This is a genomic window from Prochlorococcus marinus str. MIT 9107, from assembly GCF_000759855.1.
GTDB lineage: Bacteria > Cyanobacteriota > Cyanobacteriia > PCC-6307 > Cyanobiaceae > Prochlorococcus_A > Prochlorococcus_A marinus_N.
The window spans coordinates 1-55,426 of the sequence record NZ_JNAI01000003.1; the positions used below are offsets into that span (position 1 = coordinate 1).

Consider the following 55,426-nt stretch of genomic DNA (forward strand, 5'->3'; position numbering starts at 1 on the left):
TTTTGCCATCCTCTTTTGGTTCAATGTTTCCCTCTTCTGTAACTTTCTCCTCTTCCTTCCCCTCTTCTGTAACTTGCTCCTCTTCCTTCCCCTCTTCTGTAACTTGCTCCTCTTCCTTCCCCTCTTCTGTAACTTGCTCCTCTTCCTTCCCCTCTTCTGTAACTTGCTCCTCTTCCTTCCCCTCTTCTGTAACTTTTCTCTCTTCCTTTATTTTTAATTCACTTCCTTTTCTTCCAAAATCATCTTTACCTGCAATAAAGAAAATAAGTGCGCTAATAAAGAAAAGTGCAAAAAGCAAAATTTCCATTTACTAATACCATTGAATTAAATACAAACTAGTTTAAAAATCTAATTTTAATCAACATCAAATAATACAAATCATAGTAAATTTAGTTAAATCAAAGTATTAATATAAACTTCTTTAATATCAATCAATTTAAATATTTAAAAACCAAAGAGTGTTATAAATTTTACTTTGATAAATATTTTTAAAATATAATTTTTGTGATTATTAAGTTTAATATTTACCTATTTTATTACATCTAGATCATTTATTCTTTATATTTAGGGATGATTTTCCCCTCCTCTATTTATAAATTTTGCTCTTGAATAATTCGTTGAAGATCATTACTGTTACTTCAGTAATTAAATTTATATAACATGATAGAGACAATCCAAGATCCAACATTATTTTTACTTTTCGGTAGTGTTGGACTTTTACTTTTTGATTCAATAGGTTATGGAATTTATACAACAGTTGGACCATCCTCCCATAAGTTAAGGGACACAATTAAAGATCATGCAAGAATGCATGAATTAGGGTTTGCCCAAGATCACAATGGTCAAAACGAAAATGAAGCAGAACATATTCATTGAAATATATGTATTTATATTTCTTTGATTCGGAATTAACGACGCAATTCTTCTTTATTTCAATTCTCTCAGGAGCATTGTTATCATTCTTTATTTTTCTTCTATTTTGGTTGCCTAATCAAAATGCCATGTTTACAAAACAGTAGCTTTGCTTTTAGGGATTTTAAAAATTTAACTATTTAATTTTAAATAAACCGTTTGAAACCTTAAAAGTTGCTACATTTCTGTAACATTGAATCATTCTATACATTCATTCCCCGATTATTGTTTACAATTAGTAATATTTTATTAATATATCTTTACTTAAATGAACACAAATAAGGACATCCTCGATCGAGCCATAGGGAGACCAGCAATGATGGCTTTCATGCTCTTAGTGGGAACATATGTAACAACAGGTCAACTTATTCCAGGTATTTTTTAATGGAAAATCAAAAAATAAACATTGATCCTCAAAAGACAAAAGCAGAGAAATTAAATGGTAGGTTTGCCATCATTGGTCTAGTTGCTCTTGTTGGAGCGTACATAACAACCGGACAAATAGTTCCTGGGGTTATTTAAAGGCTTATTTTTTTCTAACTTTCTAGGTCAGCTTTTTAAAAAAGTTGACTTTTTTTTATTAAAAATAATTTTTTTTAAGTCTTTATTTGAACAGAACTTTTAATCTGAGATGTTTGATGATTTGATGATTTCCCATGCTTCTGATGCAGAATCTGCATATTCAAAAAGATTTAAGTGGTCATCTTCAATTAATCCAAGATCAGCTAGATATTCGAAATTAATTATCTTATTCCAATAATCTCTACCAAAAAGTATGATTGGGATTTTAGTTTTCATGCCTGTTTGACAAAGTGTTAATAGTTCAAATAATTCATCAAGTGTTCCAAATCCTCCAGGAAAAAATACAGCAGCCACTGATCGCATAACAAAATGGATCTTTCTTAATGCAAAATAATTAAATTTAAAGCAAAGTCCGGGAGTTATAAAAGCATTTGGGATTTGTTCATTAGGGAGACTGATATTTAAACCTATAGACTTACAATTAGCTTCAAATGCTCCTCTATTAGCAGCTTCCATAATTCCTGGCCCCCCACCTGTCACAATCACATGAGAATTACAGTTTTTATCTTGATTACTAATTGAAGCAAGTTTTGAAAACTCTCTTGCGGATTGATAGTAGTGACTCATTAGAAGCAAATTTTCTAATCTATTTAAATTTCGTTTTAGAAGTATCGATTTAGGACTTTTTTTTATTAACTCTTCTATATTTTTAATTCTCTTTTTTGTATTTGTTTCTTCTCTAATGCTTGCGCCTCCAAAAATAATTATGGTTGAAAGAATTTTATTTTCTTCAAGGATTAAATCTGGTTTAGTAATTTCAAGAAGCATTCTGACTCCTCGCATCTCATTTCGACTAAGTAAATCAATATCTTCATGAGCCAATTTATAAGTATCAGAATTAATAATTAAATTCAGGTTTTTTAAATGATTTGTTTTAGGCGACATCTGCTTTTTTGTTTTTTTCATTTCAAGCAAGAGTTTTAACTTTTCTTTCTAGAGGATTAAAACAGACTCTTTTAATTTTGTTATTTTCGTAAATCCAATAAACAGGTGGACTTTTTCTTGCCTTAACTAAATTAATTTTGTCTAATTTTTGAGGGATAAATTCTTTAGCAGGATCAAAAAATTTATCTCTTTTGGGTTGGTTTAAAACAATACTACCTTCTTTACCTGAGATTGATCTATGATAAGTTCCTATAGGAATTTCTAATGCTCCCATAGCTCTATTTAAATAAATCACATGATGAGGTTCATCCCAGGAAGGATTTATTAAAACAAATTTCCTTTCTCCGGTGATAACTAAATTGTGATCAATTTGATGATTGTGAACGTAATATTGCTCTTCATTAAATTTAACTGGTGGAGATATAGCTTCTCCAGAATGAATCACAACATCAGAACCATTAGAGATATCTAAGCCTGCATCGAAAAATGTGACCTTTGGAGTCTCTCTAAAAACATTTATTGGGAAGAATCTTAATTTCATAGTGCTAACTCCCTTTTAGAAAATTTACAAATACGATTAAAAAATTATTTACTTTTAAAAATCACTATTAAATTATTTTTAATTGCAACAAACCAAGCAATCTTCTTTATTTTTATAATCTATACATTCTTTATTTAAAGTTGCTTCTAGAAAATCCACTTTCTTAACATAATCAATATCTTTTAATTCTTTGTTTGGAACAGTGAATTGTGTTTGTAGTTTCATTTTCTGTTCTCCTAATTAATACTGTTTTTTGAATCCATTCCAAGTTTGAGAAAACCTTAATCCCATATAAGAAATTAAAATTGTCCAAAATAAAATCTCTATACCTAAATTAGTCATTTGCCTAGCCTCCTTTCTATCTGATTAATCTTTAGTATGTTTATTATGTAAAAATCAAGCGTAAGAATACCTAAAAGTTAAAGTGTTAATCACAAAAAATTTTGCAATGGTTGTTACTTGGATGCTCTGCACATTCTTTATGCCAATAAGCTCCAATTTCTTTTGGTTCAATATCATATGTAAGGTCTTTTTTATCCAAATTAATTTCTTGGATAGTAAATTTGTCTTTTAGTGCCATAAGACTTAACTCTTCACTACATCTATTTTCTAATTCATTTGAATAGTTAATTTCAAGTTTTATGTGTGCGGTTAGAGGAACAAAATTGTACGGATTAAGGATCAAAAAAACCTCAAATTAAAAATAATTACAAGGAAGATATTTTAAAAAATATTGATTTCAACTTTAAAAAAATTCGGATAAGTTTCCATATAAATTCTGTTCCTTTATATCTTGTCTGAGATCAGCCATTATTATTCATCCATCTAATCTATCTGCATATTCTCTTAAAACCTCAGCCATCTTTTGAGGTGGAATTTCTTGTTGATATTCTCTGCATAAATCAAAAAATTTATCCAAGAAATCTTTCATTAAAGAGGACATGAAAATTAGCGTTTCATTTTAAAAGTAAAGTATGCAAACCCACCAAGAAATAAAAGACTCAGAACCTCATAAGTAATTGCTATTTCGTACATGTGAGTCATTTATTTATAAAGACATAAGCAGAATATAAATAAACTAAGAAAACTCCAATAGCAATCGAAGTTCCATAAATAAGAAAGTTCCAAATTTTATATAATTTAGGTTTTTTAAATTCTTTTTCTTCTTCTTTAGTAATCATTTATTTCGTTTTTCTTTTCTGGCAGCATTACCTTTTGCTCTTAATACCAAAGTTATTGTAAGGGCAGCACTTAATATCACAGCATCAATTAATAGGTGTGGGGAGATATTCATTAGCTCATAAGAGAAATAAGAAGAGTCATTATCTTTTCAGTAATAAATCTTTTATCCATTAAAAAAAGGTATTTTATTTATCTAATTTTAGTTGTAATATCCTATCGTTTCAAGTTTTAAATGCAATAATTTTAAAAATAATTCGTTAAAATAATTTTATATTATTAAATTGTTAATGCAAACTACAGATAAGCCTTTTAAAAAATTATTACCCGCTGGGGAAAAGATCAAAAAATATTTGCCTTTTTTTATTGGATTTAAATTGTTTAAATTTACTGGTTTTCTTACTTACATTATAAATCACTAAATGATATTAACTGCATAAAAAATTGTATTTGATTTTCTCGCAGCAAATTTTTCTAGTTTTCAATTTTGATTTTAGATTTGATTTATTGAAAGATAAAAAATAGAATTTGATAAAGATCCAGTTTATAAAGAACAATGAACAGAAATATTCAATCATATTTCTAATAGAGAAATAAAGGCATTAATTTGAAATAAATTTAAATTGCTAATTGCTTGAATTAGGAGAAAATATAAATAAAAATGATATATTTAAATTCTGAATAGCTTCTGCTTGCTCTTATTTTTGATAATTTGCAAACTAACTGAAAATTTTTTTATAAATAAAAAATTATTTAGATTTATTTAATAAGGCTATTTATATTGGTTCTCTCAATGCAGTAATAACTAATCCACCTATCAATCCTAGATTCATAAGTACCGCTCTTTGATGGAAAGGGAATACATGAAAAATTATTGTAGTTGGGATGAGAAAAAGTAATAAAAATACTGAACCAATCTTTTGATTTTCTCCAAAGATAAAAAATCCAGAACCCAAGATAAGACATATAATTGCTCCCACTAGGAGTACAGATGATAATGGTTCAGAAATTCCTTTTGATGAAATATAGTCAACTGTTCTTTCAAAATCATTTATTTTGCCGTGGATTGCTGAGATAAATATAGCCGAGATGGCTAATCTTGAAAAAAAATCTAAAAGAGATTTGATACGTTTATTTTTGAAACTTAAATTTCTCATAGTTTTATTATATTAAAAATATTATTTGTTAAACAAATACTTTGTTATTTATATAAATCTTTAGAAGATTCTCTAATAAGTTTTCTATATTAAAAAAAGTCTCCTAATTAATTTAAATCTTTTAAATATAATTTAGAGTATTTTTTATTTGTCTTTTTGTTTTCATGTAATAATGAATATAAGTTAAATTAAAAATGTTTAATAAACTACTTTTATCTTTATTTTTACTTTTTAGTTCCTTTATAACTATTTATCCTTCAAAAAAAGAAAATACTAATTTATTAGATTATTGTTATTCTCTAGAAAAAATAATTTCTAGAAATTCAGTAGAAAAAAATCAAAAATTATCAAATAAATTTAAGCCTTTTGCAAAAGATATTACTGCATTTGGTTCTAATAAAACTAAAGGATCTTTGGCTAATAAGATAATTGATCAATATAAAAATTCGAAAAAATTGTTTGTTATAACTCTAGTTCCTAATAAACTTTATTGTTTCGCTGGGTATTGGATTGAGGAGGTCAATCCAGGAATATTTAAAGCAATTTTCTATGAGAAAAGCAAAGAAAGAATAAATGAATATAAAAATATAAAAAAAGAAGTCGATGAATTTATTAAGGATATTAATACAAAATATAATTCTATAAACATAGAAATTAATAATCTTTTTTAATAAATTAAAATGCTTTTTTGAGGCTGAAATTTTTTTTTATATTTGATTAACTTTTTCTAGATGTCGAAATAAAAATTTTTCAAAAGCTAAAAATAAACATAAAGCAAATAATTGATAAAGAATAAATAAATTTTTATTGATTCTAAATTTTAGTTTGCCTTGTATAAGATTTCAAATAAGCTAAATTTTATATGTTTATAAATTATATTTTTTAATTTTTTTCTGATTTAAACTTTCTATAATTCTGACTATATTATTAATTTATTAAACATATTTTTAAAATTTAATTTAAGTAAAAAAATTAGTGAGCGATTATACAAGTAAATTAGAACTTTAAAAAGAAACTCACAGATATTATTTGATAGACTTTATTATTAATTAAACGTAATTGCATGTTATGAACATTTACCTTTTCTAGATTCTATTTTTAGCACTATGGGCAATAGTCCCATTAATTATTATTAAAGGGAAAAAAGACCAATCACCCAAAGTTCAGACTTCTCCTGAAGTTAAATCAAAGAAAAAAGGATGGTTTAATTAAAGAACTATTTGAATTTAATTTAAACTTTTTAAGATTTAATCTGAAATTTTAATTATCATCAAAAACGTTTACTTAGTTAATTGACAGTTATAAAATTATTATTAAAGATTTAATTTTAATTTAAATGAATGAAATAAGAACACCTTGGGGCTCAATTTCTTCAAAAGTTAATTTATTTCCAATTTATTACTTAATATTTATTTACGGGTTTGTATACATACTACCTTTTGGTAAAAATTTAATTGGTATAACTTGGTTTGATTTATTGAAAAAAGAAGATGGGCCATTGGAATGGTTGCAGTTTAGTGAGTTTTTTGTTTCCTTTCTAATTGGACTTTTTATTTTCTATAAATCAAAAAAAAAGAGATCAATCAATTCGTTGATTTGGTTATTTTTTAGTATATTTTGTTTCTTGATTGCTGCTGAAGAAATAAGTTGGGGGGAGAGAATTACAGGCTTTACTTTGAATTCAATCTCAGAGTTAAGTATTCAAGGCGAGACAAATTTTCATAATCTTCCTTTTTTTCATAATCTTTTTCTTGATCCTTTATTACATATTTTATGTATTTTCTTAGGTTGGGTTGGATGGAGAAAATGGTCACATTTAAGTGCGTTACCAAGTAGAAAATATAGCTTATTTTTTTTATTAGTATCTTTATATTTTGCCTACTATGATCTCTCCTGGGCTTCAACAATTCAGCATATTAGAAATGATCAAGAGATTTTCGAATTTCTCTTGTCTACTGGAATTTTTTTGCATTTTTTGCAGAATATACGATTATTAAAAAATTCAAAAAAATAAATTTTTCATTACTCAAATAGATAATTAAAAATTCCTTTTAAGTTAAAATGGTTTACATATTTGAAGTGCCATTCAAAATATGAGAAATTTTAATCTTTAAAATACTTTTATAAGGTACTTAAATAATTATGTAGATGTCCTTTTTAAAAAATAAAATCCACCACCTAGAGAAATTACTAATGGAAACCAAGCTGCAATTATTGGAGAAAGTAATCCCTTAACGCCAAAAGAACTGCATACAAATGAAATTACATAATAAACCAATATTAGAATTACACTCAATCCAAACCCCTGACTTTTTGAAGATCTTAAATTAGATTTAGTTCCCAAAATACTACCTATTAATCCAAAAACCAAACATGCACAAGGCAAGGTAAATTTTTCTTGAATTCGTACTTGAATTTTTCTAATCTCTTTTTGATTTCCTATCTTTTTATATATTCTTTCAGCCTCTAAAGCTTCTTGTAAAGACATGTCACTTGCATCCTTTGGGACTTTTGCTAGATCTAATGGACCTTCAACGAAAGGATATATATATTGTTTGAATTTAATACTTGTTGTTTGGCCAATAGAGTCAGTTGAAACAATATTTCCATCTTTGAATATCCAAGAAGAATTGGATTTATCAAAGATGGCATTATTAGCAGTAAGGATCTGTTTTATATTTTCTCTTGAAAAGTCTAAAACTGTAACTTCTTTCATCATGTTATTTTCAAATTTGGAAGCATAGAAGATATGAGTCAAGAATGTATTTGTTTTTGTTGGTTTATTAGTAATGGGATCTATTCTTGATCCTTTTCTAGAAAAAATAATGTTATTTTTACCTTTCCCTTTATTGAAAGAACTTCCTATTCCGGATCTTAAAGTTGATTCAGCAAGCTTATTACTAGTGGGCACTAATTTATCATTGAAATAAAAAGTTAATCCTGTCATGAAAATTGAAACTGCAATAGCTGGAGCAATAATTCGAGATGTTGAAATTCCTAATGACCTTAAAGCTAATAATTCAGAATTGGCTGATAGTTTGCCATAAGATAATAATGTTGACAATAAGACAGCCATTGGAAAAGATAAAACTAAAAAACTAGGAAGGCTATAAATTAAAGCTTGTATAGCTTGTAAAAGAGGTAAACCATACTCAACTATTTTCCTAATCAGATCAAACATTACACCCACAGAGAGAGAAATCACAGTAAAAGCAGAAATAGCAAATATCATAGGTGGTATTATTTGCCCTAACAACCATCTATCTATTAGGGGTATTGAATACCAAGGAATAATTATTTTATTGATGGTTTTTTTTATTAGTGATTGATTTGAAAGTTTCAAAAGAAATTTATGTTATTTATACGTTCTTTTCTCTCATTATAAAATATCAATGATTTACAGACCAATATTACAATGCTTATTTAAAGCCTATTTTTTATATGTAATCCCTAAAGTAAATCAAAAAATGATTTTTCATACTTGCAGTTAAACAAAAGATTTGGTTTCTTTAGTATAAAAAGCAAATTAATGCAAAATAAAACTTTTTTAAAAGAATGTAAGTGCATGCATTGCCAACAAAAATTAGAACAGATTAATATGTCAAGATTATATTGGAACAAAATAATTTTAAGAAAAAATAAAGCCCAATTTATATTCTAAATAATCTGGAATTTGCAAGTAATTCCACAATAGCAACTTTTTAAAATATATATGAAATGAAAGACATTAAAGTTGTTGAAGCGAGTCTTTAAATGCTCTTTTCAAGTTATTTTATTACTTAGCTTTTTGATTTCTTTTGTAGATTCTATTTTCTCTATTTAAAAGAAAAAGGATAATAAGGATAAAAGAAGGAATGAGAATAAAATCTAAAGACACAAATTATATAGACTCTATTTTTTATTTAGCAAAAAATTTAAACTTTGACATTCTTTTAAGGCCTGAAAGCTTTTTTTTAATAAAAAAAATCTAATCTAATCTAATCTAATCTAATCTAATGGTTTTTATATGGGTTGCTTTAAAAAATTAAAAGAGCTTGCAAGTATCCCACCGGCAAGCTCATGACGACCAGGTTAATCACATTTCTGAGAACAACCAGCTAAGCACTTCCTAAATGCTATACATATATTACTAAGTAAAATTACTTACTGTGAGTATAAATGCTTATTTTGCAAATAAATCCGCAAAATAGATCAAAAGAAATAATTTAATTAGATTGTTTGGAGCAACTAGTTTTTGTCATAATTGTCACATATTGTTCAATAAGTGATAGGTATAAAACCTTTTATCGCTTTCTGGTTTACGAAAATTAATATTTGTGTTACATTATTTAACAATTCAAACTTCTAAATGTCAAACTCAGAAATTACAACAGAATCAGGTGGGAGACAAAATATGTTCCCTTCTGAAACAAGACCTTACATAGATGAAACTGTATCTTACGATGGATATCCTCAAAATGCAGAAAAAGTAAATGGCAGATGGGCCATGATAGGATTAGTTGCACTTCTAGGGGCATACATAACAACAGGCCAGATTATACCAGGTATTTTTTGAAAAAATCTTACTAACTTTATAATTTTCTCCTTTAAAAAAATAGTAAATGTTTTCATAATTAATGATCAAAAAAAATTAATTATAAAATTATCAATTTCATACGTATATTTAAATTCTATTTAACTTAATTTTGAAAATGAAAAAAACCAAATAAAGGTTATTGCATTAAGACCAAATATTATTCCTAGAAATAAATATGCAAATTTTTTGCCTATAAATGCTGTCTCAGGCTCAAGCTTTACTCTCATCTAACCCTTAAATTCTAATTATTAAGATAGCATTATTTATAGAACAAAATTAAAAATGATTAAATTAATAGTTTTTGCCTAGATTATTTTTTAACTTTAATTTAATTACTATGGAGTTGTTTAAATACTTTAGTTAGGTAAAAATTTCTTAATATTGTTGTTTAAAAACCTTTTTAGTTTGTGTTAATCTGGCACCTATGTAAATTAGTAAAATTAGCCAAAATACTATTTCCAATCCTAGGTTTACCATTTCATTTAACTCCAATCAATATCATTAATCTAATGCTATTTCTACTATTGCGGTAGAGTTTTTATACTGATTTTGAGAATGTTATTTATACTTGACTTTAGAATTTTTAAAAATCAGACAATTTAAAAAATTTTATTTCGATTAACTAGAGAAAAAAAAAGAACCAAATTTAATTTTAAATTTGGTTCAATATATGAGTTTTTAAGTTTTTCCTTAAATGAAACCTGGAATAATTTGACCTGTTGTCAAGTAAGCTCCAACAAGTGCTATAAAACCTAACATCGCAAATCTCCCATTTAGCTTTTCAGCTACTATTTTTTCTTTTTCTATAATTTTGGTTTCCGTGTTTTTCATTAGAACCAACCTGGAATAATTTGACCAGTTGTTACATATGCGCCAACTGCTGCGACGAAACCTAGCATTGCTGCCCAACCATTAAAACGTTCTGCTTCTGGAGTCATTTTTTTGTGTAATTTGTAAACAAATATAACATATTTATTTATTTTTGTAAACAAAAATATTAAATATCCCCTTCATCTCTCTTAATTTGTCAAATATGAGTCAAATATGTATCAGAATATACCCCTCTTGCGGTTTGCTTTCAAAGCTATTATTTGTAAATCATAAATAAAAAATATAAAGTACGTCCTTTTTATTTTTATGGTTTAATCCTCATCTAGAGGTAATTTAAATTATTATAGATTTTAGAGTTAGCTAGTAGGTATACAGGCTGACTCTTTATTATGGATTTTAAGGTTTATACAAAGAACAGTTTTTATAACTCAAATAATTGCTATTAATAAATAAGATGTTTAAATACTTATGTCATTTGCAACTTATTACTTTCATTTAATTTTTGCGAGAATTCCTTCTCTATTAAGTTCTGATTTAATACTTTATATAGTGCCCGCTCTTACAATTTTAATATTATTCTTTAGCTTCAAAATAATGTTTTTTAAGACTCCTAAGTTGAGAAAAGTTAAATAAATTAGGATTTTAGAAGAATTTAAATTCATTTCCCATTTTTAAAATTTTGGACAATAGACTTTTTTTTTCGGCTACTGAGAGAAATAGAAACTGTATTGGAGATGTTCTATCTAGAGTTATAAAAAAAAATGGTTCAATATTGGAAATTGGAAGTGGAAGTGGTGAACATGGAGTATTCTTTCAAAAACGCTTTCCTAAAATAATATGGCAGACAAGTGATCCGGATTTATTACATAGAACAAGTATAAGTTCTTGGATTAATCATGAAGAATTAAATAATAAAATGCCTCAGCCTATAGTTATTGATTTAGAAAAAATCCCTTGGATAATTCCACTGAAGATATTAAATTCTTTGCAAGGTATAGTATGCATTAATGTGATTCATGTAGCAAAATGGACTAGTACAATAGCGCTCTTTAAGGAGTCAGGAAAATTACTTAATAAGGGACAATTTCTGATATTCTATGGGCCATTTAAAATTGGTAATAAGCATACAAGTCAAAGTAATTATTCTTTTGATAATTTATTAAAAATAAAAAATGATCTTTGGGGTATTAGAAATCTTGAACATGTAAGTGATGAAGGTAAAAAAAATGGTTTTTTAAAAGAAGATACAATTATTATGCCTGCGAACAATTTTTTAATAATTTACAGAAAAATTTTTTGATTAAATTAAATTAAAAATATCAATAATTAATAAAAAGTATTTTTTTACTTGTCAAGCTGAGAGTTTTCTTCTCCATTCTTTATGCTTCTCATCTAAATCTGATACTTTTTCACCTAAAATCAACTGTTTTTCTAATAATTCCACTTTTGTAAGAGTTATTATCTCTGAATAAAATTTAATAGGTTGTTTCCCAAGAAAATTGTCTCCACTCATAAGATTTTTATTAACCAATTAATTTTTAAGATGAAAATTTGGTTATTGCTTGTTCTTTAATATTTATTTCAGGTTTGTGTAAATTAATGTGATAAAAAAATTAATTTTATTATGTTTATAATCCTCTTTTATTGTATGAAGATTGCCAGATATATCTCCCTTCTTTGAGGTCTGACTTAACAGCAACGCAATTACAAGCAATATTCCAGAGGGCTTTGGGTATAGGATCAGGATTAAAAAGATATGCTTTTTTAAAGGCTTTTTTAATTAAGACAGTAGCCTTTTTAGCATGATAATGAGGTATAGCTGGACAGACATGATGAACGACATGGCTAGAACCTATATTGTGATGAAGGAAATCAAGTATTTTACCGTAAGGCCTGTCGATAGATAAAAATGCTCCTCTCATAAAGGAAAATTCTTGATTAGAAAGATGAGGTACATCTGAATCTGTATGATGAAGCCATGTATAAACTACCAACCAACTATTAACTACTAATAAGGGGCCAATATACATTGCAAGTACTGGAAATAATCCATACTTAGAAACAAAGAAGAAAATACCCAATAATGTGACAACTACACCAATATCTGATATCCAAACTTTTTTAGTCCAAATTGATGGCCATAAGGCTTTGGAAAATGGTTTAATTGGCCAAAAATGATTTGAAGTTCCATATTTAATACCCCCAGTACTCCCTGTAAGTAAATAAGCAGGCCAGCCAAATACTAGATGAAGAAGTAGTTGTAAAATTCCATAATTTTTCTTTCCTATCGAATGTGAAAAATGTAATTCTTTTTCTCCGCCAATCTTCTCTGTCACTCCATCCCCCTCAATTACTAAAGGAACGTGAGTTTCACCATTCGTTACATTATTTGTGAATCGATGATGAACAGCATGTGATCTCTGCCATGAAAAATAAGGAACTAGCAGTAATGAATGTAGTAAATATCCAGTTATAGTTTCCAACGCTTTGTTTTTAGAGAATGCTCCATGCCCACATTCATGGGCAATTACCCAGAATCCCATAGCAGTGGTACCTGATAATAATGAGTAAATGATCCAAATTGGGATCATTTTTGCAGTAAATGGAATAGATAAACCTATTACGACTACTAATGATTGAATTAAAGTTGATTGTAAAAGATACCTCAATGAGGTTTTGGTATCGCACTTAAAATAGTGTTTAGGGATAACATCCTGAAATTCTTTTATGCTTGGAATATCTTTGTTTTCTATTACAAGCGCTTGGCCTTTAAGACCTGAAAATTTTATATTACTCAAATTTTTATAGATAAGAATTTAGTTTAATAAAAATGGATATACATATTCTATTATCCATCAAAGGATCTCTTAATGAAAATTAATGTATAGTTTGTTTTTTTCAATGGAATTTTTACATGCCTATTTTTTTCTTCAAAAAAATTAATTTGAGTAGAACATTTTTGCTTTTATACTTTTATCCGAATCTCTAAATTGCTCAATATAATCAGTTTTTGCTGTGCCTGACTTTCTTCTTCTTTAGAGCTCATTTAATTTAAAGACCGCGTATATATCTTTTTGGGAGTCCTTGTTGTTTTCTTGGTTTTACTAAAATAGGTAAAACAATTACTCCTACTGTAAAAAGACAAATTGGAGCCACTACCATTAATATAGATTCTAAAGACATGAAAATATTTTGAATTTATTAATAAATAGCAGGATTTTTTTTTAAAGTCATGCGTATTTATATCTATTTAATTCGAATTGCTGCAAATCCTCCACAAATTATTAAGCAAAAAAGAAAAAAATATTAAAAAACATCGATTTTTTCATAATTCATCCTATTTATTTATTCATCTGTTTCCCTAAAGTGAAGGTATCTCTCATGGATGAAGAAAAAAAATGGATGCTAATGACTTATTATTGTCCAACACATGGCGATTCAGCCATAGCAAAACCGATTCAAATAACAAAAAAAGAAATTAGTGAAACACTCTTTAAAGAAGGTAAGTCCTCTAAAAATTAATTATTTAGAATTTACTTAATGTCTTGAGAAAGGATTTAATGCATAGTTAAAAATCTTATAAAGTATCAATTTATCTTGTTCAATCGCCTAAGTTTTTTAATAAGCCATCTAAATAAAGCTATAGGAAAGGAAATTTTGAAATTCGATCCTTTTTTTTATTAAAAACATAGCTTAATACAAATTAATGTTTTTAAGAGTAATAAATAAAAAAAATTTTATCTAAATTCGACTTTAATTTCTGTGCGTAATTAATAATCTATTAACCTTAAAAAGGTTTTATTATGCTTAATTTTTAAGCTTGATCAGAATCGCAGGTTAATTTACATTGACTTAGCTCATTAGATGATATCCTCTCTAAAATTCTTAACATGTCAATTTCCGAAAGCTCTCCATTAGAGTTCCATTTAAGAGTTGTTTTCCTTTGCGGGGAATTTCTTTTATTCATTTTGATAACCTCCCTTTAAATGAATTTCTAAACAACGAGTAATACATTTTTGATGACCATCTACAATACTGCATTCAGTAATACATTCAAAATATGAATTAATAGGATCTTTTTCTGTATTCTCGTAAGCAGAAATAAATGAATTATTCATAAATTTTTAAATTTATTTGAAAAAGATATATAGCACGAAATTATAATTAATAATTAACTTTATGAAGTAAATTAGAAAAAATAAGTATTATTTACTAAATTAGGATTTCACCTCATTTGCCTTAAGAAGGTTTGTAATAATATTCTTCTAAAAAATGGTGGAAAATAACAATTTTAATTTTACGAAGTAAATTCTCTGACTTTCGTTTCTTCCAATTTTGATTTTTGAATATTAATTTTTTCTAAATTAAACTTTCAAAAAATCAGCATAAAGACTGATTTACTTTTGAATAATTTAATTAGATGATAATAAAATACACTTTTAGATTTTCAAATGAAATCAGCAACTTATTGGCTTTCGAAAATGTTTGAGAGTATGGCAAATGCTTTCATTCATCCTATAAAGAATGACTTGCCTCCATCTATTGGAACACACGCATATAGTAGTATTCCTCTTAAGAGAAAATTTAGACGAAGATATAATTAAGTACTAACTTATTGAAATTAATCTTTCATTTTTATTATCCCAAATAATATATTTGAAGCAGTTTGGAAAATCGCTTAATTTTAAGAACTTTGATTGCTTAAGCGAATGACTATTTGCGTTATGACAGGCTATTAAATTATAGTTTGGGATTCCTTCAGAAAGATGATGAATGCTATGGAATGATATGTCTGCTAAAAACCAATTTAGCAAATTAGGTATATTTAAATTGCTACTACCTAAAATTGCACCTTCCAAGATGTCCCAATTTTTTGTATTTTTAGCATATGCATTTTTATAGTTATGTTGGACGAAAAAAATACATATTAGAATAGCGGCTGATAATGTGGATACTAAAGAATAAAATAACAGGAAAAATACTATTCCCAACCATTTAGACATAAACATCCATCCTGTTATTACTATGACGTTATTCGTTATTAATTCAAATAGCTCACTAAAATTATCACCGTAATCAGAAAAAGGGGGCTTGACTCTGGATTTGATAGCTAATAATTCAGAAAATTTTCGTTTCTTAAGTTTGATAAAAGCCTCTTTTACTAAATCATTAGAAAAATTAAGAATTATAATCAGCAATCCTAATCTAGGTTTCAAAACTAAATAATAAAATCCTCCAGGGAAAAGCATTATCCAATTTCTACTTAATCTGTAAAATAATTGTTCTCTTTTTGAGAGATGATTATAATCCTCAAGACTTATAAAATCTATGGGACCTTTATAGATTTCCCAATTACCATTATTTCTATGATGAAATGCATGGTCAATTGACCATGATTTTTGAGGAATGCCATTTACTAGGCCAAGCAAAAATCCAAAGAAGCTGTTTAACTTCGTTTTGTAAAAAGAGAGTTATTACCGCAATCATGCATTAGTGAAAATGTTCTAGATGAAAGTAGCGTTAGAAGACAGAGAATAGGTCCTAATAAGAAAACTTTAATTAAGAAAAAGAAAGGCGAATTTATTATTTGGTTAGCAATTAACCAAAGAGAGATAATTGGGACTATGGTAGAAGCGATTTAAAAAAAAGCTCTACAATTATCTCTTTGTTAGAAATGGCTTTATTAAAAAATCACTTCTTCTTATTTTGGTCATATTTTTTCTAGTACCTTTTAATGAAAATAACAAATTTCAAAAAAATATTTATTATTAATTAAGAAGGGCAATTTTTTTGATAAATCACTAAAGAATAAATTCTTTAGACATAGTTCTCAATTGATCTAAATTTAATCTCTTTAAGTAATTCTTAAAATCACAAAGAGTCTTCTTTGATTCAGAATCTTTATTCTTATAAAGAAGGCTATTAGAAATTAATTCTACAAGATGATCTTTATCCATAACTCCTTATAGACCATATTTCCTATTAAAAAAAATAAGGTCTTGAATTCGAGATCATTAAGTTATGTTTTAATAAGATTATTTTTAAAAATTATTATTAATTAAATTTTTATTTCATAAATTTTTTAAATCTTGCTCTATTTTTTCTAGTCTTTCATTTAATTCTTTTTGTTCCATAATTAAGCCTCTCTTATTTTTGTAAGTTCTTTGTTCAAAGGTGAATTCAAATATTTTTGATATGCGACAAAAAAAAACTATTATTGCTACTGCAATACCAAGAGCACCAATAATTAAAATTGGAGATGAAGGAAATTCATAAAACGGAATAGACAAAGTTATTTAATAAAATTTAAGTTTAGCTATCTCTAAATAATAAAAATAAGTAATAAATGCTCATTCTTGAGGGAATTTCATAGATAATTATTTTATATATTGTGCAAACAAAAAAAATTAAGGTTTTTCTTTAATTTAATTTAATTTAATTTAATTCATAAAAATGAGTAATTGTACAGCTGTCAAAGGAAGAAAAGCTAATAATGATTAAATTAGTAAAAATCTTTTCATGAATAAAATCATTAATAAAAATCATAATAAATATGAACCTTGGTTTAAATGGTTAACTAGAGAACTTAATTCTTATGAGGCTTTTAATGATTTCGACTCTGGTAAAAATCCAGAAGATGTTGCAGAGGATTTTATCTCTAATAATAGGATTGCTATTTCGCAAGTTTTTGAGAATTTTGATGAAGAAGATAAAGATACACTCGATCAGTTTCTTAAATTAACAGAATGTGAATGGCATGTTTTTAGAATTCTTGAAAAGCAAATAGCGTTAAGAAATAATATAAAATTTGTAGATTTTAAAAAAAGAAAAAAAATAAAGAGTTGATTTTCATTGAATTAGCATATAAATATTTTTTAGATAAAGTTAAATTAACTTAATTTAAATTTTTCTTTAGGATAAATTCAGCTCATATATAAATTAATTAATATGCTCTTGAATAATCTTTTAATTTCTATATAAATTTATTTTTGCCATTACCAGACTTCCCAAATCCTAACCAGATAAACCATAAAATCCATCCAAATATTGGTATTAAATTTATAAAGATCCATTTCCAATTCTTACCAAAATCTCTGATTCTTCTTATATCAATAGCTATTGTAGGAATAATACAAACAATTCCATAAGCATTGAAACCAAAAGTCTTTAAAAATATTGGGATAGTAATGAAATAAATTATCAGATTTGCTAATTGAACATACCACCAGTCTGACCTTAATGTGAAACCTGTGAAGTCTGTAGCTTTAATCCAAAATTGTTGATATGCATTTAAAAAGTCTTTAAGCATAAATTAAGATTACAAGAATTTAATATTATCAATTTGATCTTTAATTTATCAAAATGTTATTTATTTACTAAATAGGATCAAATAGATTCATATCATTTGTATCTTGTTTTGTGATCTCTTCTCGATTTGGTAATGAACAGAATCCGTCTTTGCAAATCATCTTTTCTTTTGCAATATCTGTAGTCTCCGAGAATGTATTTTTATTATGGTTATTTGAAGATTCTTTCAGCATTTATAATGGAAAAATTAAAGCCAATATTAAATTAATAACTTAATTTATATTGATAGGCAACAAAATTAATATTAATCATTTACTTTTTTTGATTTGGTAAGTCTCTCCAAAATAGTGCCATTATGTAAATGAATAAAGATATAGAACAAATATAGAGTAAAGAATTTAAATGCATGTTTATTTATGAAGGGAATAAAGCATAATAAGTCTCTCTTTAAAAAAAAGGAATAACTATGAATAGGTAATTGTTTGATTAAGCAATAAGATAAATTCTAATATTTATTTAAGGTTTTTATGATTTTCCCAAACTTTCAAAAGTTCAAATAGTTATTTATTAGGAATATATTTAAGATAGTAAAACTTATAAAGCCTTTATATAAATAATGCTAATAAGAAAATTCTACATTTTTAATTTCTTTTTTGATATTTAGGATGAATCCTTATTTATTTCTTCTAGAGCTTTTCTACCCTCTTTTAGAGTCTTTAAGACTAGTAACGATAGAGAAGAGATAATCAGAATGGCAAGTGTAACTAAGGAGATAAGATTGGTATTGACATTATGAGCCATTTAACTGACGTTAATTTGCTGCTGTGATTTAGAAGATTATACGTTAGATCTCGAATAAGCAGGAATTAGCATTCCACCATCTTGGTCATCATTATTATCATCATCGAAGCCACCTCCAAGAAGTAACTCTATAATTACGAGTACAGCTACGGGATAAAAACACCATAATAATGCTGTAAAAGGAATTACTGAGGATGAAGCTGAATACAAGTCTGTCATATATAGATCTTAATCAAGAGAAACAACAATTGTGGATTCCTTGGGTAGTGGTATTATTTATCTCTATAGATATTTTTTAAAACTTTTTCTGTCATACTAATAAACCTTAGGTATATATTGACATTTTCATACTTGAAGATGAATTTGAATAATAATTGTCTTCTACACTACTAAGAAACTCATAATGACATAATGAATCATGCAATTGTTATTTTTTATACTTAACAATAATTGTACAATTTTGAATCAAAAACTATTATTTATCTTGATTTTATTAATTCTATGTTTTCTTTCACTTTTGATCCTTTGGCTGCGATATTTGGTATATCAGGAATTGTAGGCTTCTTTTTCTTCGTTTCTGCTGCTAAGAAAACTTCAAGTATGAATACTAAGCCAAACAAGCAATTAGATTAGAAATTCTCAGTCAGAAAAATAAATTGAGACTTTAAATCTATTATTTTTAAAGGGCTTGTTAATTATTATTTATTCCATTTTCTAGAAATAAACTCAAGAAAATCTTTTAGGTCCTCTTCAGGACAATTTGTTTGTTTTTGTAAATCAATGCAAATTTGTTTAATATTTTCATATGCTTCTTTTACTGTTTCGTTTTTCTCGATAACCTCAAAATATTCTTGATCAGTAAAAGGCATGATATTAGTTTTCCTTTTGGAAATTATGTATTAACTATATTTTATCTGCATTGACTTAATAATAAAACAAGAAAAAACTTTTTTTCTTACATTTTACTTCTCAACCGATAATTTTTTTTAAATACTTTGTTTAACGCCCACTTGCAGTAAAGCCCATCTTGAAACTCAACAAGAACTCCAGCTTTAATTCAATTACATAAATTGCACCTTTTGGGGAACTTATATTAGCTTGGAATTCAGTAATTTAGCAAATTTACTTATTATCTTAATTCCATTGGAATTTGCTTAGCTAACATTCCCAAATAGGCCAACTTTTTATTCCATACTTAATTATTACGCTTGCACTACATTTAGAAGAGATTAGAACTTTCAATAGTTCTGATATATTTTTATTTTATTTTTTTAAATAAAAGAAATCTTTATTTTCGAGAATGTATATTTATTTACTGTCTTTTATTCTTTTTCGTTTATTATTAAAAAAATCTAAATTTATGGATGAGCTTTCTGTATTATCAATTTCTTTATCTATAGCTTCTCTTGGGATATTTTTTTTATTTTTTGGGTCAAATGATGATGATGATCAAGAAGGAGGTAAGTTGATTAAATTAGCCCAAAGAATTAATTAATTTAAAGTAAATAGAGCGTTCAATAAAGATTTATAACCTATAAAGCCTGCATAAATACAGCTTAGAAAAATAACATAAACTTCAAAAGTTCCAAGTTTTTTCTTCTTTAAAATTTTCATTATTCTAAGTATTTACAAGACAATTTTATTTAATCTTATTTCTATTAACATGAGTATTTATTACATTAACCCCGACATTACAGAACTATTAATATCAAGCCAAAGAATAAAAAACAAGTAAAAAATATTATTTTTTTAGTAATTTCTCTTTCCTCATTCTTAGCAAAAAATAAAGAAATTACTGGAGATATACTTAATAAAGCCCATCCCACTCCTATGGGAAGTGTTTTAAATACAATTTGTTGTAGCAATATTCCTAAATTGGTTCCAAGCAATATTGAAACCAAAAATCTTTTTCGTTGATTTTTTTCCATTTTTTTTAAGAAAAAATTAATTTTAAATCTTTCTAAAGTAATTAAAAAAATTATTGCACCTAATAATCTAATCTCAGTTGTAAGGAGAGGAGATAAATTGCTTTGAAGGAAAACTATCCTTGAAAATAGACCTCCTAAAACAGCACATAAAACTGATAAAATAGGAAATGCATAAATCTTAAATTTATTTTTTTCTGAAAAAGGTGAGTTTCCCTCCTTATAATTATTCCCTTTTTTGAGAATTATGAAAAGCGAAATCGATACAATGATTATTCCAATCCATGATTTGGGTTTTAAATTTTCATTAATAAAAATTTCACCCGATAAAGCAGCCATTAAAGGAGAAAGAGTTTCTACAGATAGAGTTTTTCTTGTGCCAATTGTTTGTAATGACTTTAGGTAGAAGGTATCACCTAAACCAATACCTATTATTCCACTAAATAGCAGGATAAATATGTATTTCAATTCAGTTGAAGAACTGAGATTTACAAAAGACGGAATAAAAATTAAAAAAGCTATTGTATTTTTTATTAAATTTATATCTATTGCTTTATATTTTTGAGTTTGCGATCGCCAAATAAAGCATGCATAAGTCCAAGATGTAGCAGCTCCAAAAGCAGAAAGGATTCCAATCAAAACGAGTAATCTCTAGAAAATTTTATTTTATAAATTGAGTTAGTGCTAAAAAAAATACATACATAAGAATTAAGACTCCAGGCAAGTACTGAATTAAAGATTTTAAATTATTTATTTTCATGTTTACGTAAAATGAATTTTTATTTTAAAAATTTTTTTTTCTAATAGGGTATAAACTTTCTAATTTTTTTCTTCTTTGCACTTTTGCATTAATTCTTTCTTCTTTTTCTTTTTTCTTGATTTCATCATTTATCTTATTTTGCCTGTATCCAAACCAGAGCAGAATCCAAATAAAAGAGGTTATTAAAAGAAGAACTGTATATTGACCAGTCATGGGGAAGCTGGCCTCAGAATATTTAACGTAAGAAAATATTGGACTCATTTAATTAAAATAGAGCATAAAAATACCGACTGCGTTGATTTTTTTTAAAAATTCAAAATGACAATAAATTGCTGCTATGTAATTTATGGTTTCTTAAGTTTTTATATATTTTTTTATAATTTTCGGGAAGAATCTTTCTAGGTATCACCTTGCTATTATCAGATTAAGGAATATTGTAGGATAAGTTTTTGGAACCTTTTGATTTAGCAGTTGTAGGCGGCGGTGCAGCTGGTTTTATGACTGCAATAATTGCTGCTGAAAATGGAGTGAAAAGAATAATAATTCTTGAGGGGACTTCAAAACTTATGGAGAAAGTAAGGATTAGTGGAGGTGGAAGATGTAATGTAACCAATGCAACATGGGTACCAAATGAACTAGTTGAGAATTATCCTAGAGGTGGTATTCAGCTCTTGGAAGCATTTAATCGCTTTGCGGCTGGAGATGTATTTGATTGGTTTGAGAAAAGAGGGTTAAAGTTGAAAATTGAAGATGATCTAAGAGTATTCCCTGAGTCTAATTCTTCTTCAGATGTTATTGATTGCTTGAGAAAAAGTGCTTTATCAAAAAAAGTGGAGATATTAACAAAATTTTTTGTAAAAGAAATTTTGAAAACTCCAGATAATATATTTAATATTTTTAGTCTTAAAAAAGAAAAGGTAATTTCAAAAAATGTAATTCTCTCAACTGGTGGCCACCCTAGCGGATATAAATTAGCTGCAAATCTTGGGCACAGTATTGTAAAACCAGTACCATCACTTTTTACTTTTTCTACAAAAGAGCCAAATTTGGAAAAATGTAGAGGTGTATCTATAAAGGATATAGATATTGAAATTAAATTAAAAAATAAGACCTTTTATAATAGAGGTGATTTACTAATTACTCACTGGGGTTTTAGTGGACCTGCTGTGTTAAAACTTTCATCAATTGCAGCGAGGGAACTTTTTAGTCAAAAATATAAATTTAATCTAATAATAAAATGGTCAGTTTTAAGTTTTGAAGAGTTAAAAGAAAAAATTAATTATTTAAGATTAAATAAAGGTAAGGTGAATTTAATAAATAGTAGACCTGTTCCATTATTAACAAAAAGATTATGGATTTTTTTATTAAATAAAATAGGTCTTGATAAAGAGAAAAAGTGGTCTGATTTAATGGCGGATGAAAGAGATAAAATGATAAATATTCTTATGAAGGATAAATATATTATTTCGGGCAAAGGTCCATTTGGGGAGGAATTTGTTACTTCTGGAGGCGTAAAAATTAATGAAGTTAGTTTTAAAAGTATGGAGAGCTTAATTTGTCCAGGATTATTTTTTTCTGGAGAAGTTTTAGATGTTGATGGGATCACAGGTGGATTTAATTTTCAACATTGTTGGACAAGTGGATGGATCGCTGGAATTGCAGTTTCAAAGTTAAATAATAAAGTAACAAATCAATAAGTTTATCTTTTTTTATTAAGTATTAGCTGGAAAAAGTTTTTTGGAGAAAATTTAATTTTAAAGTTTTAATTATTGGTTAAGATTAATGAAGAATCTTGTATCAAAGAAAGAAGAAGAGGAAAGAAGACTAAAAGCTTTAGCAGAGTACAGGATTTTAGGAACCAAGCCAGAATCATGTTATGACGATATTACCAAAATTGCTGCTAAAACATGTAATGTCCCTATTTCTCTAATGACTTTGGTAGACAAAGATAAGCAATGGTTTAAATCTAAAGTTGGACTTCAAATATCAGAAACTAGAAGAGATTGGTCTTTTTGTACCCATGCAATAAAAGAAAATAGTCCATTAATTATTCATGATGCTTTCCAAGATGAAAGATTTATAAATAATCCATTGGTAACTGGAGATCCAAAGATTCGTTTTTATGCAGGTTTTCCTCTTAGAAATAGTGATGGTAATAAACTCGGAACTCTTTGTGTAATTGATAGAAAGCCAGGAAATTTAACTACGCAACAATTTAATATTATGGAATTATTATCCAAGCAAATAGTTTCATTTTTAGAGCTTAGAAAAAAATCATTAAACTTGCTTGATGCATTGTCTAATTTGCATAAACAAGAAGGGATTTTATCTGTATGTTCATATTGCAGAGAAGTAAAAAATAAAGAGGGCGATTGGATGCATTTGGAAAAATATCTCTCAAACATTAGTGATATTAGATTTAGTCATGGGGTTTGTGATAAATGTATGGAAAAACATTTCCCAGATGTAATAGAGGTATGGAATAAAAAGGATTTTTTTGAAGATGTTCAAAAAAGGTATTTAGATTCTTAGATTAAATACTTTGCTTTTAAATTATTAATATATTTCCAAGCAAATTATTCATTTGGTGGTTAGTATTGTATAAATTTTGACTAGAGAATGTTATTAGGAACTTTATTTACAGGTGAAATTGTTAAAAGTGCATTGGTAGCATATGTTCATTATTTAGGAATTATATTGTGTTTTGGTTCTTTATTGTTTGAAAGATTGACTCTCAAAGTAGGTCTTAATAGAAATGAGACGATCTCAATGATAATTGCAGATGTGGTTTATGGTTTGGCCGGAGTTGCAATATTAGTAACTGGTATATTGCGAGTTAAGTATTTTGGCCAAGGAGGTGATTTCTATACAGCTAATCCTGTGTTTTGGATAAAGGTTTCTCTTTACATTTTGGTAGGATTACTTTCTTTATACCCAACAACAACCTATATCTTATGGGCAATTCCATTAACTAAGAATAAATTACCTGAAATTTCTGTGAACCTTGTTAAGAGGTTTAGACTAATTATTACCACCGAATTAGTTGGTTTTGCAACAATACCTTTGTTTGCAACTCTTATGGCTAGAGGTGTAGGTTTAGGTTGAAAAATTTATTTCTAGAAAGAAATTGTTTAATAAGTAAAAACAAAAGATATAGATGGAGTTTAAGTTATAAGATTTCTAAATCTATTAAAGAAATTATTTTTATTGGTTTAAATCCTTCATTATCGGATGCAGCTTTTTTGGATAATACAACAAAAAAGGTAATCAAAATTTCGAAAAACAATAATTATGGCAAAGTAAAATTAATAAATCTATTCGCTCTAATTTCAAGTAAGCCAGATAAACTTTTTAATCACAAAAACCCTGTTGGTTATCTAAACAATAAACATATTGATAAAAACTTAAAACACTGGTCTGAAAATAAAAATTGTGATTTATGGTTAGGTTGGGGCAACAAAGGAAAATTCCTAAATAGAAATAAAAAAATATCAAAAAAAATAATCCAATATAACTCAATTAGGAGAAATAATTTTGAAAATCCTCTTGGACCGCTTTTTATTAAGAAAACAATCAAAGATAATCCAATACATCCTCTATATTGTTCCGATAATTCTATCTTCAATTCTTATTTTTAGGTAATAAGGATGAAATCCAAACCATTACTTTTAGCTATTCCATTTGATATGTGTTATTTTTTACTTGGTAATTAAAACTTTTATGAAAGTTTCAAAGCAATTAAATAAACTAAAAAACTTAAATGTTGAGGCAGAAAAATGTTCTACAAGAGAAGAAGCAAAAAAAATAATTAATAAAGCGAATAAAGCACAAAGTAAAATTAACAAATAAATAAAAATAATTTTCCTTATTCATTATTTATAAATCTCATAAATATTTATTTAACACAAGAATACAATATTTATTTCTGATCATTGATGTCTTTGAAAATAATTAAAATGAGGAAATCGGCTGAAAGATTTAGATCAAATATAGAATGGTTAAATTCTATGCATTCATTTTCTTTTGCAGAGCATAGAGATCCAAAATGGGATAATTTTGGGAATATTAGAGTTATAAACGAAGATATTATTTCTCCTAATGCAGGTTTTAATACACATTCTCATGCAAATATGGAAATAATTAATGTCGTAACAAAAGGAGTAATAACTCATAGAGACTCTTTAAACAATCTTGGAAAGATTCACCAAAATGAAGTGCAAGTTATTTCCGCGGGTACTGGAATATCACATAGCTAGAAGAATGAAGAAAATGAGACCTGCAAGTTGTTCCAGATTTGGATATTCCCTCAAAAAGAAAATATCAAACCTCGCTATGACCAAATATCATTAAATGAAAAGTTGTGTGATAATATTATTTTTGATTACAAAAACGATAAAAATAATAAACTTTTCATAAATCAAAATATCTCTTTATGGCGTTGTAAATATAAATATATTAAAGAAAAAAATTACCATTAAAAATCGATAAATATAATTGGATACAAATAATAGAAGGTAATCTTTTATTAAAAAGTAAATATCCTAATTCTGATATATGTCTCTCTTCTGGAGATGGCTTGGGATTCGAAGTTATTAATTTTAAAGATATTTCTATAGATACAGAGAAATAACTAGATTTTCTTTTATTTTCAATGCCTTCATTATAGTTTATTTAACTTTATTTATTACTGATCAACTCCTTTATTAAATGCATTTAAGGCTTGCAAAGCCATATTAAGGTGAACTTCCATAGCTCCAAGAGCAATTAATGAATTAGGTGATTTATCTTTTAGTAAGTTTTCTTTTCTTTTTGATAGCACTTTAACTAATTTCTTAGTTGAGGCTTCCCAATTGTTTGTTAACTCGTCAAATTCTCTTTTTTCGGGGCTTTCTATTTCTGCTAATTCATCAGAAAAATGAGAATCTTTTTGCGCCTTCAGCATCAAGTAACTTAATTTTTTATGACTTATTGCTTGAGGTAATTTGTTAGATTCACTCATTGTTAGAAATAAATTTATATTTAAAATCTAACTAATTAAGCAAATATTTGCTAGTGGGGAAAGGGTTGTAATGACCGACCTGAAAAATACCTAATGATCTTTAAATAAAAACTGAATTAATTAATCTTTAATCTTTCACTTATTAGTTTCTTGAAATAATCTCCTCGCTCTTCATAATTTTTAAATTGATCAAAACTTGAGCATGAAGGTGAGAATAATAACGTCCCAAACTTATTATTTCGTAAATAATGAAAAACAAAATTTAAAAGCTCTTTGAGTTCTGAAAATTGAAAAATATCTTTTTTAAATCCTTCATTAATAAGCGCCATTTTTAGAACTTTTGAGCTTTCTCCAAAAAGAAAAACACACTTAACTTTTTTCTTTACAACTTTTATCCACTCGTTGTATTCATTGCCTTTTAATCTGCCTCCAGAAATTATTATAATTTGACCTTCAATTGAATTTATTCCCGCAATAGATGAATCAAAATTTGTAGCTTTACTATCATTAATTATTTCCAGATCATTATTCTTGTAAATTGTTTCCATCCTATGTGGTAATTGTTTGTAATTAGATAAAGAATCTTTAATCTTCTTTCCAGTTAATCCAACTTTTCTTGCTGCTGCTATTACTAATAGAAGATTTTGAAGATTATGCATTCCTTTTAAAGAAAAATGTTTAAGTTTGAATAGTTTCTTTCCTTTCTCAACAATGAATGCTTGATCATCTATCCAATAATCACATTTAATGTAATTTGATTTATCTAAACTAGTTGTTATCCATACCCCTCTTGATAATGAACTATAGTGATTTCTTAGATTTTTATCATCATAATTATAAATTCTAAAATGTGATTTTTCTAGCAAGCTTTTTTTTATGTTGAAATAGTTTTCAAGTGTTTTATGTCTTTCAAGATGATCTTCTGTGAAGGTTGTCCAGATTCCAATATTAGGTTTTACTTCTGGAGATATTTCTATTTGATAACTACTTAATTCAGATACAATCCAGTCAATTTCTTCGTGTTTTTTGGAGTAAGCATATTTACATAAAGGGGTACCAATATTGCCAGCAAAAGGAGCATACAATCCATTATCGCAGAGTATATGGCTTAGTAAATGAGTAACAGTAGTCTTGCCATTAGTGCCAGTAATACCTATACAATTTGTATCTTTTAAAATTGCCCATGCAATATTAATTTCTCCAATTACTTTAATTCCATTTTTTTTTAATTTAATAATAGTTTCATGGTCATAAGGTATTGATGGACTTACAACAACAGATTCAATCTCTTTCACAAAAGGATGAATTTCTTCAAAAACAAATTCTTTATTCAGCGAAACTAGTATATTAAGTTCTTCCAATTCTGTTTTTCTTTCTAAGAATTCTTTCCCATCTTTACTTTCCCAAACAATTACTCTCTTATTTATGCTTCTCAAATATTTGGCAGCCCAAAATCCAGAGTTACCTAATCCAATTACAAGATTAATATTTTTTCTTTTAATTAAATGATTATTATCTACCATTAAATTTATAATTGCATTTATATTAAGTGTGTTTGAGTGTTAATTCAATCATGAGATGTTTCTTAAGTATTTATATAATTTGCCAAATAAAAGTTAATTAATGGAAGATAATACTGCAAAATATTGGTTCTTTTGGTTTTATGAAAAGTGGGAGAAAAATGCTCCAGGTGAATTAATAGAGAAGGGTTTAACTCCATCTCAGATTGCTGAGCGCTTTGTTAATGAAAATAATGATGGTTTTATTGAATTATCAAAAAAAATTGATGAAAAAAATTATGTTGCCTTAACAGAATTTATGAAACTTTCAGAGAGTAAATTACATATCTTGAAGTATTTTCTAAAGTTAGTAAAAATGAAAAATTTATAAGAAGTCACAGAGTATTTCAAGGCTTTTTTCCCACAAATTTTTTCTTTCTTTTTTATTAATAGCGAAATGAGAAGTAGGGGATAGTTTTGGATGACCTCTGAAATTAAATTTAGGACCATAATGATCACCGCCTCTTGCATCTGGTGAAGTAGCTGCAAAAAGTTGAGGTAAAGCACCCATCTCAGCAGATTGAAAAATAGGGCTAAATAATTCCATGGAGAATGTTTCTATTGGACTAGGTTTAGGTTTTTGAGCAGTAAAGAGATTTGTTTTTGCAATTCCTGGGTGAGCAGCTAAAGAAAGTATATTTTTGTGTTTTAAGTTCTCATTGAGTTCAAAAGCAAACATTACGTTTGCCAATTTGCTATTGGAGTAAGATTCCCATTTGTTGTAATAGTTCTCTGCTTTCAGATTTTTCCAGCCAACTTTGCCAAAAAATTGCGCACCAGAAGTAACTGTTACTATTCTCGATTCATCTTTTTTTTCAATAATTGGGAGAAGCTTTAGGGTCAAAAGCATATGAGCTAGATGATTAACTGCAAATTGTATTTCATATCCTTGGACACTTAGTGTTTTAGGCGGATGCATTATGCCTGCATTATTGATAAGTAAATCCAAATTTTCAAAATCATCAAAAATTTTTGACTGAGCTTCAATAACATTTTTTAAATCTGACAAATCTAACTCTAAAGATGTAAATATTCCTTTTGGATTAAGACCTTTAAGTTTTTTGATAGTTTGATTAGCTTTTTCAAGAGATCTACAAGCTACAACTACATGAGCATTTTTTTCGGCTAAGGCCTTTGCGGTGTAGTATCCAAGACCACTATTTGCACCAGTAATTAGTGCTGTTTTGCCTGTAAGGTTTGGAATATTAGATGTTTCCCAGTTAGAGATTTTAGGTCTTGAAATAGTGGCAGTCATTTAGTAATCGTGCAAGTTGCTTTGGGATTTAACCAAAATTTAATTACTTTTCCACTGTAAATACTGTAAGTCAGTATCGTGAGCTCTTTTTGAAGGTACTATTTAATATTATTTTTCAATTGCATATTGCCATTCGTTATTTTGAGATAAACTTTTCTCTCTAAGTAACTGTAGTTTCCTACTATTTATTTTAATAACTATCCCATTAGTTGGATATTTCGCAAATATTTTTCTCTCTAACCAATTTTTTTTATATATTTCGATTTCGCTTGTAAGATTTGTGAAGTAACTATGAGGGGTGCTGAAGCCACATTTTTTAAGATAGTTAAGGGTTTCATATTGGTTAAGTCTTCCATTAAGTATTTGGAAACAGCAAAAGCTGAGACTTTCTCCAATCCCTTTCTTCTCATTGAGGTATTTTCTTGCAATTCTTTGGGAAATTCCGGCAATTTGGTTTGGAGTGTAAAGTTCACCTCTAATTTGAAAATCTCGTTTGATAGGAATACAATCGGGGACATTTTTAATTTGTTTAATCTTGCTTGAGACATTAAATCCTCTTTTTGTAATAGCTTTATTAAACTTGCCATTTATATATCTAATTGCTATAGCGCAACCGTCAATTTTTGGTTGAATGCTTAATCTTGTTTTTGTTAATAAACTTCCCAAAAAATCTTTGTAATTTTCTTTAGCTAATTTCGGCAGGATTCTATTATTTTTTTGACTAAAGTAGTCATATTTTGTATCAGCAGGTATGTAAAGTTTCTCGAGTTGTCTAAATGCTTCATCTGATATTACTTCTTCACCTATTCTATATTGCTCATCAAGATACTTAACATCTCTCTCTAATAAAGTATTCATAATATTTTAAAAAATATTTAAATATCTTCTAGAAAAAATTTTCTCTTATTTAAAATTTTTAAGATTAAAATTAAAACTAGATTTAAAAAGTGATTAACAACTAAATATCCTCCTACGCAGAGAGCAAATTAAGAGTATAAAATGAACATATTGAGAGTTTAAATTAAATACTTCAATCAAACATATTTACCTAAATTTGAATAAGGAAAATTTCAATGCTTAATTTTTAAAATAGTTTTTGAGGTTACTATTTATCCAAAAAAATTTAAATTTATCAGAAAATGTCATTTTTATTAAAAGCTCAAAGTATCTGGGATAATTTTGCGAAATATAAAATTAATCATTATGCAAAATTAAGAAATTTTGACTTTGGCCCAAATAGCGAAAGTTCAGTTTCAAAATTATCACCTTTCATTACGCATAGAATATTATCGGAATATGATTTGATTTATGATATTAAAAGTAAATACCAAAGAAAAAATTCAACTAAATTTGTTGAAGAAATATTTTGGAGAGTTTACTGGAAAGGGTCGATGGAAAATAGACCTGAAGTTTGGCAAAATTTTATTTCAGAAAAAAATCTTGATTTTGATTATGAGCTATATGAAAGTGCAATTAATGGTAATACAGAAATAGATTTTTTTAATGCCTGGGTTCTTGAATTAAAGAGGTACAACTATCTGCATAACCATACAAGAATGTGGTTTGCAAGTACTTGGATATTTAATTTAGGCCTCCCATGGCAATTGGGATCAAAGTTTTTCTTTAAATATCTTTTTGATGGTGATGCTGCATCTAATCTTCTTAGCTGGAGATGGTTCGGAGGATTGCAAACTAAGGGAAAGCAATATCTTTTTTCATCATCAAACCTCAGAAAATTTTCAAATAATAGATTTAATGCAGAAAAAATAATTAATAAACAAATTTTTCTTGAGGAATTGAATCAAATTCCATTAGAAGATGAGATTTATAAAAGTAATATGGATCCTAAATCAGATAATCTGATTATGTTTGAAAATGATCTGCACCTTGCAACCCTTAAAAATTTAATTCCAAGCTATAAAAAAGTATTTATTATCCTTCTAAAGAATGAACAAAGACAAATTAAATTGTCTGAATCTGTTTTGAAATTTAAACAAGATTTGGTCTCTGAATTTGTAGAGCAATTTGATAATGTTAAACAGATTGATCCATTTTCACTGGAAATTACTTTTAAAAATAATAAAGATATAGATATTATTTATCCTGGAGTGGGAGAAAATTATGATTTCATAACTGAGTTTAAAAATTTAAATAATAAAAAAATTTTTAATCTTGTTAGAGATGAAGATTTATTTGCGTGGAAATTTGCCAAAAAAGGGTTTTTCAAATTTAAAGATAATATTCCGAAAATCAATCAGAGAATATTCGAAAATTATTCAAAAAATAATTTTTAACTTAGTTGAATTCTTAATCAGAAAAAGAATCCCTTATTTAAGTAAGTATAAATACTTAATTAGGCGCGACTTTTGCTTTTTAATCCACGATGGATACTGTGACTAGTTATTTTTACTTAAGGTTAATTTTTTTATAGTGCTTTCAACAATTCTTACTAAGTCGTTTAGCAAAGATACTGCTTTATTAATTCTTAGAGTTATAACCGGAACTGTTCTTATTCATCACGGTTATGAGAAATTAGCAAATATAGAAAATTTTGCTGACGCTTTTGTTAGACCACTACACCTTCCATTCCCAATATTTTTATCATACATAGCGGCATTCTCAGAGATAGGTGGTAGTTGGTTACTAATTATCGGTCTAGCTACAAGATTCGGAGCTTTGGCAATTGTTGGAACAATTTCTGTAGCTATATATCATGCACTTGTTACTGCAGGTTTTAATATTTTTTTACTAGAGCTTTTACTTTTGTATTTCTCTTCAGCAACTTCAATTGCTTTAACAGGGCCTGGTAATTTCTCCTTGGATGAAGTTATTATTAGAATTTTGAAATCAGAAGATGAAGAGGAAATTATATCTTCAACAAGATCAAAATCTTTTAAGGAAGTTGAAATTAAAGAAGATACAAGCGAAGGTGGTTTATTTCAATTCCTTCAAGAGAACCTATTCTCAGATATTTCAAGCTAACTTTTTAGGATAAAGGCTATTTATTAGTTCTAACCTTTTGCGATAACTGTTTCTCTTCTCGAGTTTTATCTTAATTGTTGCTTCAGAAAGACTTATAAAAAGTCCTAAAGCAGTCACCCAAGATAAGAAAATAAAGGGGTTTTCTGGAATTTCCGAGAAATTCATATGAATAATACTTCTTTTTTAAAACTGACCGATCACTAAATGTTTTTCAACCTAAATATACAATTTAGAAATATTTAAGGATTAATTTCAACCTTTTCCCATTTCTTAATCTTTTCCCAAAGATATCTTTTATGAATAGGCTGTTCTAATTTAAGAAGATCTACTGAATCGATTTCAAAATTTAGAACTACAAAATTTTCTGACTTGGGTAGATTGGATAATATTTCATAACCAGATTGAACTTTTGGGTTTACTTTCTCTCCAGGAGATCCCCAAAACCAAGGAGATTTTGATTTTTCTGATAATGAATCCCAATAATTTTTGTTATCAAATAATTCACGTATTTTCCCTTTGAATCTATATTGTGATTTTGTTTTCAAAAAGAACCATAATATTTCTGCATTAGGGTTAGATTTTAAATGCCCAATTTTTTCACTTCTTCTATCTGTAAAAATAATCATTGAACTATCTTTATGCCATCCTCTGAAAACAACTGTTCTTAATCTTGGCTCATTTTCTTCGCTAACTGTTGCAAGCTGTATCCATCTATTAGAGGTTGATTTGCCCTCTTTTTTTCTAGAAGATTTTAAATCTTGTCTCCAACTTGGTAAGTGATTATAAAGCATTTAATTTAGGCAAAATAAGACCACTTTTCTTTTTATATTCTTCGAATGAATCATATTTTGAGAGCGATTTATCTTTTTTTGTCATTCTTGGTAGAAAAACTATAAAGAAAAATATTGCAAGGATTACTAATGGAATGAAACTCATTGAGAGGATAGCGAATGATAGATAAATTAAAATTTCACCTAGATAATTTGTATTTCTTATATTTTTGAAAAATCCTTCTTTAATTAGATCTTTTTTTAATTTAAGAGAAAAATATTTTTGGGCATCACTAGCGAAGTGTAAAAACACCCCAACTATATTTGTAGATATAGATACAGCAATTACCACATTTGGAACAGATTTCTGAGATGAGATAAGAATGAAGGGAGCTATCCAGTAACTCCCAAGGAAAATAAAACCAGTAACTGAAGTTAAAAAATTGATTTTTTCTTTAAAATAGGGATCTGGAAATATCTTTTCTTTGAGTAGCCAAAGCAATCCATAAGTACCATGCAATGCTAAATAAACGTAGGGCGCGATTGTAAAATTATCAAAAAATATCATAAGTCCTATCACTACAAAAGCAGTGAGCCCTTTGTGAAGATTAATTATTTGATTAAGTTTCATCTTTTTTAATAATCTAAAAAATGAAATTATTTTCTGTGGATATAACCTAAGTCGCCAAAAAATTTCATGGGCGATACTGGATTCGAACCAGTGGCCACTACCGTGTCGAGGTAGTGCTCTACCACTGAGCTAATCGCCCAAATTGAAGAATTTTTAATCCCCCTTATATGAAAATAGCAGGTTGCGTTTCATTTTCTAAGTAATTTAACTTTCCATCGTTCTCTTTTGGTGATTTCTAAATTTAGAATTTCGATAAATCCTTTATTTTCAAGTTCTAGTTTGTCGCCAATTTTTAAATTAATAGTTGGCTTATTAACTTTGCTTCCATTTAATCTGAGCATTCCATTTTCTATCCTTTCAATAATTTTGGTTCGTGATATCCTAAAACCTGCTGAAGCTATAGCGTCTATTCTTGTTGAAGCTTCTACTGTATTAACTAGTTTTTTTGATCTTCCAGAAGGTATTTGTAATTCGTCTATACCAATCAAATTTATTTTTACTTTTACGTCTCTCAAATAAAAAATCTTTTCATTTAGATATTCAATATCTAAACTATCTATTATCCCTTGTGCTCCCCTATCGCCAATAGTCCATATATCTCCAACTTTTATTTTATTTACCCCATTTTCAATTAAGAGGGATCTAAAATCGTCTTGTGAAGCATTATCAAATAAAAAATTGCCATTAATTTTTAACCCTTGAGCAGGAAAATTATTTTTTAGCGCATTCTCTTCAGGAATATTATCTCCTCTATAGCAAGCTATTCTAGATCTTTGAGAAGAGGAGAATCCTCCATAAATAAAAAATTTAAAATCATTTAAATTTTCAAAATCTTTTAAAATCTCTTCGCAAATATAAGTTGAATTAAATCCAGTCCAATAAGTTTCCCAGTGTTTGTAAGCTAAGCTAGCAATATTTATTAATTCCTCAGTTTCTTTTTTGTAGTTTGAATTTATTAAGATTTCTTTTAAGTCAATCATTTAACCTTCTAAAAAAATTATATCTTTTGCTTCTGATTGTTTTATCAAAGCCCAAGGTAATTCGGTCCCAATTTGATTTTCAATTAGAACAAGCCATTTGCCCTCTTTATTAAAGTTAATAATTGATCGCAATTCTTTATTTCTATTGATGTTGATACTTGCAGCAGAAACAATGCTTCCTAAATATCCTGAACCCATGCCTAAAAGACCTCCAATTAATGATTCCCCTATGTTATTTAAACCAAGAAAGCTGAAGGTAGATAAATTTGTCATATTAGAAAAAGCTATTCCAGCTATAAACCCAAATGGCATCAGCCATCTACTCATTTCTTTTTGTCTAATCTTTCTATCAAGTTTAGGATTTAAGATTCTTATATCTTCAAAATTTTGAGATTTGAATAAGATATTTGCTTTCGCATTTAGCAATTCTGTTTCGTCTGATGATATTTTCTCACTTATTGGTGGGATCAAAATAGCTTCTGAAAGCATTACTGATTTTTCTTTGAAAACATCAAATAGTTGAACACATTTATCGATGTCTTCAAATATCACAATACTTTTTGTCAAATCTCAATCCTCAAATGTTTGTGTGTTATTCAAATTAATAAAATAAGATACATACACTATAGATTAAGTTAAAGTAAAAGATTAAAGAACCAATCTTAAATGACAAAAGTTCTCATTACAGATCCAATTGATCAAACAGGAATCGATATTCTTTCACAAGTTGCTCAGGTTGATGAGAAGATAGGAATCTCAGACTCTGAGTTAGCTTCCATTATTAAAGATTATGATGCTTTAATGATTCGCTCTGGTACTCAAGTGACTGAAGAAATTATTAACTCTTCAAGCAAACTGAGAATTATTGGAAGAGCAGGAGTTGGAGTCGATAATGTAGATGTTAAGTCTGCTACGCAAAAAGGCGTTCTTGTTGTTAATTCTCCAGGAGGTAACACAATAGCCGCTGCTGAGCATACCATAGCTATGATGTTGGCCTTATCTAGGCATATTCCAATAGCTAATAGCAGTACTTTGTCAGGTAAATGGGAGAGAAAGAAATTTGTTGGAAATGAGCTTTATGAGAAAAAATTAGGAGTCGTAGGTTTAGGAAAAATTGGTGCTCATGTAGCGAAAGTTGCTAATGCATTAGGAATGGAAGTTTACGGATATGATCCCTTTGTTTCAAATGAAAGAGCTCAACAAATACAAGTTAAACTTTCTGAACTAGAGGTCTTATTCCAACAATCCGATTATGTGACTTTGCATTTGCCTCGCACACCAGAGACAGAGAATTTAGTAAATATGAAGGTGCTTAAAAGTATGAAAAGTAGCGCAAAATTAATTAATTGTGCTCGAGGAGGCTTGATTGACGAAGAAGCATTAGCAGAAGCTTTAAATAAATCCTTGATTGGAGGAGCAGCAATAGATGTCTTTGCTAAAGAACCTTTGGAATCGAATTCACCACTTCTAAAAGTTAAAAAAAATCTTATTCTTACCCCTCATTTAGGAGCATCTACTAGGGAAGCACAAGAGAATGTAGCTGTTGATGTAGCCGAACAAATAAGAGATGTCTTGCTTGGTTTATCTGCTAGAACCGCCGTTAATATTCCTGGTTTAAGTCCTGACATTATGGATAGTCTAAAACCTCATTTGCAGTTGGCTGAAACAATGGGACTGCTTATAAGTCAGCTTTCGGGCGGACAGATACAGAAACTAGAGGTAAAGCTTCAAGGTGAATTTGTTCAACATCCTTCCCAGCCATTGATAATAGCTAGTTTAAAAGGGCTACTAAGTAAGGCTTTGGGAGATAGGATAAATTATGTGAATGCTTCTCTAGAAGCAGAATCTAGAGGTATTTCAGTTGTTGAGAGTAAAGATGAGGCAAGACCTGAATTTGCTAGTGGATCGCTTCAGTTAACTACTTATGGGAATAATGGCGACCATAGCGTCGCAGGGAGTATCTTTGCTGATGGAGAATTAAGAATTATTAGTATTGATCAATATCCAGTTAATGTATCGCCAAGCAGATATATGTTGGTTACAAGGCATAGAGATATGCCGGGTATTATTGGCAAGCTGGGGTCTTTATTAGGTAGCAACAATGTAAATATTGCCTCTATGCAGGTTGGACGCAAAATTGTTAGAGGAGAAGCTGTTATGGTTTTAAGTATTGATGATCCAATACCTAATAAGTTGCTTGACACCATTATTGATGTAGAGGGTATTACTAGTGCTAATCCAGTTACTTTGTGAAAGTCTTATTCTAGTTAATGGCAATTAAAGACTGGTATAAAATAACCTTTCAGATAGAAAGTGATTTAGAAGATATTATTATTTGGAAATTAAACGAACTAGGAATTTTCAGTTTTTCATTCGAATATTTAAAAAAAACTGAAAATAAAAAAGAAGTGAATATTTGGCTTCCAATTGATGCATGGGACAAGAATTCTAGAAGTGATTTTGAAAAAATAATTAGCAAACTTCTAAATATTAACGACTCTAAAAATCAATTTTTTAACTGGAGTCTTATTAAAGAAGAGGATTGGTTAACAAGCTGGAAAAAATATTGGGCTCCTGAATTAGTAGGGAATCATTTTTTAATATTGCCTTGTTGGATAAATTTGAATGAAAAATTTAAGGATAAGCAAATTATAAAAATTGACCCCGGTGCGGCCTTTGGTACTGGTAGTCACCCTTCAACCTATCTTTGTTTAGAAAAAATGGAGAATATTCTATTTTATGATAAAAAGGTATTAGATATTGGAAGCGGTAGCGGGATTTTGAGCATTGCTGCAAGATTACTTGGAGCAAAAGAGGTTTGTGCATTAGATAATGATTATCTAGCTGTAAATTCTACTAACTCTAATTTTCAACTAAATTTCGGAAATTTAAATAACCTAAAAACATATTTGGGATCTTTTGATGAGGTAATTTTAAAAAATCAACTCGAACAATTTGATTGTGTTTTATGCAATATTCTTGCTGATGTAATAAAAGGAATGATTCCAAATATTTATAAGTGTTTAAGAAATAATGGGGAAGTCATTTTCAGTGGAATTCTGAATTCACAAAAAGATGAAATTATAAAAATATTAATTCAAAATAACTTGAAATTATTGGACGTATCATCTAGAAAAGATTGGGCGTGTATTTCTGCGCAAAAAGCCAGTAAGTTGCCCTAAGCATAAGTTTTACTTATCGATACTCTTAAATACATTTTATTGTGTCATTTTTTACTTCAAAATCTCACATATCGTCCTAATCGATGTTAAAAATGTAATTGATAGGTATTAGTTACCAACAATTTTTTATTAAAATGGCTTCTTACAAAGTTACATTCATCAGCGAAGGCGAAGGTCTCAATTCAACTATTGAAGTACCTGATGATCAATACATTCTTGACGCAGCTGAGGAGCAGGGTATAGATCTCCCTTATTCGTGTAGAGCTGGAGCATGTTCAACATGTGCTGGGAAAGTGACTTCAGGGAGTGTTGATCAATCAGACCAGAGTTTCTTAGATGATGATCAACTAGCAGCTGGTTTTGTACTTACATGTGTTGCTTATCCAACATCTGATGTAACTATTACTACTCACGCTGAGGAAGAATTGTATTAATTATAAAAAATTAACTTTTTTAAGTTGATAATTTATTATTTCTCTGCCACCATCTATGAAGGTGGCTTTTTTATGTAAATGAATAAATTTGAATTTTTTAAAACTGGAAGTATTCAATCAAGTTACGGTGGCCAGTACAGTTATAAGGTTATTGGACCATGCTGCAGACTTTACGATAGGGAAGAGTTACCTTGGCCCTGTTCAAGGCTTGCTTGGAGAAGTAAGGAACCAAGTTGGAGAAGGATAGGGTCTAGGTTTGTAGCAGATATGGCTTCGAGAAAATGTCCATCTTATTCGGTTAAGATCTTAGAGCCTGGTTCAAAACAAGTTGAAACCGTAATTACCCTTTTCTCAAAGAAATTTTCTTCTGATATACAGGAATGGTGGTATAGCAAAAAGCCAGCCTCAAAAGAGCCTGGCAATATCTTCCCTTTTGAAGTTAATTAGCTTTAATACTATGCTTTTGGTTTAGGAGGCATATAACCTTTTAAACCAGTGCATTCCAGACTATCTATTGTATCAACTCCAGTTTTCGGGTTAGTTCCACTAGCTCTTTCACATAATGATTTTCTCTGAGAAAGATCAAGATTTGCATCAGTAAAGTCTGCCCCATCAATAATTGCTCCATCAAAAACACTTTTCATTAGCTCTCCATTAGTTAGATTTGCATCTGTAAAATCAGCATTATCGAAGCGGGTTGCATACGCAATAAGGTCCTTCATGTTGGCCCCTTTAAAACTAGAGTTTTTTGCTGTTGTTACGCTCATATATGCGCCTTGTAGATTAGCTTCACCTAAATCTTGATTAGACAAATCATACTTAACATATTCAGTATTATGAAGGTCGGCACCGTGAAGATCGTCTTTTAGTACGTCAACTGATGAAGGATCACTAGGATAAAGAGCATTAGCAGAAATTGGATTAAGAAGTAAACCAATAATTAAGGGAAGAAAAATAAGTAGTCTTTTACAAGACTTATGTAGTGATGAAAAAATAGAAACCATTTCGATCAACATCAATATAGAAAACCTATGACTATTATTCCATGGGTTGGTCATTTACGACTCTTCTTCTCACGAACTGTTGCAGTTTATTTAATTTCTGCAGTAAGAAAATCTTTTGCAAGTTGAGTATTTGGAAAAACTTTTTGCGCCTCTTTAAGCAAATCGCTTGGCGTAATTGCATTTTTATTAGAGTATCTCGGACTTAAATGAGTAATAATTAATTTTTTTGTATTAGATAATAATGCTGTTTTAGCAGCCATGATTGTTGTGGAATGTAATTTTTCGTAGGCCATGCTCTCATCTTCCTCTGAAAATGTCGATTCATGTACCAATAAATCGGCATTTTCTGATAATGAAACCGCTGATTCGCTAAAGACAGTATCTGTACAATAAACAAAACTTTTACCCTTCCTAGGAGGTCCACAAAAATCTTTTCCATTAAATGACCTGCCATCCGCCAATACGACTTTTTTACCTTGTTGCAGTTCTGAATAGATTGGCCCAGGTTTTATATTCATATATTGTGCCTTTTTTATATCAAATATACCCGGCTTATCTTTTTCACTTACTCGATAACCATAAGCAGGTATTTTATGTTTAAGGCGAGCGCAATTAACCTTTATAGCGTTATTCTCAAATAAAATTTGATTTTTTGATGCACAATTTTCAACTTCCACGAAATGCAATGGAAACGATAATTTGCAAAAACTACTTCTAAGTGCAGAATTTAAAAACCCTCGCAGCTCTGAAGGACCGAAAATTTCAATACCCTTACTATTTCCTGATAAACCTAAGGTAGCTAAAAGTCCTGGTAAACCATAAATATGATCTCCATGCATATGGGTAATAAATATTTTCTTGATTTGTGAAGATTTAATATTACTTTTCATTATTTGATGCTGTGTTCCCTCTCCACAGTCAAAAAGCCAAACTTCTGAAGATTGTGATAATTTAAGTGCTAATGAAGAAACATTTCTAGTTAAGGAGGGAACTCCTGAACTTGTTCCTAAGAAGGTAACATTCACTTATTATGATATTTTTATTTGAAATATGGATTAAATCTAGACTTTTAGTCAAACTTAGGCAAATTAAGAATTCGTTTTTCAAACAAAGTGAAATTTAAATATATAAAAATTACTCATAATTACTTTTTAATATTTATTTTAAATTTTTGCGTTTTTCAGACAAGACCTTTACTTGCTTCAAGAATACCTACTATAAGGGTTTTAATTTCAAAAAATAAAAAAATCAGGATTAGAGCTGATAGAGCAATCCCATTGACTGTTGAAGGGCAAAAATTTTCTAATAAAAAATTTAAAGGTTTAACTTTAAAAATGGAAAGTAATAGAAAATTTATGTTTTTTGATAATAACAAACAAAAAATTTATGATCTGAAGAATAAAGATAAATTTGTAATTAAAACTTCAGACCTTAGAGGTATTTGGGTTGGTCAGAAAAGATATGCAGGAAAATTGAAGATTTTTGTAATTGATAATGAGATATTGGTAGTTAATGTTCTTGGGGTTGAGAATTATCTGAGTAGTGTTGTTGGTTCAGAAATGCCAACTAAATGGCCTATTGAAGCATTAAAAGCACAAGCAATTGCTTCAAGAACTTATGCTTTGAAGCAAAAAGGCAATGCTCAATATGATATTGATTCGACAAATAAGAATCAGGTTTATAGTGGCCTTGAGGCAAGAACTTATAAAACTACAAAAGCTGTAAATAGTACAAAAGCATTAGTCTTGGTCTATAAAAACAAATTAATTAATTCTTTATTTCATAGTAGTTCAGCTGGAATGACCGAAAATAGTCAAGATGTATGGGAGAATGAATACCCATATTTATCAAGCGTTAAAGACTTTGATAAAAACAACCCTAAACTTCGATGGCAGAAAAGATTTTCAAATAAACAATTACAAAAATTATTTCCAAAGATTGGAGGCATAAAACAAATTGAGATTTTAAAAATAACGGATACAGGAAGAGTACAAAATGTAAAAATTCAAGGTGATTATGGATCGGATCAAATTTCAGGAGTAAATATACGAAAAAGATTGAATCTTAAAAGTACTTTAGTAAGATTTAAATTAACTGAAGATAATGGAACTAAATCAGATAATGAGAATAACAAACTATTATCAACTACATTATTAGAAGACAAACCCTTAACCCATATTGTTAAACCAGGCGATAGCTTATTTGATATCGCGGATCAATACAAAGTAAGTTTTCATGAAATAGTTACCTTCAATAATATTAAAGATCCATCAGTAATAAATATAAATCAAAAATTATTAATTCCAAGAAACCCTGGAAATAATTTACCCAACGTAGAAAAGATTTTAGTGGTTTCAGGATATGGTTCTGGTCATGGTGTAGGAATGAGCCAATGGGGAGCAAAATATATGGCTACTAAAGGAGCAAAAGCTAAGGCAATATTAAAACATTTTTATAGAGGAGTTAAAATAAAACCTTTTAAAAGATATTTTTTATAAAAATCATTTTGCATTAAGTACTAATTTTGGACTTATATAAGTTTGTTCTTCATTTAGGAAGCCTATCCCAAGAAGTGTTTTTCTTTTATCTATAACCTTTATGGGTTTTTTATAATCAAAAGTATTGCTTTTACTTAAGTAATTAATATCAATTTGAATAGCTCTTCCCGTTTGCCAAAAATTTAGTTCCTCTTCTTTATTTATGACTAATGTTGAAATATGATTAAGAGCAGAAATTGTTGGAATAATAATATTTCCCGCGTTTTTTTTACCGATTTCTTTTGCCATATGAGATATTTTTATAGAGTTTTGTTCATGAAAACCACAAGCTGAAATTCTTTTTAATTGAAGAAGGCAACCCTCGGAATTGAGAATTTTACCCAAATCTCTTGCAATTGACCTTATATACGTACCTGCGGAACATTTGATTTGTGTTTCTATAATTCCGTTTGATTGGTCCCATTTTATTAAAACAAGTTCGTCTATTTTTACTTCTTTTGGAGCCAATTCAAAATTTTCATTATTAAAAGATTTTTTATAAGCTCTCTCTCCATTCACATGCACACTAGATACTTTTGGCGGAATTTGTTTAATTATTCCTCTAAATTGATTTAAATATTGATCTAATTTCTCATCACTGATTTTGGGCCAACCTTTTTGATTTATTATTTCTCCATGAATATCATCAGTGTTAGTTCTTATCCCTAATTTAATCTGCCCTATATAAGTTTTCCCCTGAGGAAGATATTGAATAAATCTGGTTGCACTGCCTATCGCAATTGGTAATGTTCCTGTGACCTCTGGATCAAGAGTTCCAGTGTGCCCAACTTTTTTTGTATTTAGTAATTTCCTTATTTGTTTTACACAATCATGGGAGGTACAGCCTTTATCTTTATTAATTACTAAAAATCCATCTTTAGTTTCCATTTTTAATATTAAGAATACTTTGAGAAAGATTTATTTCCATCTTATGATTTTTATATTGGAAATTAAAAGTAATAAATTGAAAAAAGATAGTTTTATATTAAAAGAGTTTTTAGAAAATGCTTTTAATTTGAAATCACATTTAATGGAATTCTTTTCAATGAAAGAATCTGATTTAGATGGATTCCTCACAAACGCAAAGATGAATTTGGCAAATTTACATCCAGGAGTTGCTTTAAGTGATGTTTCAGATTTTTATACGGAGATTGTGGGAGATCGACATGTTGCAGATTTAGCTGCTTGGCATATTACAAGTAAGGATTATATCTCTGATACTTTAAAGCTTCAGCAGAGATTTTCTAGAAATTTGGTTTTAGATTTTGGAGGGGGAATTGGAACACATGCCTTAGCTAATGCTATGTCTTCAAAAGTTGAACATGTTTTTTTTGTAGATATAAATGAAACAAATAGAAGCTTTGTTGAATACAGGGCTAAGAAATTAGGAGTCAATAAAAAACTTACTTTTTGTCGAACAATCAAAGATACACAAATATCAAAATTTGATACGATAGTCTGTCTTGACGTTTTAGAGCATCTTGCCGATCCATCTTCTCAAATTGAGATTTTCAATCAGATTATGGATTGTGATTCTATTGCTATATTTAATTGGTATTTCTATAAAGGAGAGAAAAATGAATATCCATTTCATATTGACGATAATCAAATAGTTGAAAGGTTTTTCAATACACTGCAATCAAAGTTTTTAGAAGTTTTTCATCCCATACTTATAACTACAAGAGCTTATAAGAAAATTAGATAACTATATTAACTCTTTTTCTATTCCTTAAATTCCTTTTAATGCTTTCGAAACTTACGGTTCCTTCTTTAAGTGCAAAAAGCGTGTCATCTTTGCCTTTGCCAACATTTATTCCTGGCAAAAAGGATGTACCTCTTTGGCGGATTAAAATTGATCCAGCAGTTACTTTTTCTCCACCATAAGCTTTTACGCCTAATCTTTTAGAATTTGAATCTCGACCGTTTCTGGTGGAACCTGTTCCTTTTTTATGTGCCATTAGAAATTTTTAACTAGTAGATTTTTCAGTTTTGGGTTTAGTTCCCTTTTTAACAGAACTCTTTTTAGAGGGAGACTTAGGAGCACTTTTACCTAATGTTATAGATTTTACCATAACTCTTGTGAGTTCTTGTCTGTGACCCATCTTTCTTCTTGTCTTTTTTTTAGGACGCATCTTGTAGACAAGAATTTTTTTATCTCTTTTGTGAGAAACGACTTCTAATTCAATTTTTGCATCTTTAATATAAGGTTTACCAATAGTGATGGTATCTTTATCTTTTAAAAGTAAAACTTTTTCTAGTGTTATTTTATCTTTTTCTTTTGCATTTAACCTGTCAATATCATAGTATCTATTAACTTCAAACCAAAATTGTTGACCTGAGGTTTCTGCTATTGCATACAATTCATTATTTTTAGAAGAATTGTTTAGAGAGTTTTTAGAATTTGTCATATTTTAGAGACACTATTAGGCTCAAATTTATAATTTGATTTAGCCAAATAAGCAGTCATGATTGTTTGTTTATTTTCTTATTTTGTAGTGTAATAAGTCAAGGGCTTTTTTTATCTTTTATATCTATTTCAGGAATAATAACAATGGCAGCAAGAAAAACATATATTTTAAAACTCTATGTTGCTGGGAATACTCCCAATTCAATGAGGGCTTTAAATACTTTAAGAGAAATTTTAGAAAATGAATTTAAAGGAGTTTATGCCTTGAAGGTTATCGATGTACTTAAGCAACCTCAACTTGCAGAGGAAGATAAGATTTTGGCTACACCAACCTTAGCTAAAATTTTACCTCCACCAGTAAGAAGAATCATTGGTGATCTTTCAGATAGAGATAAAGTTTTAATAGGTTTAGATCTACTTTTTGATGAATTAACTGAAACTCAATATAGTGGAGATAAATAACTTATAGAAAACTTTTATCATTAAATATAAATTTAATGTTTATGTTTTATTAAATTTTATTTGAACAAAACTATGAAAGATAAGAAACTTGGTAAATCAAATAAAATGCAAGTACAAAAACTACCTACTGGCATAGAGGGTTTTGATGATGTTTGTAGAGGTGGGTTGCCTGTATCTCGAAGTACTCTTGTTAGTGGGACATCCGGGACTGGTAAAACTGTTTTTTCACTCCAATACTTACACCATGGAATTTGTAATTTTGATGAGCCAGGGATTTTAGTTACTTTTGAAGAATCACCTTTAGATATAATAAGAAACGCTGCTAGCTTCGGATGGGATTTACAAGAATTAATTGATCAAAATAAGTTATTTATATTGGATGCTTCCCCTGATCCTGATGGTCAAGATGTTGCGGGCAACTTTGATTTGTCTGGTCTTATTGAAAGAATAAGTTACGCTATAAGAAAATACAAAGCTAAAAGAGTCGCGATAGATTCAATAACTGCTGTTTTTCAACAATATGACGCTATTTACGTTGTTAGAAGGGAAATATTTAGACTCATAGCAAGATTAAAAGAAATAGGAGTAACAACAGTTATGACTACAGAAAGGGTCGATGATTACGGACCTATCGCGAGATATGGAGTAGAAGAATTTGTTTCTGATAATGTTGTCTTGTTAAGAAATGTTCTAGAGTCAGAGAAGAGACGAAGAACTCTAGAAGTTTTGAAGTTAAGAGGTACTGTACACATGAAAGGGGAATACCCATTCACTATGGGTGCAGATGGTATAAGTGTATTTGCTCTTGGTGCAATGAGACTTACGCAAAGATCTTCAAATATTAGAATTAGTTCTGGAGTTAAAGATCTCGACGATATGTGTGGAGGGGGTTATTTTCAAGATTCCATTATCCTCGCTACAGGAGCTACCGGTACAGGTAAGACAATGCTTGTATCAAAATTTGTAGAAGATGCTTATAACAATAGTGAAAGAGCAATACTTTTTGCATACGAAGAATCTAGAGCTCAATTGCTTAGGAATGCTACTAGTTGGGGAATAGACTTTGAAAAGATGGAAAGTGATGGGTTATTAAAAATTATTTGTGCATATCCTGAGTCAACTGGCTTGGAAGATCACTTGCAAATCATAAAAACGCAAATTAATCAATTTAAACCAAAGAGAATGGCAATAGATTCTCTCTCAGCATTAGCCCGAGGTGTCAGTTTGAATGCATTTAGACAGTTTGTAATTGCAGTCACTGGTTACACAAAACAAGAAGAGATAGCGGGCTTTTTTACTAATACTGCAGAAGAATTCATGGGAAGTCATTCTATTACTGATTCTCACATCTCAACAATTACTGATACTATATTATTGCTCCAATATGTTGAAATAAAAGGAGAGATGGCTAGAGCTTTAAACGTTTTTAAAATGCGAGGATCATGGCATGATAAACGAATAAGAGAATTTATTATCACTAATAGAGGTCCTGAAATAAAAGATTCTTTTTCAAATTTTGAACAGATATTTAGTGGTGCCCCCCATAGAATTGTTCCTGACCAAAATGTTCAGAATATTTTTAAAGGGGTAGATAATAATTAGATTATTTTACTGACTTCAGAGTTTGAAAAATTATCTGTATTATTTATAGTTTGAGTCAATAATTCGTCTTTATCAGATTGTGCAAGCGCTAAATCAAACCAGAATGTAGTTCCAACTCCTAATTCACTAGCCATTCGAATTTCTCCACCATGTTTTTCAATTATTCCTCTCACTATAGATAACCCCAAACCAGTCCCTTGCTCAGTATGAACGGCATTCTCCACTCTATAAAAACGGTCAAAAATCTTTTCTTGGTCCGCTTGAGATATCCCAGAACCTGTATCTGCAATCTCAATTCTTACTTTTGGTAATGGAGAAACTAACTCACATTGAGGTGCCCCATCATTGTTATTACTTGGTGGAAAAGCAGGGCATGAATCTGGCCAAGTATAAGCTCTTATAATTAGGTTGCTGTTTTTTGGACTAAATTTCAATCCATTACCTAGCAAATTATCAAAAACTTGTAAAAGTAAGTCAAAATTTCCAAGAATGGAAGGGATCGTTTCTTCTATATCGTGGGCCAATGAAACATTTTTTTCTGTTGCATTAAGTCTGTAATTCCTAAGAGTTTGTTCTATTGCAGATTTAATATCCATTTCCTCTAGTTGAATTATTTTCCCGGACTCCAATCTTGATAAATCTAATACATCATTAACGAGTCTTGTTAACCTATCAGTCTCTGAATTTGCAATACCTAGAAATTCAAGTTGTTCTTCATTAGAAAGCTGATCTTTTAGATCATATAAAGTCTCTACGTAACTTTTAATATTAAAAAGTGGTGTCCTTAATTCATGAGAAACATTACTAATAAATCTATTTTGTGCTGCATTGAGTTCTACCTCTCTTGTTAGGTCTTGAATTGTCACGGCAATTCCTTTTAATTCAACTTTGTTTGTATCTAGTACTGATTGTAAGACAATTCTTAAAGTTCTAGCCGGTTCTCCTAAGCTAAACCTTAAATCATCTTTTTCCTTTTCTCTGTTTAAAATTGATTCTATGTTTGTATGTAAGTCATTAGATAAAATTTCGGGGATTTCATTTAAAAAATATTTTCCTTCTAGGAATCTTCCTTCCCAACGAAATAATCTTTTTGCTGTCGGATTAGTAAGTACAATTTTACCTTTGGAATCCAATAATATCGCACCATCAGCCATAGTGGCTATTAGTGACTCCTGCTTTATTTGAGCTGCCTTAAGTTCTTCAATATTTGCCTCGTCATAGTTTTCTAACTGAGTAGCCATTCGGTTAAATCCATTTAGAAGTTCTCCTAGATCTCCAGTCATAGGTAAAGAAATTCTTGATTTAAAGTTTCCTTTTGAAATTTCCCTAACACCTCTCACTAATTCTCTTACAGGCCTAGTAATTGTAAGTGCATTGAATACTGCTCCAAGTATTACTAAAACCCAAATAGAGATGAAAACTGCTATTGTAACTTCTCTTGTTAATGCAGCACTGGCGAGGGCTTTTTTATTAGGTGTAACTCCTAGAGCCAAAGTTCCAAGATATTTTCCTTTCCATAGCATTGGGACAAATACATCTGTTACTTGACCTTGAGGTGTAACATGCTGTCTGACTAGTGGGAATTGAGGCCGTTTCTTTAATTCTGATGGTAGTTTTAATCTTCTAGTGAGTTGGAATTGACTCTCTGAACTTGTTGGCGTAGCACTAATCGGTATCCCAAGTTGAACTATGTCTTCAGCATCAGTAAAAAATATATAACGTAAATTTCTACTAGATCTCCAAAACTTTTCAGCTACATTTGAAATTTCTTTTTTTTGGTTATTAGCAACTAATTCTGTCACATTCCCCGATAGCAATAATCCGAGATCTCGAGCATATCTTGTATCATTCATTCCTGCATCTCTTTGAATACTATTTAGCGCAAAAAACGTTATTCCTGTCATTAAAAGGCTTACAACTAGAGTGGCTATTGCTAATAATTTTGTTCTTAAACTAAAACCGCTCCACCAAGAAAAAAGTCTATTAACCCAATAATTATTATTAATATCTTCATTATCTTCGATGTTATATTCTCTACTTTCTGGATTCTTTATATCTAGCATAAGCTTAATTCTCCTTCGAAAGGTTTCCCCTCACCTGATGACCTATATCTCTTCTGAAGTAAATACCATCAAAGTTTATTTCTTTTAAATTTTTGTATGCTTTTTCAAAAACTAAATCGAAATTTATATCTTGACAAACAATACTTAAGACTCTTCCCCCATCAGTTAGTAATTCCCCATTCTCATTTAAAGAAGTACCTGAGTCAAAAATTTGACAATCGCTTAAGTCAATTTTTCCAATTTTTATTGGAAAGCCAGTTTTATATTCGTGAGGATAACCTTTTGAGGTCGCTATTACACAACCACTAACCTTGTCAGAAATATCAATTTTCTCCTCACCAGTTAAATTTCCCATTGAACATTTTTCTAAAAGAAGTACAAAATTTTGATCCATTAAGGGCATTATTGTTTGGCATTCTGGATCTCCAAATCTGCAGTTATATTCTATAACTTTGGGCCCATATTCTGTGATCATTAAGCCAAAATAAATTACTCCTCGATAATTAATATTTTTTTTATTTAGTTGATCTATTGTCGGTTCAATTATCTCCTTTATGATTTTATCAAGGTAAGTCTCTGTTAATAGCGGAGCAGGAGAATAAGCTCCCATCCCTCCTGTATTTGGACCTTTATCTTTCTCCTTTAATCTTTTGTGATCTTGTGCTGAAGGAAGTAATATGTACCTCTTCCCATCACATAGAGCAAAAATTGAAACTTCTGGACCCTCGATTTTTTCCTCTAGAACTACCATATTTCCAGAGTTGCCAAACTTACCATTAAAGATTGATTCTGCTGCTCTAATACATTCTTCTTTTGAATCGGGAATAAAAACACCTTTTCCTGAAGCGAGACCATCCGCCTTTACTACCAGAGGAATCGATGATGAATCGATAATTTTTCTTGCTTCCTCAAGAGAATTGACTTTCCAAAAGTTTGCAGTTGGAATATTTGCGTCATGCATAAATTCTTTTGCCCAAGATTTGCTATATTCCAATTTCGCTCCATCTTTATCAGGTCCAAATACTTTAAAGTTTTTTTTGCGAAGCAAATCTGCTAATCCGTTCGCTAAAGGTATTTCTGGGCCTATTACAATTAAATCTGTCTCTAAAAATTCAAGCTTTTCTACTAGTTCATTTCTATTGTTTATATCAATTTTTATTCTTTCACATTTGTTTATTCTTTCTGATCCTGCATTACCAGGTATTAAATAAACTTTTTTGACTAATTCATTTTTTTGGATAACCCAAGCCAAAGAGTTTTCTCTTCCTCCATTCCCAATTATTACAATATTTCCTAATCTACTGAATCTTTGAGAACTTGTTGAATTAATGCTCATAAATTTTTTTTGGAAGGTTATGAGGTCTAGATAAATAATCAGTTAAAATGAAATAAACTATTTGAAAAGTTAATCTCTAATAAATATGTTAATTATAAATTGTAGTTTTAGTAATCAAATGAGGTTTTAAATTAATGAATGATAAATATAGATTGATCTATGAAGGTAAAGCAAAAAAAGTATTTTTTCATGATGATGCAGATAAAGTAATAATTGAATTTAAAGATGATGCTACAGCTTTTAATTCTCTTAAAAAAGCTAAATTTGAAGGAAAGGGCAAACTTAATTGCTTAATAAGCGCAAGAATTTTTGAACTTCTTATAAAGAATAATATTCCAACTCATTTTCTTGAACTTAAAAATGAAAATACAATGATAGCAAGAAAAATAAAAGTAATTCCTTTAGAAATTGTTCTAAGAAATACTGCTTTTGGTTCCTTGTGTAAACAAACGACTATTAAACCTGGAACTGTCTTAGCAAAACCGTTAATTGATATCTATCTTAAAAATGATGAACTTAATGATCCTTTAATTACAAAAGATAGAATTGAATTAATGAACATATTAAGTCTTAAAGATTTAGATTTAATAATAGATTTAACTTTAAAAATTAATGTCATCCTGAAAAGTTTTTTTAAGAATATTCAGCTTGACCTTGTAGATTTCAAATTGGAGTTTGGTTATGATTCTAAAAAGAATATGCTTCTTGGTGACGAAATAAGTCCTGATAATTGTAGATTTTGGGATCTTAAGCAAAAAAATGATACAATTGTAAGCTTAGATAAAGATAGATTTAGAAATGATTTAGGTGGTTTAATTGAAGCTTATAGTGAAATCAACCGAAGAATAAATGATTTCATTTAGCTTAATTCAATAGATAATGCTCAATTAATCTTAATTCAAAAATACTATGCAAAAACATTTTTTAAAATCTAGAAAGTTTTTCACAAGTATTGCTTGCTCTCCCTTGATTTTCATATCAAATAATTCAGAACTGGCTGCTAAGTACTTGTTAAGTGATGATGACCAATTAAGCACAACGTTTGAAATGAAAGATATTAATAATGGTTTATTTCATGGGGTTGATATTAAACAAGATAGAAACTTCTTTATTGCAGAAAACAAAAAAAATACTAATCAAGAAAGTGTTCTTATCTCAGAAATAATTATTGAAGGTTGGGAAAATCATCCTGAGGGCAGAAAGCTTGAATTGGCTGCATATGATTCTATGAGTATAAAACCAGGAAGTATTGTTGATAATAAGATATTAAGTCAAGATCTTAATTCAATATATGCTAGTGGTTGGTTCTCAGGAGTCAAAATAAAGTCACAAGAAGGGCCATTAGGAGTAAGACTAATTGTAAATGTAGTACCTAATCCGATTTTGAAGAAAGTTGAACTTAAACCAATAAACTCTGTAATTACTAATGAATACTTAGACAATATTTTTAATAATTTTTATGGTACAACTTTGAACCTAAAAGAATTACAAAATAAAATAGAAATAATAAAAAAGCGTTATGAAAGTGAAGGTTATTCTTTAGCTAGAATTAGTGGACCTGAAAGAATTTCAGAAAATGGGATAGTAATATTAAAAATTTCTGAAGGTATAATATCTGATATTAAGTTGAGATTTCCAGGCGCTGATGGCGAATCTATTATCGACGGAAAACCTAGAAAAGGGAAAACAAAAGAGTGGGTTATAAAAAGAGAGTTGAAAACCCAACCCGGTACCATATTTAATAGAAAAATATTAGAAGCAGATATCAAAAGACTGTATGCAACATCATTATTTGATGATGTCAAGGTATCCCTTGGTCCTGATAATTCAAATCCTGGCCAGGTCATAATTTTTTTAGATTTGAGCGAGCAAAGAACAGGCTCATTAACTGGAGGTCTTGGTTATAGCAATAGTTCAGGAGTTTTTGCCTCAATTGGTTTGCAGGAAACAAATGCGTTTGGTAGAGCATGGTCGACAAAGGTCAACCTAAATTTTGGAGAATATTCAACAACCTATAATTTTTCTTTATCTGATCCATGGATCAAAGGAGATAAATATAAAACTTCTTTTAGAACAAATATTTTTCTAAGTAGAGATTATCCACAAGAATTTAAAAGTGAAAAGAGTGGAAAGTTATACGCTGTAGATGATAAAACACCCTCTAGCACAGACACTTTTTCATCAATAGTTTTGCAAAAAACTGGAGGTGGATTTTCTTTTTCAAGGCCTCTTAATGGTGGAGATCCATTTAAGGTTTCCAAATGGAGAGTTCTTGCAGGTATGAATTTTAAGAAAGTAGAGATGATTGATGGTAGTGGTAACAAAAAACCTTATGCTGATAAGACTCCAACTACAACAAGAGAAAATTTAACAGATATTATCTGTATTGGATTCACTCCAAATGAAGGGTCATGCCCAGCAGAAAACACATTATTAAGCTTTATCGCAACTACATCTAGAAATAATTTGAATAATTCTGTAAACCCAACTTCAGGAAATAAATTAAGCTTGGGTACTGAACAGTTTGTTTCAATAGGAGAAAACTCTCCAACTTTTAATAGATTGAGAGCCTCATATTCATATTTTATACCAACAAAATTGATCAATTTAACCAAAGGATGCAGGTCTTCTAGTGATGCTTCTAATGAAGATTGTCTGCAAGCTTTAGGGTTTCAACTTAAGACTGGAACAATTATTGGGGAATTGCCTCCATATGAAGCATATTGTATGGGTGGAACATCATCAGTAAGAGGTTGGGGTTCTTGTGAATTAGCTGTAAGTAAAAGTTTTGTTGAGGGTACAGCAGAGTATAGAGTCCCTATTTGGAGAATGATATCAGGAGCGTTATTCGTTGATGCAGGAAGTGATTTAGGTTCTCAAAAGGATGTTCCTGGAAAACCTGGGAAATTATTGCGAAAATCAGGTTCTGGTTTTTCACTAGGAGGGGGAGTTGGAGTGAAAACCCCAATTGGTCCACTCAGATTAGATGTTGCTAGTAAGGATCTAAGTGGAGATTGGAGGTATACACTTGGTGTTGGATGGAAGTTTTAAGTGTTTTCTTGGCCAACTAATTATGATTCTTGTTATACCTTGGCTGGTGTTATCTCCAGAGAAGGTGTAGGCCTTCATAGTGGAGAAAAAACGAGAGTTTCAATCTCACCTTATGATAAAGAAGGATATTATGTTTCTTTTAGGGAAAATCCTAAAGAGATTTTTAAGTTAACTCAAGATTTAATTGGAAGCACGATGCTTTGTACGGCAGTTAAATTAGGAGGGAGAAATTTATATACTATTGAACATTTATTATCTTCAATGGCAGGTTGCGGTTTAAGTTATATACATATTGAGGTTGATGGCAAAGAGATCCCGCTTTTAGACGGATCGGCAATACAGTGGGTAAGGTCTTTTGAAGAAGTAGGGATAAAAAAGGTGCTTAAACCAGATAATTTTTTTCGAGAGATCAACAAATCAATAATCTTAAATAAAGAAGGCTCAGTTATTGCCGCAACACCCTCTGAAAAGACTGAAATTATATCCACCATAAGTTTTTCCTATAAAGCAATTGGAAATCAAACTTTTGTTATAGATTTAAATCCAAAAACTTTCGTTGAAATGATTGCTCCAGCAAGAACATTTGGTTTTAAGGATCAATTTCAAGAATTAAGTGAACTTGGATTAATTAAAGGCGGAAATTTAGAAAATGCCCTTGTTTGTGACGGTGATGGATGGGTTAATCCACCATTAAGATTTGATAATGAACCAATAAGACATAAAATTTTAGACCTAATTGGGGACTTGGCTTTGGTAGGGTTACCTAAGGCACAAATTTTAGTTTATAAAGGATCACATTCTTTAAACGCTTTGTTAGCCTCATCGCTTAAAAATCAACTTTATCTTTAAATAGTTTTGGAAAAGAAATTATCCAGTGAAAATAATCAAATCTCCTCTGAGAAAATACTAGGTTTATTACCTCACAGATATCCTTTTGCTCTTGTGGATAAAGTTATAGAAAATATCCCTGGGGAGAGGGCTGTCGCAGTAAAAAATGTGACTATAAATGAGCCTCAATTTCAAGGACACTTTCCTGAAAGACCCTTAATGCCTGGAGTTCTTATTGTTGAATCAATGGCTCAAGTTGGGGGAATAATAGTTACGCAAATGCCCGATCTCCCTAAAGGACTTTTCGTTTTTGCGGGAATCAATAATGTTAAATTTAGAAAACCTGTTGTACCTGGAGATCAATTGATAATTACTTGCGAATTACTCAGTATTAAAAGACAAAGATTTGGAAAGGTTAAAGGAGAGGCACATGTTGATGGGAATTTAGTTTGTGCTGGAGAATTAATGTTCTCATTAGTTGATTAAGTATATGGAGAATAAAAATATTGAACTAATGTCAAATTTCGGGAGTGTAAAAGTCCACCCAGATGCTTTTGTTGATCCAAGTGCCGAATTACATGATGGGGTTATTATCTCTCAAGGAGCTATCGTTGGTCCTAATGTAACAATTGGGAAAGGGACTAAAATAGGACCAAATGCTGTTATTTCTGGCAGAACTAAAATTGGTAACAATAATAAAGTTTTCCCAAATGTTTTTATAGGGCTGGATCCCCAAGATCTTAAATATGAAGGGGCGCCTACTGAAGTAATTATTGGAGATAATAATACTTTTAGAGAATGTGTAACTATAAATAAGGCAACTTATGAAGGAGAAAAAACTATTATTGGTAATAATAATTTGCTAATGGCCTATACTCACATAGGCCATAATTGTGAACTTGGAAATAGGATAGTTTTATCAAATAGTGTGCAAGTTGCAGGCCATGTAAAGGTTGAAGATAAAGCTATTATTGGAGGCTGTTTAGGTGTGCATCAATTTGTACATATTGGATATTTAGCGATGATTGGAGGGATGACTAGAGTAGACAGAGATGTACCTCCTTTTTGTTTAGCTGAAGGACATCCAGGAAGATTGAGAGGTTTAAATAGAATTGGAATCAAAAGGAGTGGTTTGATGGAAAATAAGGATTTTGATTTAAAAAATTTGCAAAGTACCTGGAATCTTCTGTTTAAATCTAAGGATGCAATTTCAAATTCATTAGAAAAAGCATTAAAAGGAGAATTAGATCTTTCATCTTCAAAATTATGTAGTTTTTTAAAAGATTCAATATCAAAAGAAAGACGCGGCCCAATGCCTCTAGCAAATTAATGAATAAAAAGATATTTATCAGTACCGGAGAAGTCTCTGGAGATTTACATGGGAGTTTGTTGTCAAAAGCATTATTTGATGAAGCTAGAAAATACTCAATTAACTTAGAGATATATGGACTAGGCGGCCAGAAGATGAAGAATGAAGGAGTGCAAATTTTTCAAGATACAACATCCATAAGTTCAATAGGGATATGGGAGGCTTTACCACTAATTATTCCAATAATGAAAGTTCAGAAAAAATTTTATAAGTTCATAAAGAAATATCGGCCAAATTGCTTAATATTGATCGACTATATGGGCCCCAATATTAAAATTGGTACAAAATTAAAAAAATTGAGAAATAATATTCCTATTTATTATTACATTGCTCCTCAAGAATGGGCTTGGAGAGTTGGTAATAATAGCACTACAAATTTAATAAATTTTTCAGATAAAATTTTTGCGATTTTTAAGCAGGAAGCAATTTTTTATAAAAGAAGAGGTGGAAATGTATTTTGGATTGGACATCCAATGATTGATTTGACTAAAAACCTACCCTCGAAGAAAGATTCGAGA

The 55,426-nt window shown here is 29.2% G+C and carries 71 protein-coding genes, 1 tRNA gene and 2 pseudogenes (1 of these 74 cut by a window edge); 35 read left to right on the forward strand and 39 right to left on the reverse strand.

Going from position 1 to position 55,426, the window contains the following annotated elements; translation table 11 throughout:
- The coding region (locus tag EU92_RS0108760) for a hypothetical protein (RefSeq protein WP_032523510.1) at positions 1–307 on the reverse strand (307 nt) is incomplete at its 3' end.
- Between the two features lie 353 nt (positions 308–660).
- On the opposite strand from EU92_RS0108760, the gene EU92_RS07410 reads away from it, so the two are divergent.
- The 3 genes from EU92_RS07410 to EU92_RS07400 all read left to right on the forward strand — a co-directional run bounded on the left by EU92_RS07410 (position 661) and on the right by EU92_RS07400 (position 1,434).
- Positions 661–876: a photosystem II reaction center protein PsbN gene (locus EU92_RS07410; protein ID WP_032523377.1), complete on the forward strand. Its 216-nt coding sequence runs from the start codon at positions 661–663 to the stop codon at positions 874–876.
- Between the two features lie 304 nt (positions 877–1,180).
- The gene (locus EU92_RS07405) at positions 1,181–1,297 is read left to right on the forward strand and encodes a high light inducible protein (protein ID WP_032514829.1); all 117 of its coding nucleotides are present in this window, start codon (positions 1,181–1,183) and stop codon (positions 1,295–1,297) included.
- Positions 1,297–1,434 carry a high light inducible protein gene (locus EU92_RS07400; RefSeq protein WP_032514830.1) on the forward strand — a complete coding sequence of 46 codons (138 nt, stop codon included), beginning with the start codon at positions 1,297–1,299 and terminating at the stop codon, positions 1,432–1,434. Before EU92_RS07405 ends, EU92_RS07400 begins: the two co-directional genes overlap by 1 nt.
- Before the next feature lie 99 nt (positions 1,435–1,533).
- Here EU92_RS07400 and EU92_RS07395 read toward each other — a convergent pair whose 3' ends face one another.
- The 5 genes from EU92_RS07395 to EU92_RS07385 all read right to left on the reverse strand — a co-directional run bounded on the left by EU92_RS07395 (position 1,534) and on the right by EU92_RS07385 (position 5,256).
- Positions 1,534–2,400 (reverse strand): LOG family protein, encoded by an 867-nt coding sequence (locus EU92_RS07395; protein ID WP_080727634.1) that lies wholly within the window; start codon positions 2,398–2,400, stop codon positions 1,534–1,536.
- A gap of 1 nt (position 2,401) precedes the next feature.
- On the reverse strand, positions 2,402–2,920 hold the full coding sequence (locus EU92_RS07390) for a hypothetical protein (RefSeq protein ID WP_032514827.1): 519 nt from the start codon (positions 2,918–2,920) through the stop codon (positions 2,402–2,404).
- 78 nt (positions 2,921–2,998) lie between these two features.
- A complete protein-coding gene (locus EU92_RS09790; RefSeq protein ID WP_193741703.1) occupies positions 2,999–3,145 on the reverse strand; it encodes a hypothetical protein in 147 nt (48 codons plus the stop codon).
- Between the two features lie 202 nt (positions 3,146–3,347).
- On the reverse strand, positions 3,348–3,605 hold the full coding sequence (locus EU92_RS0108765; protein WP_032512824.1) for a hypothetical protein: 258 nt from the start codon (positions 3,603–3,605) through the stop codon (positions 3,348–3,350).
- A 1,270-nt stretch (positions 3,606–4,875) separates the two neighbouring features.
- Positions 4,876–5,256 carry a DoxX family protein gene (locus EU92_RS07385; RefSeq protein ID WP_052045040.1) on the reverse strand — a complete coding sequence of 127 codons (381 nt, stop codon included), beginning with the start codon at positions 5,254–5,256 and terminating at the stop codon, positions 4,876–4,878.
- Between the two features lie 194 nt (positions 5,257–5,450).
- Between EU92_RS07385 and EU92_RS07380 the strand changes: the two genes are divergently transcribed.
- Both EU92_RS07380 and EU92_RS07375 read left to right on the forward strand, forming a co-directional pair.
- A complete protein-coding gene (locus EU92_RS07380) occupies positions 5,451–5,927 on the forward strand; it encodes a hypothetical protein (protein ID WP_032512823.1) in 477 nt (158 codons plus the stop codon).
- Positions 5,928–6,592: 665 nt separating this feature from the next.
- On the forward strand, positions 6,593–7,270 hold the full coding sequence (locus tag EU92_RS07375; protein ID WP_032512822.1) for a hypothetical protein: 678 nt from the start codon (positions 6,593–6,595) through the stop codon (positions 7,268–7,270).
- A gap of 126 nt (positions 7,271–7,396) precedes the next feature.
- Here the strand turns inward: EU92_RS07375 and EU92_RS07370 are convergent, their stop codons facing one another.
- The gene (locus tag EU92_RS07370) at positions 7,397–8,599 is read right to left on the reverse strand and encodes an LptF/LptG family permease (RefSeq protein WP_032512821.1); all 1,203 of its coding nucleotides are present in this window, start codon (positions 8,597–8,599) and stop codon (positions 7,397–7,399) included.
- Positions 8,600–9,604: 1,005 nt separating this feature from the next.
- Between EU92_RS07370 and EU92_RS07365 the strand changes: the two genes are divergently transcribed.
- Positions 9,605–9,811 carry a high light inducible protein gene (locus EU92_RS07365; RefSeq protein ID WP_032523511.1) on the forward strand — a complete coding sequence of 69 codons (207 nt, stop codon included), beginning with the start codon at positions 9,605–9,607 and terminating at the stop codon, positions 9,809–9,811.
- Positions 9,812–10,522: 711 nt separating this feature from the next.
- Here the strand turns inward: EU92_RS07365 and EU92_RS07360 are convergent.
- A complete protein-coding gene (locus EU92_RS07360; RefSeq protein ID WP_032512819.1) occupies positions 10,523–10,663 on the reverse strand; it encodes a high light inducible protein in 141 nt (46 codons plus the stop codon).
- The gene (locus EU92_RS0108770; protein ID WP_011132751.1) at positions 10,663–10,770 is read right to left on the reverse strand and encodes a high light inducible protein; all 108 of its coding nucleotides are present in this window, start codon (positions 10,768–10,770) and stop codon (positions 10,663–10,665) included. Before EU92_RS0108770 ends, EU92_RS07360 begins: the two co-directional genes overlap by 1 nt.
- Before the next feature lie 572 nt (positions 10,771–11,342).
- On the opposite strand from EU92_RS0108770, the gene EU92_RS07355 reads away from it, so the two are divergent.
- On the forward strand, positions 11,343–11,963 hold the full coding sequence (locus EU92_RS07355; protein ID WP_032512818.1) for a DUF938 domain-containing protein: 621 nt from the start codon (positions 11,343–11,345) through the stop codon (positions 11,961–11,963).
- A gap of 51 nt (positions 11,964–12,014) precedes the next feature.
- On the opposite strand, the gene EU92_RS09795 is transcribed toward EU92_RS07355, so the two are convergent.
- From EU92_RS09795 to EU92_RS10235, 3 genes are all read right to left on the reverse strand, one after another.
- A complete protein-coding gene (locus EU92_RS09795) occupies positions 12,015–12,194 on the reverse strand; it encodes a hypothetical protein (protein ID WP_032512817.1) in 180 nt (59 codons plus the stop codon).
- A gap of 97 nt (positions 12,195–12,291) precedes the next feature.
- A complete protein-coding gene (locus EU92_RS07350) occupies positions 12,292–13,461 on the reverse strand; it encodes a fatty acid desaturase (RefSeq protein WP_032512816.1) in 1,170 nt (389 codons plus the stop codon).
- Between the two features lie 253 nt (positions 13,462–13,714).
- Positions 13,715–13,846, reverse strand: coding sequence for a hypothetical protein (locus EU92_RS10235; protein ID WP_275040510.1), 132 nt, complete (start codon positions 13,844–13,846; stop codon positions 13,715–13,717).
- Positions 13,847–14,044: 198 nt separating this feature from the next.
- Here EU92_RS10235 and EU92_RS09800 point away from each other — a divergent pair, with 198 nt between their 5' ends.
- Positions 14,045–14,185 (forward strand): hypothetical protein, encoded by a 141-nt coding sequence (locus EU92_RS09800; RefSeq protein WP_193741701.1) that lies wholly within the window; start codon positions 14,045–14,047, stop codon positions 14,183–14,185.
- 292 nt (positions 14,186–14,477) lie between these two features.
- Here the strand turns inward: EU92_RS09800 and EU92_RS09805 are convergent, their stop codons facing one another.
- A complete protein-coding gene (locus EU92_RS09805) occupies positions 14,478–14,630 on the reverse strand; it encodes a hypothetical protein (protein WP_193741700.1) in 153 nt (50 codons plus the stop codon).
- Complete coding sequence (locus EU92_RS09810) at positions 14,623–14,781, reverse strand: hypothetical protein (protein WP_193741699.1); 159 nt, start codon at positions 14,779–14,781, stop codon at positions 14,623–14,625. Before EU92_RS09810 ends, EU92_RS09805 begins: the two co-directional genes overlap by 8 nt.
- A gap of 333 nt (positions 14,782–15,114) precedes the next feature.
- On the opposite strand from EU92_RS09810, the gene EU92_RS09815 reads away from it, so the two are divergent.
- On the forward strand, positions 15,115–15,267 hold the full coding sequence (locus tag EU92_RS09815) for a hypothetical protein (RefSeq protein ID WP_193741698.1): 153 nt from the start codon (positions 15,115–15,117) through the stop codon (positions 15,265–15,267).
- A gap of 3 nt (positions 15,268–15,270) precedes the next feature.
- Here EU92_RS09815 and EU92_RS0108775 read toward each other — a convergent pair.
- Positions 15,271–16,101 (reverse strand): annotated as a pseudogene (locus tag EU92_RS0108775) (fatty acid desaturase); the annotation flags it as partial.
- 633 nt (positions 16,102–16,734) lie between these two features.
- A pseudogene (locus EU92_RS07345) lies at positions 16,735–16,953 on the reverse strand (M protein).
- Positions 16,954–17,182: 229 nt separating this feature from the next.
- Between EU92_RS07345 and EU92_RS07340 the strand changes: the two are divergent.
- On the forward strand, positions 17,183–17,509 hold the full coding sequence (locus EU92_RS07340; protein WP_032512814.1) for a hypothetical protein: 327 nt from the start codon (positions 17,183–17,185) through the stop codon (positions 17,507–17,509).
- Positions 17,510–17,636: 127 nt separating this feature from the next.
- Here EU92_RS07340 and EU92_RS07335 read toward each other — a convergent pair whose 3' ends face one another.
- The 4 genes from EU92_RS07335 to EU92_RS07330 form a co-directional block, all read right to left on the reverse strand.
- On the reverse strand, positions 17,637–17,972 hold the full coding sequence (locus EU92_RS07335; RefSeq protein ID WP_032512813.1) for a DUF805 domain-containing protein: 336 nt from the start codon (positions 17,970–17,972) through the stop codon (positions 17,637–17,639).
- 67 nt (positions 17,973–18,039) lie between these two features.
- Positions 18,040–18,204 carry a hypothetical protein gene (locus EU92_RS09825; RefSeq protein WP_193741696.1) on the reverse strand — a complete coding sequence of 55 codons (165 nt, stop codon included), beginning with the start codon at positions 18,202–18,204 and terminating at the stop codon, positions 18,040–18,042.
- Between the two features lie 427 nt (positions 18,205–18,631).
- Entirely contained in the window at positions 18,632–18,772 is a 141-nt protein-coding gene (locus EU92_RS10125; RefSeq protein WP_206537405.1) for a hypothetical protein, read from the reverse strand.
- 36 nt (positions 18,773–18,808) lie between these two features.
- Positions 18,809–18,991 carry a hypothetical protein gene (locus EU92_RS07330; RefSeq protein ID WP_032512812.1) on the reverse strand — a complete coding sequence of 61 codons (183 nt, stop codon included), beginning with the start codon at positions 18,989–18,991 and terminating at the stop codon, positions 18,809–18,811.
- A 282-nt stretch (positions 18,992–19,273) separates the two neighbouring features.
- On the opposite strand from EU92_RS07330, the gene EU92_RS10240 reads away from it, so the two are divergent.
- Positions 19,274–19,405 carry a hypothetical protein gene (locus EU92_RS10240; protein WP_275040512.1) on the forward strand — a complete coding sequence of 44 codons (132 nt, stop codon included), beginning with the start codon at positions 19,274–19,276 and terminating at the stop codon, positions 19,403–19,405.
- Positions 19,406–19,470: 65 nt separating this feature from the next.
- Here EU92_RS10240 and EU92_RS09830 read toward each other — a convergent pair whose 3' ends face one another.
- The gene (locus EU92_RS09830) at positions 19,471–19,641 is read right to left on the reverse strand and encodes a hypothetical protein (RefSeq protein ID WP_193741695.1); all 171 of its coding nucleotides are present in this window, start codon (positions 19,639–19,641) and stop codon (positions 19,471–19,473) included.
- A 491-nt stretch (positions 19,642–20,132) separates the two neighbouring features.
- On the opposite strand from EU92_RS09830, the gene EU92_RS10245 reads away from it, so the two are divergent.
- A complete protein-coding gene (locus tag EU92_RS10245; RefSeq protein ID WP_275040513.1) occupies positions 20,133–20,267 on the forward strand; it encodes a hypothetical protein in 135 nt (44 codons plus the stop codon).
- Between the two features lie 196 nt (positions 20,268–20,463).
- Here EU92_RS10245 and EU92_RS07325 read toward each other — a convergent pair whose 3' ends face one another.
- Complete coding sequence (locus EU92_RS07325) at positions 20,464–21,336, reverse strand: DMT family transporter (protein WP_032512810.1); 873 nt, start codon at positions 21,334–21,336, stop codon at positions 20,464–20,466.
- Positions 21,337–21,481: 145 nt separating this feature from the next.
- Positions 21,482–21,718, reverse strand: coding sequence for a hypothetical protein (locus EU92_RS0108780; protein WP_032512809.1), 237 nt, complete (start codon positions 21,716–21,718; stop codon positions 21,482–21,484).
- A gap of 188 nt (positions 21,719–21,906) precedes the next feature.
- Between EU92_RS0108780 and EU92_RS07320 the strand changes: the two genes are divergently transcribed.
- The 6 genes from EU92_RS07320 to EU92_RS10170 all read left to right on the forward strand — a co-directional run bounded on the left by EU92_RS07320 (position 21,907) and on the right by EU92_RS10170 (position 25,713).
- Positions 21,907–23,154, forward strand: a complete 1,248-nt coding sequence (locus EU92_RS07320) for an NAD(P)/FAD-dependent oxidoreductase (RefSeq protein WP_032512808.1) — start codon at positions 21,907–21,909, stop codon at positions 23,152–23,154.
- 85 nt (positions 23,155–23,239) lie between these two features.
- On the forward strand, positions 23,240–23,989 hold the full coding sequence (locus EU92_RS07315; RefSeq protein ID WP_032512807.1) for a GAF domain-containing protein: 750 nt from the start codon (positions 23,240–23,242) through the stop codon (positions 23,987–23,989).
- Between the two features lie 87 nt (positions 23,990–24,076).
- On the forward strand, positions 24,077–24,562 hold the full coding sequence (locus tag EU92_RS07310; protein WP_032512806.1) for a DUF2214 family protein: 486 nt from the start codon (positions 24,077–24,079) through the stop codon (positions 24,560–24,562).
- A complete protein-coding gene (locus EU92_RS07305; RefSeq protein ID WP_032523378.1) occupies positions 24,559–25,095 on the forward strand; it encodes a DUF1643 domain-containing protein in 537 nt (178 codons plus the stop codon). Before EU92_RS07310 ends, EU92_RS07305 begins: the two co-directional genes overlap by 4 nt.
- Positions 25,096–25,177: 82 nt before the next feature.
- Entirely contained in the window at positions 25,178–25,306 is a 129-nt protein-coding gene (locus EU92_RS10250; protein ID WP_257469953.1) for a hypothetical protein, read from the forward strand.
- Between the two features lie 107 nt (positions 25,307–25,413).
- Positions 25,414–25,713 (forward strand): pirin family protein, encoded by a 300-nt coding sequence (locus EU92_RS10170; protein WP_241432553.1) that lies wholly within the window; start codon positions 25,414–25,416, stop codon positions 25,711–25,713.
- Between the two features lie 428 nt (positions 25,714–26,141).
- Here EU92_RS10170 and EU92_RS07300 read toward each other — a convergent pair whose 3' ends face one another.
- Positions 26,142–26,456, reverse strand: coding sequence for a hypothetical protein (locus tag EU92_RS07300; RefSeq protein ID WP_032513168.1), 315 nt, complete (start codon positions 26,454–26,456; stop codon positions 26,142–26,144).
- 116 nt (positions 26,457–26,572) lie between these two features.
- On the reverse strand, positions 26,573–27,979 hold the full coding sequence (gene murD / locus EU92_RS0108790) for a UDP-N-acetylmuramoyl-L-alanine--D-glutamate ligase (protein ID WP_032513167.1): 1,407 nt from the start codon (positions 27,977–27,979) through the stop codon (positions 26,573–26,575).
- 100 nt (positions 27,980–28,079) lie between these two features.
- Between murD and EU92_RS07295 the strand changes: the two genes are divergently transcribed.
- On the forward strand, positions 28,080–28,346 hold the full coding sequence (locus EU92_RS07295) for a hypothetical protein (RefSeq protein WP_032513166.1): 267 nt from the start codon (positions 28,080–28,082) through the stop codon (positions 28,344–28,346).
- Here EU92_RS07295 and EU92_RS07290 read toward each other — a convergent pair.
- Positions 28,341–29,270, reverse strand: a complete 930-nt coding sequence (locus EU92_RS07290) for an oxidoreductase (protein ID WP_032523512.1) — start codon at positions 29,268–29,270, stop codon at positions 28,341–28,343. The genes EU92_RS07295 and EU92_RS07290 overlap by 6 nt on opposite strands.
- Positions 29,271–29,378: 108 nt before the next feature.
- Positions 29,379–30,128, reverse strand: a complete 750-nt coding sequence (locus tag EU92_RS07285) for an NAD-dependent DNA ligase (protein ID WP_032513164.1) — start codon at positions 30,126–30,128, stop codon at positions 29,379–29,381.
- Positions 30,129–30,409: 281 nt separating this feature from the next.
- On the opposite strand from EU92_RS07285, the gene EU92_RS07280 reads away from it, so the two are divergent.
- On the forward strand, positions 30,410–31,564 hold the full coding sequence (locus EU92_RS07280) for an FAD-binding domain-containing protein (protein ID WP_032523513.1): 1,155 nt from the start codon (positions 30,410–30,412) through the stop codon (positions 31,562–31,564).
- A gap of 136 nt (positions 31,565–31,700) precedes the next feature.
- The gene (locus EU92_RS07275) at positions 31,701–32,252 is read left to right on the forward strand and encodes a DoxX family protein (protein WP_032513162.1); all 552 of its coding nucleotides are present in this window, start codon (positions 31,701–31,703) and stop codon (positions 32,250–32,252) included.
- A 239-nt stretch (positions 32,253–32,491) separates the two neighbouring features.
- Here EU92_RS07275 and EU92_RS07270 read toward each other — a convergent pair whose 3' ends face one another.
- From EU92_RS07270 to EU92_RS07250, 5 genes are all read right to left on the reverse strand, one after another.
- Positions 32,492–33,043, reverse strand: a complete 552-nt coding sequence (locus EU92_RS07270) for a pyridoxamine 5'-phosphate oxidase family protein (protein WP_032513161.1) — start codon at positions 33,041–33,043, stop codon at positions 32,492–32,494.
- Positions 33,033–33,653: a DUF1295 domain-containing protein gene (locus EU92_RS07265; protein WP_032513193.1), complete on the reverse strand. Its 621-nt coding sequence runs from the start codon at positions 33,651–33,653 to the stop codon at positions 33,033–33,035. Before EU92_RS07265 ends, EU92_RS07270 begins: the two co-directional genes overlap by 11 nt.
- A 67-nt stretch (positions 33,654–33,720) precedes the next feature.
- Positions 33,721–33,792, reverse strand: a tRNA-Val gene (locus EU92_RS07260).
- A 49-nt stretch (positions 33,793–33,841) separates the two neighbouring features.
- The gene (locus tag EU92_RS07255; RefSeq protein WP_032513160.1) at positions 33,842–34,633 is read right to left on the reverse strand and encodes a photosystem II S4 domain protein; all 792 of its coding nucleotides are present in this window, start codon (positions 34,631–34,633) and stop codon (positions 33,842–33,844) included.
- Positions 34,634–35,200 carry a hypothetical protein gene (locus EU92_RS07250; RefSeq protein ID WP_032513159.1) on the reverse strand — a complete coding sequence of 189 codons (567 nt, stop codon included), beginning with the start codon at positions 35,198–35,200 and terminating at the stop codon, positions 34,634–34,636.
- A 99-nt stretch (positions 35,201–35,299) separates the two neighbouring features.
- On the opposite strand from EU92_RS07250, the gene serA reads away from it, so the two are divergent.
- The 4 genes from serA to EU92_RS0108795 all read left to right on the forward strand — a co-directional run bounded on the left by serA (position 35,300) and on the right by EU92_RS0108795 (position 38,696).
- Positions 35,300–36,886 (forward strand): phosphoglycerate dehydrogenase, encoded by a 1,587-nt coding sequence (gene serA / locus EU92_RS07245; protein WP_032513158.1) that lies wholly within the window; start codon positions 35,300–35,302, stop codon positions 36,884–36,886.
- Between the two features lie 17 nt (positions 36,887–36,903).
- Complete coding sequence (prmA, locus tag EU92_RS07240) at positions 36,904–37,815, forward strand: 50S ribosomal protein L11 methyltransferase (RefSeq protein ID WP_032513157.1); 912 nt, start codon at positions 36,904–36,906, stop codon at positions 37,813–37,815.
- A gap of 134 nt (positions 37,816–37,949) precedes the next feature.
- On the forward strand, positions 37,950–38,249 hold the full coding sequence (locus EU92_RS07235) for a ferredoxin (RefSeq protein ID WP_032513156.1): 300 nt from the start codon (positions 37,950–37,952) through the stop codon (positions 38,247–38,249).
- Positions 38,250–38,327: 78 nt separating this feature from the next.
- Positions 38,328–38,696 carry a hypothetical protein gene (locus EU92_RS0108795; protein ID WP_032523379.1) on the forward strand — a complete coding sequence of 123 codons (369 nt, stop codon included), beginning with the start codon at positions 38,328–38,330 and terminating at the stop codon, positions 38,694–38,696.
- A gap of 8 nt (positions 38,697–38,704) precedes the next feature.
- Here the strand turns inward: EU92_RS0108795 and EU92_RS07230 are convergent, their stop codons facing one another.
- Complete coding sequence (locus EU92_RS07230; RefSeq protein WP_193741721.1) at positions 38,705–39,265, reverse strand: pentapeptide repeat-containing protein; 561 nt, start codon at positions 39,263–39,265, stop codon at positions 38,705–38,707.
- Positions 39,266–39,339: 74 nt separating this feature from the next.
- A complete protein-coding gene (gene rnz / locus EU92_RS07225) occupies positions 39,340–40,278 on the reverse strand; it encodes a ribonuclease Z (protein ID WP_032513153.1) in 939 nt (312 codons plus the stop codon).
- Positions 40,279–40,365: 87 nt separating this feature from the next.
- Between rnz and EU92_RS07220 the strand changes: the two genes are divergently transcribed.
- A complete protein-coding gene (locus EU92_RS07220; RefSeq protein WP_032523514.1) occupies positions 40,366–41,751 on the forward strand; it encodes a SpoIID/LytB domain-containing protein in 1,386 nt (461 codons plus the stop codon).
- Between the two features lie 3 nt (positions 41,752–41,754).
- Here EU92_RS07220 and truB read toward each other — a convergent pair whose 3' ends face one another.
- Positions 41,755–42,678, reverse strand: a complete 924-nt coding sequence (gene truB / locus EU92_RS07215; RefSeq protein WP_032523515.1) for a tRNA pseudouridine(55) synthase TruB — start codon at positions 42,676–42,678, stop codon at positions 41,755–41,757.
- Between the two features lie 142 nt (positions 42,679–42,820).
- Here truB and EU92_RS07210 point away from each other — a divergent pair, with 142 nt between their 5' ends.
- Positions 42,821–43,495 carry a class I SAM-dependent methyltransferase gene (locus EU92_RS07210; protein WP_080726898.1) on the forward strand — a complete coding sequence of 225 codons (675 nt, stop codon included), beginning with the start codon at positions 42,821–42,823 and terminating at the stop codon, positions 43,493–43,495.
- On the opposite strand, the gene rpmA is transcribed toward EU92_RS07210, so the two are convergent.
- Together rpmA and rplU are read right to left on the reverse strand one after the other, a co-directional pair.
- A complete protein-coding gene (rpmA, locus tag EU92_RS07205) occupies positions 43,488–43,748 on the reverse strand; it encodes a 50S ribosomal protein L27 (RefSeq protein ID WP_011863458.1) in 261 nt (86 codons plus the stop codon). The two genes, EU92_RS07210 and rpmA, sit on opposite strands and share 8 nt — an antisense overlap.
- 9 nt (positions 43,749–43,757) lie before the next feature.
- Positions 43,758–44,198: a 50S ribosomal protein L21 gene (gene rplU / locus EU92_RS07200; RefSeq protein WP_032513149.1), complete on the reverse strand. Its 441-nt coding sequence runs from the start codon at positions 44,196–44,198 to the stop codon at positions 43,758–43,760.
- 143 nt (positions 44,199–44,341) lie between these two features.
- On the opposite strand from rplU, the gene kaiB reads away from it, so the two are divergent.
- Positions 44,342–44,659, forward strand: a complete 318-nt coding sequence (kaiB, locus tag EU92_RS0108800; protein ID WP_032513190.1) for a circadian clock protein KaiB — start codon at positions 44,342–44,344, stop codon at positions 44,657–44,659.
- A 72-nt stretch (positions 44,660–44,731) separates the two neighbouring features.
- Positions 44,732–46,261 (forward strand): circadian clock protein KaiC, encoded by a 1,530-nt coding sequence (gene kaiC, locus EU92_RS07195; RefSeq protein ID WP_032513148.1) that lies wholly within the window; start codon positions 44,732–44,734, stop codon positions 46,259–46,261.
- Here the strand turns inward: kaiC and EU92_RS07190 are convergent.
- Both EU92_RS07190 and purD read right to left on the reverse strand, forming a co-directional pair.
- Positions 46,258–48,324, reverse strand: a complete 2,067-nt coding sequence (locus tag EU92_RS07190) for a HAMP domain-containing sensor histidine kinase (RefSeq protein WP_032513146.1) — start codon at positions 48,322–48,324, stop codon at positions 46,258–46,260. The two genes, kaiC and EU92_RS07190, sit on opposite strands and share 4 nt — an antisense overlap.
- Before the next feature lie 4 nt (positions 48,325–48,328).
- A complete protein-coding gene (gene purD, locus EU92_RS07185; RefSeq protein WP_032513144.1) occupies positions 48,329–49,660 on the reverse strand; it encodes a phosphoribosylamine--glycine ligase in 1,332 nt (443 codons plus the stop codon).
- 134 nt (positions 49,661–49,794) lie between these two features.
- Between purD and purC the strand changes: the two genes are divergently transcribed.
- The 6 genes in view from purC to lpxB are tightly spaced (at most 46 nt apart) and all read left to right on the forward strand, a layout consistent with a single transcriptional unit that may run on beyond the window.
- The gene (gene purC / locus EU92_RS07180; RefSeq protein WP_032513142.1) at positions 49,795–50,523 is read left to right on the forward strand and encodes a phosphoribosylaminoimidazolesuccinocarboxamide synthase; all 729 of its coding nucleotides are present in this window, start codon (positions 49,795–49,797) and stop codon (positions 50,521–50,523) included.
- Between the two features lie 46 nt (positions 50,524–50,569).
- The gene (locus EU92_RS07175; protein ID WP_032513141.1) at positions 50,570–52,711 is read left to right on the forward strand and encodes a BamA/TamA family outer membrane protein; all 2,142 of its coding nucleotides are present in this window, start codon (positions 50,570–50,572) and stop codon (positions 52,709–52,711) included.
- Entirely contained in the window at positions 52,712–53,560 is an 849-nt protein-coding gene (gene lpxC / locus EU92_RS07170) for a UDP-3-O-acyl-N-acetylglucosamine deacetylase (protein ID WP_032513140.1), read from the forward strand.
- A 6-nt stretch (positions 53,561–53,566) separates the two neighbouring features.
- Positions 53,567–54,025 (forward strand): 3-hydroxyacyl-ACP dehydratase FabZ, encoded by a 459-nt coding sequence (fabZ, locus tag EU92_RS07165; protein ID WP_032513139.1) that lies wholly within the window; start codon positions 53,567–53,569, stop codon positions 54,023–54,025.
- A 4-nt stretch (positions 54,026–54,029) separates the two neighbouring features.
- Complete coding sequence (gene lpxA, locus EU92_RS07160) at positions 54,030–54,869, forward strand: acyl-ACP--UDP-N-acetylglucosamine O-acyltransferase (protein WP_032513189.1); 840 nt, start codon at positions 54,030–54,032, stop codon at positions 54,867–54,869.
- Positions 54,869–55,426 carry the start of a lipid-A-disaccharide synthase gene (lpxB, locus tag EU92_RS07155; RefSeq protein WP_032513138.1) on the forward strand. It continues 621 nt past the right edge of the window, so the window shows 558 of its 1,179 coding nt (coding positions 1–558); its start codon is at positions 54,869–54,871; its stop codon lies off the right edge, out of view. The genes lpxA and lpxB overlap by 1 nt, the downstream gene beginning before the upstream one ends.

Excerpts from the sequence above, each read along its gene's own strand:
- EU92_RS07410 (WP_032523377.1), top strand. The coding sequence starts at position 661 with ATGATAGAGACAATCCAAGATCCAACATTATTTTTACTTTTCGGTAGT.
- EU92_RS07405 (WP_032514829.1), top strand. The coding sequence starts at position 1,181 with ATGAACACAAATAAGGACATCCTCGATCGAGCCATAGGGAGACCAGCA.
- EU92_RS07400 (WP_032514830.1), top strand. The coding sequence starts at position 1,297 with ATGGAAAATCAAAAAATAAACATTGATCCTCAAAAGACAAAAGCAGAG.
- EU92_RS07395 (WP_080727634.1), bottom strand. The coding sequence starts at position 2,400 with ATGAAAAAAACAAAAAAGCAGATGTCGCCTAAAACAAATCATTTAAAA.
- EU92_RS07390 (WP_032514827.1), bottom strand. The coding sequence starts at position 2,920 with ATGAAATTAAGATTCTTCCCAATAAATGTTTTTAGAGAGACTCCAAAG.
- EU92_RS09790 (WP_193741703.1), bottom strand. The coding sequence starts at position 3,145 with ATGAAACTACAAACACAATTCACTGTTCCAAACAAAGAATTAAAAGAT.
- EU92_RS07385 (WP_052045040.1), bottom strand. The coding sequence starts at position 5,256 with ATGAGAAATTTAAGTTTCAAAAATAAACGTATCAAATCTCTTTTAGAT.
- EU92_RS07380 (WP_032512823.1), top strand. The coding sequence starts at position 5,451 with ATGTTTAATAAACTACTTTTATCTTTATTTTTACTTTTTAGTTCCTTT.
- EU92_RS07375 (WP_032512822.1), top strand. The coding sequence starts at position 6,593 with ATGAATGAAATAAGAACACCTTGGGGCTCAATTTCTTCAAAAGTTAAT.
- EU92_RS07365 (WP_032523511.1), top strand. The coding sequence starts at position 9,605 with ATGTCAAACTCAGAAATTACAACAGAATCAGGTGGGAGACAAAATATG.
- EU92_RS07360 (WP_032512819.1), bottom strand. The coding sequence starts at position 10,663 with ATGAAAAACACGGAAACCAAAATTATAGAAAAAGAAAAAATAGTAGCT.
- EU92_RS0108770 (WP_011132751.1), bottom strand. The coding sequence starts at position 10,770 with ATGACTCCAGAAGCAGAACGTTTTAATGGTTGGGCAGCAATGCTAGGT.
- EU92_RS10235 (WP_275040510.1), bottom strand. The coding sequence starts at position 13,846 with ATGTCTTTAGAATCTATATTAATGGTAGTGGCTCCAATTTGTCTTTTT.
- EU92_RS09800 (WP_193741701.1), top strand. The coding sequence starts at position 14,045 with ATGGATGAAGAAAAAAAATGGATGCTAATGACTTATTATTGTCCAACA.
- EU92_RS09805 (WP_193741700.1), bottom strand. The coding sequence starts at position 14,630 with ATGAATAAAAGAAATTCCCCGCAAAGGAAAACAACTCTTAAATGGAAC.
- EU92_RS09810 (WP_193741699.1), bottom strand. The coding sequence starts at position 14,781 with ATGAATAATTCATTTATTTCTGCTTACGAGAATACAGAAAAAGATCCT.
- EU92_RS09815 (WP_193741698.1), top strand. The coding sequence starts at position 15,115 with ATGAAATCAGCAACTTATTGGCTTTCGAAAATGTTTGAGAGTATGGCA.
- EU92_RS07340 (WP_032512814.1), top strand. The coding sequence starts at position 17,183 with ATGAATAAAATCATTAATAAAAATCATAATAAATATGAACCTTGGTTT.
- EU92_RS07335 (WP_032512813.1), bottom strand. The coding sequence starts at position 17,972 with ATGCTTAAAGACTTTTTAAATGCATATCAACAATTTTGGATTAAAGCT.
- EU92_RS09825 (WP_193741696.1), bottom strand. The coding sequence starts at position 18,204 with ATGCTGAAAGAATCTTCAAATAACCATAATAAAAATACATTCTCGGAG.
- EU92_RS10125 (WP_206537405.1), bottom strand. The coding sequence starts at position 18,772 with ATGGCTCATAATGTCAATACCAATCTTATCTCCTTAGTTACACTTGCC.
- EU92_RS07330 (WP_032512812.1), bottom strand. The coding sequence starts at position 18,991 with ATGACAGACTTGTATTCAGCTTCATCCTCAGTAATTCCTTTTACAGCA.
- EU92_RS10240 (WP_275040512.1), top strand. The coding sequence starts at position 19,274 with ATGTTTTCTTTCACTTTTGATCCTTTGGCTGCGATATTTGGTATATCA.
- EU92_RS09830 (WP_193741695.1), bottom strand. The coding sequence starts at position 19,641 with ATGCCTTTTACTGATCAAGAATATTTTGAGGTTATCGAGAAAAACGAA.
- EU92_RS10245 (WP_275040513.1), top strand. The coding sequence starts at position 20,133 with ATGGATGAGCTTTCTGTATTATCAATTTCTTTATCTATAGCTTCTCTT.
- EU92_RS0108780 (WP_032512809.1), bottom strand. The coding sequence starts at position 21,718 with ATGAGTCCAATATTTTCTTACGTTAAATATTCTGAGGCCAGCTTCCCC.
- EU92_RS07315 (WP_032512807.1), top strand. The coding sequence starts at position 23,240 with ATGAAGAATCTTGTATCAAAGAAAGAAGAAGAGGAAAGAAGACTAAAA.
- EU92_RS07310 (WP_032512806.1), top strand. The coding sequence starts at position 24,077 with ATGTTATTAGGAACTTTATTTACAGGTGAAATTGTTAAAAGTGCATTG.
- EU92_RS10250 (WP_257469953.1), top strand. The coding sequence starts at position 25,178 with ATGAAAGTTTCAAAGCAATTAAATAAACTAAAAAACTTAAATGTTGAG.
- EU92_RS10170 (WP_241432553.1), top strand. The coding sequence starts at position 25,414 with ATGAGGAAATCGGCTGAAAGATTTAGATCAAATATAGAATGGTTAAAT.
- EU92_RS07300 (WP_032513168.1), bottom strand. The coding sequence starts at position 26,456 with ATGAGTGAATCTAACAAATTACCTCAAGCAATAAGTCATAAAAAATTA.
- murD (WP_032513167.1), bottom strand. The coding sequence starts at position 27,979 with ATGGTAGATAATAATCATTTAATTAAAAGAAAAAATATTAATCTTGTA.
- EU92_RS07295 (WP_032513166.1), top strand. The coding sequence starts at position 28,080 with ATGGAAGATAATACTGCAAAATATTGGTTCTTTTGGTTTTATGAAAAG.
- EU92_RS07290 (WP_032523512.1), bottom strand. The coding sequence starts at position 29,270 with ATGACTGCCACTATTTCAAGACCTAAAATCTCTAACTGGGAAACATCT.
- EU92_RS07285 (WP_032513164.1), bottom strand. The coding sequence starts at position 30,128 with ATGAATACTTTATTAGAGAGAGATGTTAAGTATCTTGATGAGCAATAT.
- EU92_RS07280 (WP_032523513.1), top strand. The coding sequence starts at position 30,410 with ATGTCATTTTTATTAAAAGCTCAAAGTATCTGGGATAATTTTGCGAAA.
- EU92_RS07270 (WP_032513161.1), bottom strand. The coding sequence starts at position 33,043 with ATGCTTTATAATCACTTACCAAGTTGGAGACAAGATTTAAAATCTTCT.
- EU92_RS07265 (WP_032513193.1), bottom strand. The coding sequence starts at position 33,653 with ATGAAACTTAATCAAATAATTAATCTTCACAAAGGGCTCACTGCTTTT.
- EU92_RS07255 (WP_032513160.1), bottom strand. The coding sequence starts at position 34,633 with ATGATTGACTTAAAAGAAATCTTAATAAATTCAAACTACAAAAAAGAA.
- serA (WP_032513158.1), top strand. The coding sequence starts at position 35,300 with ATGACAAAAGTTCTCATTACAGATCCAATTGATCAAACAGGAATCGAT.
- prmA (WP_032513157.1), top strand. The coding sequence starts at position 36,904 with ATGGCAATTAAAGACTGGTATAAAATAACCTTTCAGATAGAAAGTGAT.
- EU92_RS07235 (WP_032513156.1), top strand. The coding sequence starts at position 37,950 with ATGGCTTCTTACAAAGTTACATTCATCAGCGAAGGCGAAGGTCTCAAT.
- EU92_RS0108795 (WP_032523379.1), top strand. The coding sequence starts at position 38,328 with ATGAATAAATTTGAATTTTTTAAAACTGGAAGTATTCAATCAAGTTAC.
- EU92_RS07230 (WP_193741721.1), bottom strand. The coding sequence starts at position 39,265 with ATGTTGATCGAAATGGTTTCTATTTTTTCATCACTACATAAGTCTTGT.
- truB (WP_032523515.1), bottom strand. The coding sequence starts at position 42,678 with ATGGAAACTAAAGATGGATTTTTAGTAATTAATAAAGATAAAGGCTGT.
- EU92_RS07210 (WP_080726898.1), top strand. The coding sequence starts at position 42,821 with ATGGAATTCTTTTCAATGAAAGAATCTGATTTAGATGGATTCCTCACA.
- rpmA (WP_011863458.1), bottom strand. The coding sequence starts at position 43,748 with ATGGCACATAAAAAAGGAACAGGTTCCACCAGAAACGGTCGAGATTCA.
- rplU (WP_032513149.1), bottom strand. The coding sequence starts at position 44,198 with ATGACAAATTCTAAAAACTCTCTAAACAATTCTTCTAAAAATAATGAA.
- kaiB (WP_032513190.1), top strand. The coding sequence starts at position 44,342 with ATGGCAGCAAGAAAAACATATATTTTAAAACTCTATGTTGCTGGGAAT.
- kaiC (WP_032513148.1), top strand. The coding sequence starts at position 44,732 with ATGAAAGATAAGAAACTTGGTAAATCAAATAAAATGCAAGTACAAAAA.
- EU92_RS07190 (WP_032513146.1), bottom strand. The coding sequence starts at position 48,324 with ATGCTAGATATAAAGAATCCAGAAAGTAGAGAATATAACATCGAAGAT.
- purD (WP_032513144.1), bottom strand. The coding sequence starts at position 49,660 with ATGAGCATTAATTCAACAAGTTCTCAAAGATTCAGTAGATTAGGAAAT.
- purC (WP_032513142.1), top strand. The coding sequence starts at position 49,795 with ATGAATGATAAATATAGATTGATCTATGAAGGTAAAGCAAAAAAAGTA.
- EU92_RS07175 (WP_032513141.1), top strand. The coding sequence starts at position 50,570 with ATGCAAAAACATTTTTTAAAATCTAGAAAGTTTTTCACAAGTATTGCT.
- lpxA (WP_032513189.1), top strand. The coding sequence starts at position 54,030 with ATGGAGAATAAAAATATTGAACTAATGTCAAATTTCGGGAGTGTAAAA.